Below are 47922 nucleotides of genomic sequence, written 5' to 3' on the forward strand. Positions count from 1 at the left end.
ACTATACACTAACGATTGGGCGTGTTCAACGATGGTTTCCATAACCGTCTCATTTTTATTTCTACGCCCTTTCTTTCAGATTTTGTTGCGTTTGGCAAGCCTTATTGAGAATGGTGCAAGATCTCAGTTAACTGCTGGTTGACTCTAATTCTGCGTGACTCCATGATTTATTCAGTCAAAATTTGAGTCAAAGCTGATCAAGCGTTGATCGTACCGCCGCTTTTGACGCGTAACCGACCCTTTATGAGAAGAAAGCCAGAATTACCCTGCTCGACATCAATGACTTACGCTTTCATATCGCTAATACGTTCGAGATTAATTTGACTCGAAGTTGATCGCCCGTCTTCACAGTGACTCTATGTGCATTACGACTCGTTAAGGCTTCAGGTGCTCGCGTGGGATGGATTAGTCCGTATACAATCGTGTTACAAGCCTTGGACTATTGCCGGACTAATGCACGTCCTACAACCGTCCTCAAATGTGTATTGGAAGAGATGCACCGATTCCAGAGGAGCTTAAGAGCATTTTGCCTACGGTGGAACAGTTGGAAATAGAGCTAGAGAATGCGGCGGGTGATAGTGAAGCTCGCGAGCAAGAGCAGCATACAGACTAGTATCTATGGCAGCGTTACAGCCGATTGCAGCGACAAGATATACATGCTGCCTTGAGGAATTTTGACTACAGTTGCTTTTTTGGGAGAAAGTAACCCATATACTAGCCCAATCCCTGTTCCAGCCAGTGCGCCTTTCTTGATGCCATCGACATCGTTGATATTGCCTGCACCGAAGGCAGTTCCAACCAGTCGTCCACCCACTTGACTTGCTTCACGAGCACGATCGAGTCCAGATTGAACGGTCACCGTTTGCCCTGGAATCAAGACACTAGAAGCCTGGATGGGAACAGTTCGCCCACGAATCACCAGGAAGTCTGCCATGACGGAAACGCCACCTTTGCCGGGTTTAAGCCGAGCACTGAGCAAGGCGCCTTTGGGTGCGATTTCGTTGCCTGCTTCATCGAAGATGGGTTGAGCGAGGAACAAAGTCGTCGTTTGCTCAGTATCAGCGGTGAGTGTGAGATCAGCAGGAAAAGCAATTGCGATCGCACTCATCGCAGGAATGGTGCGGGTTGAGGTGGGATTGACAGCAGGATTCGTATAAACGGCTGTTGGGGTTCCGGCGGGTTGGAGGTCTTGCGTTCCAGCGTGAGCGGGGAGGTAGGGAGTCAGGCAGGTTGCAGCAGCGATCAACGTTGCGGAGAGGTTTGCGAATTTCATAATGAGGATTCCTTGTGAGTGTGTTGGGTGTTATCTTCTTCTACGAACAGGTCGATCGTTTTATTCACGAGTGTCTTAAGAAGGCAAAAAAGTGAGCATCTTGATCGCTCAAAATGCTCACCGTCCAGATAGAAAACACACTCACGATCTACCAAGATGGAAACTTAAAGAAGTCCTGGGTATCAGCAGGTCTCAATTCTGTCATTTGTGAATCTGAGGGATCTACAGGCTTGGTTTCATGCTCCCGGTCGCCAGGTTCAACACAACTGTCAGGGGGTGCAACAGTTTTGCCTTCACATTGAGTACAAGCTCCACTATGAATCAAAGTCCAACCAATGCGATTTAAGCCGAGATCGGTTTTGGTTTCATAGATGCCAGAGAAGTTTTGCCGGAAACAACCTTTTTGCATAAATGCGTTTTCTTCAGCAGTCGGGGTCTCGTTGGCTTTGACAGTTGGGCTGATGGCTCCCAGTAAAAAGAGCGAGAATGCGGCTCCGAGGAAGAATTTAGATTTCATGAAATTAGTTCCTATGTGAGAAAGTGAGGACGATCTAGATTTAGAAGTTGGATCTCAGCTTCGCTTAGCCCATGAGAAGCTACGAATTGGGACATTGAGCGAAGTCGAAACGTGGCTTACCATTTGAGTAAGCTTTCAATGAATTTGTTGTTTGCTTCGGTCTTAATCGCTTCGAGCTTCCCATCTGTGGCAATCTTCACCGATTGAACTTGAGCATCGGCTTGGTAGGCTGCCGCATCTCTCGTCGCAGCCGCTTTGACAAAATCACTACAGTCTTTACCCGCAGCAGTCGGAGTCGAGGTCTTCGAGTATTCTTCGTCGCGGCTGCTATTGCGATTTGAGTTCGAGCGATCTCGTTTACCTTCATCCGAGCTTGCATGATTGTGCGAGGCAGCTTTTTCGTCTGACATATTTGCTCCGATGCCCATGAAGCTTGCCCCTCTGGAGCTTTTCTCACTGGAGGTACTGGCATCGTTGTCGGTTTTCTTCCAAGCATCATTCTCAGCAGATTGGGACATGCCATCGCGACCGGATGAGCTGCGGTGTTCGGCAGTAGCATCTTTGACGACATCATTGCAGAGGAGGCGAGGGTCAGTGGAGAGTACGCTGCTACCAGGGTCGAGAATCGAACCGCCGTATTTGTCGAGTGGACCTGCGAAAGCGGGAGTCAGGGGAGCGAGGCAGGAAGCGGTTGTGAGCAAGGTAGCAGCGATTTTTGCGAATTTCATGATTGAGACTCCTTGAAGTAGTGCGAAGTGTTTTCTGGATTGGTTCTACTCACCTTTACGATTGGGTGAGTGGGTTTATTCAGTGCAGGATGCGAGTGAGTTTTGAGTTGACTCAAATCCTTGCTACTTCTCTCTACGATGGAGAAGGCTGAGTTATTCATCTCCATTAAAAAAGCCACGATTATGATCAATCGTGGCTTCTCGTCTCCAAACGATATATTTTCGAGTCGAGATCGAAGATCAGATCACCAGGAGTTCATCTCGATCGATTGAACAGATCGACCCGAATGCGTTGATTTTTGAGATTTCACAATTGGTACGACAAGAGAAAAACTAACTTTGCTGGCTTTGATAGAGTTAATGATACAGAAGTCACTTCTCTGTCGCCCCTTCGTCTAGAAGTCGCACTATGACAAATTGAGAAATCCTTGCTCCCAGAACAGATCGATCTGTTAGATCAGATTCTGGCGACCTCACCCGATCAGGGTTATGTTTTCGATTGCAGAGAACGATATCTATATGCCAGCCCAAAAGGATTAGCTGAATTACGACTGGCGTAATTAACGGGTTGAATGTGAAGTGTTCAAAAGGGAGAACAGTGATGAGTATGGAGCGGCGATTTTTAACTTATAGTGCAGCGATCGGCTTGACGATCATCGCTACCCTCCTTAGCTTTTGGTTAGAGGACATTCTCTCTCGAACGACCGGAGTCTTCTTCTACATTGCAATTGCGATTAGCACTTGGTATGGGGGGCGGCGATCAGGCATCGTTACAACGGTTCTCTCTGTACTAGTTCTCGACTATTACTTCATTGTCCCTATTCACCAAATTCATATCTCCAAATTTGAAGACTTTTTTTGGCTTCTTCTCGTTGCAATTGTAGGACTAGTCATCAATTTTTTAACGGCTAGCTTACAGGAAAGCAAACAAATTGCAGCAGAGCGAATGCAGATTCTGCGGCAGGAGCAAGCAGCCCACAACGAGATGGAGGTGCTGCTACAACAATTAGAAGCAGAACGGCATCAATTGGAACAGATACTTCAACAAATGCCTGTAGGAGTGGCGATTGCAGAAGCCCCGTCTGGCAAACTCCTCTTTCATAATGAAGAAGCTACTCGGTTACTGAGGCATCCCCTAATCGAATCAAATACGTATCAGGGGTATATCCAATATGGCGCGATCCATGCTGATGGACAGCCCTACAAACCAGACGAGTACCCGATCACTCGTTCCCTTTTGTCTAGAGAAGTTGTCAAAGCGGAGGAGATGCAGTATCGGCGGGGAGATGGCACAATCACTTTATTTGCTGTTAGTGCTGCTCCAATCCTGAATCAGGCTGGACAAATTGTTTCAACGGTTAGCACTTTTGAAGATATTCGAGATCGTAAACACGCAGAACAAAACTTAGCGAAGGAACTCCTGCGGATTCAGACCCTCTTCAATACCTCCTTTGATGGCATTGTGATTTTGGATGGGCAAGGCAGAGTCATGAATGCCAATCCCCGTTTTGCTGAAATGATAGGGTACACCCTAGAAGAAACTTTAAGGCTCCGTGTCTCTGATTGGGATGCTCAGTTCACTGACGAAGAACTTCGGCAAGTTATGCAAGACTGCTTAAGCAGAAAACAGGGATTGTTTGAAACGAAACACCGCTGCAAAAATGGCTCAATCTATGATGTAGAAATTAGCTACAACGTCGTGGAGTGGGAGGGAGAGATCTTACGCTTCTGTGCTTGTCGAAATATTAACGAACGGAAACGGATCGAAGCTGAGCGTCATCAGTTTCAGCTTGTTTTGCAAGAGAAGGAAGCTTCATACCGTCAACTATTTGAAAGCAATCCCCAACCTATGTGGGTATACGACCTGGAGACATTACAGTTTCTAGCCGTTAATCCTGCTGCTATTGCCAAGTACGGCTATTCCGAAAGCGAGTTTTTATCTATGACCATCGCTGATATTCGACCTCCTGAAGATATGCCGCGCTTACTAGAAAATGTTACGAGGGTTGAAGAAGGTTTAGACCTTGCTGGGATCTGGCAGCATCGGATGAAAGACAGTCGCCTCATTCTGGTTGATATCGTCTCTCATACCCTAGAGTTTGCAGGACGACGGGCTGAACTGGTGCTGGCTCACGACATTACCGATCGTAAACGTGCTGAAGAAGCACTACAGGAAAGAGAAGCCATTCTTCAGCTATTTGCCCACAATGCTCCAGCAGGCATTGCTATGTTCGATCAAGAGATGCGTTATGTGATGGCAAGCCAGCGTTGGACAGAGGATTATAATCAAGGGTCACTGGAATTGATAATCGGGCGATCGATTTACGACCTCTTCCCTGACTTGCCCGAACGGTGGCGACAGGTTCATCAACGCTGTTTAGCAGGGGCGATCGAAACCTGCGAAGAAGATTTGTTTGTGTGGGCAGATGGCACCCAGCAGTGGATACGTTGGGAAACGCGTCCCTGGTATACCGCAACTGATAAGATTGGCGGCATTATCATCTTTGCTGAAGATATCACCCAACGTAAACAATCAGCGACAGCCATTCTGCAATTAAATCAGGAACTCCAGCAAAAAGTGACTGAATTGCAGACGTTGTTAGAGGTGATTCCGATCGGGATTGGCATTGCTGAAGATCCAGAATGTCAGCAAATTCGAGTCAATCCCGCCTTTGCCGACGCACTCGGTATTTCGTCTACGGTCAATGCGTCGCTCAGCGCACCGGAAAAGGAGCGCCCAACCAACTTCAAGGTCTATCAAAATGGACGAGAAATGGCACCGGAAGAATTACCGCTCCAATACGCGGCGGCTCATGGCGTTGAAATTCGAGATTTAGAGGTTGAGGTTGTCTTGCAGGATGGCACAACCATCACACTTCTGGAATATGCCGCTCCCCTATTGGATGAAGCTGGACAGCCGAGGGGCAGCGTGGGAGCCTTTCTGGACATCACTGATCGCAAACGAGCAGAGATCGCGTTGCAGGAAAGCCAGGAACGATACCGCACGCTAGCTCACAACTTTCCCAATGGATCCGTGTTACTGTTCGATCAGGATTTGCGCTATGTCTTGGCAGAGGGGCAGGCATTAGCCCAAGCTGGGCTGACATCCTTAGTAGGAAAGACGATTTGGGAAGCGCTGGATGCTGAAATCTGTCGCTTGCTTGAACCCCTGTACCGAGCGGCACTGTCAGGGCAGGTTCAGACGATGGAAATTCCCTTTGGAGATCGCATCTATTTTGTTCACTGTTTACCCATTTTCGATGATCAGGAATGTGTGAATCTGGGTATGGTGATGGCTCAAGACATTACCCTGCGAAAGCAGGCAGAACAGGTCTTGAAAACGGCGCGAGATGAGTTAGAACGGCAGGTACAGGAACGCACCAGAGAACTCCAAGAAGCAAATATTCTGCTAGCTCAACGGGAACGAGAGTTTAGGACACTAGTGGAAAATACGCCGGATGTGATTACCCGCTACGATCGTCAGTACCGCTATCTTTATGTCAATCCGGCTAAAGCCAAACTAGCTAACATTCCACTGGAGTCTTACCTCGGCAAGAAGCCTTCCGAATTAAATCACTTCAAAGATATGACTCAATTCTGGGAGGCATCTCTTGAAGAGGTGTTTGCCACAGGTGAAATGCGAATCGATGAGATCACGTTCGTTACGTTAAATGAACCTAGAATCTACCACGTCTACATGGTTCCAGAACGAGATGCCAATCATTCCATTACTTCTGTGTTAACAATTGGACGAGATATTACTCAACTGAGACAGGCTGAAGCATCCACCCGCAAGTTTGCTGAAGAGTTGCAACGCTCAAATCAGGAGTTAGAACAGTTCGCCTATGTCGCCTCTCACGATTTACAGGAACCACTAAGAGCCATTACAAGTTTTACCCAACTCCTAGCACAGGACTACCGAGAGCAACTCGATGGCGACGCTGACATGTACATCGAGTTTATTGTGGATGGCGCAACTCGAATGAAACAGTTGATCAGAGATTTGCTCGCCTACTCTAGGGTGGGTCGTTATGAACTGCAACGACAATCCGTCGATTGCAATGCCCTACTAGAACGAGTCAAGAAAGACCTACAGATACAGATCGCTGAGAACCAGGCGATGATCACAGCAGACCCCCTGCCCATCATTACGGCAGACCCCAATCAAATCGCAAATCTCCTACAAAACTTAATTAGTAATTCCTTGAAGTACCGGAGTGAGGCAGATCCACGGATCCACCTTTCAGCTCAACGTTGTACAGTAGAAGGCGCTGATGATTTGAGCCCTCCTGGTTCTTCGCGCTTGACAATGAAAACTGAAGAATGGTTGTTCTCTATTCAGGACAATGGCATTGGGATTAAGCCTCAATATGCTAAACGCATCTTTGGTATCTTTCAGCGCCTACATACCAACGATCAATATTCTGGCACGGGTTTAGGATTAGCTATTTGTCAGAAGATCATCGACCGACATCAAGGACGAATTTGGGTTGAGTCTCAACTGGGGCAGGGAGCGACCTTTTTCTTCACAATTCCCCTATAAGAACTCACAATGACATCTCACGCCCGATTACTCAAAATTCTGCTTGTTGAAGATTCCAGAAGTGACGCTGTTCTCATCCAAAGAACGTTAAGAGGCAGTAAGCTTGTGAACGAGTTGCATCTGGTGCGAGATGGAGTTGCAGCCACTGACTTTCTCTACAGAAGGGGGGAATATGTAGACGCTCCTCGCCCTGATCTCATCTTGCTCGATTTGAACTTACCCAAAAAAAACGGTCGCGAAGTACTCGCTGAAATCAAGGCAGATGAGGATCTGATGACAATCCCCGTTGTGGTTCTGACCACATCTTCTGATGAAGCAGACATCTTGAGAAGCTACCAGCTTCATGCCAACTGTTATATGGTCAAACCAGTTGATCTGGAACAATTTGTGGAGGTCGTTAAGTCGATCGAGAATTTCTGGCTTGCTTTAGTCGAACTTCCCCCTGAGCAAAGTTAAGACTGAGCAAAGTTAAGAGTTTTTTAACGTCTGTATCAAGTATCCTGATTCTGGAAAGGTAGCAAAAGTATCTTTAGTAATTTAAGACCTCATCAGAGTGTATTGATTTTAATTAAATCTTAGTTATAGATATTTTTACTGCTCGGCTTGAATTCATTCAGAATCCGGTAGACAATTTATGAGTACTCAGGTCATTTCTGCCTTGTTGGTTGAGGATAATTCCGCAGATGCTGCTTTATTGATGAAGTTGCTGCAATACAATGATCATGATACAAAATCTTGGCAAATCACTCATACCAAACGCCTAGAAGCTGCCTTAGAGCATTTGCATTACACTGAATTTGATGTCATTCTCCTTGACCTTTCATTACCTGATTCTCAAGGACTTGAGACTGTTATTCAAGTTCAAACTGCATTTCCCTATCTCCCGATCGTCGTACTAACAGGGTTGCAAGATGAAGCATTTGCTCAGCAAGCAGTTGCTCAAGGTGCCCAAGATTATTTGGTTAAAGGACAAGCTACCGCAGAACTACTATTGAAGTCCGTGAGCTATGCGATCGAGCGATCGCAAATCCTCAGAAGACTTCAGGAGAGTGAACACCGTTTTCGTGAAGTGTTCAACCAAACCTTTCAATTCATGGGGTTACTTAGCTCCGCTGGGATAGTTCTAGATATCAATCAACCGATGCAAGAAGCCTGCGATTTTCAAGATGAGCTGATTCTCAACCATCCCGTTTGGGAAGCTCCTTTTTGGCAATTAAGTGAACAATCTCAGCTCTGGTTGCAAGAAGCTGTATTCAGCGCATCTCAAGGTGAAACAGTGCGTTCAGAACTTCAAGCTTTCTCTCCTAGCGGGAGATCATGGTGGCTTGATGTATCTATCAAACCTATGAGAAGTAAGGATGGCAGCATTAGTTTGCTCATCGCAGAAGGACGAGACATTGGTCAACTCAAGCGAGCAGAGGCAGAAATTCGCCGCTCCCTTGAAAAAGAGCAAGAACTCAGCCAAATGAAAAATAGCTTTATTTCAATGGTGTCTCATGAGTTCCGTAACCCCATCTCAACCATTAGCTTTGGGGCGCGTCTTTTAGAAGATTATGATCTACCGGAAGAGCAAAAAACACGATGTTTTGAGCGGATTCATCGAGCAATTGATCGAAGTCTTCAGTTGCTTGATGAAATTCTAGTACTCGGTCGCACAGAAGACGGACGAGTTGAAGTTGAACTGACTCAACTGGAACTGAAAGAATTTTGCCGTGAAATTGTGGAGAGTTTTCAAATTACTCAAGGAAAATCTCATCACATCATTTTTGCGATCGAAGGTCATACCACTCAAGCTAGAGCAGATGCTTCTTTACTCAAGCACGCGCTTGACAACCTATTGTCCAATGCCATCAAATATTCTCCAGAAGGAAGCGTTATTCGGTTTACTTTGACTTGTCAGGGGGATCAGGCTAAGTTCTGTGTTCAAGATCAAGGAATTGGTATTCCTCAGAAAGATCAACCGAAATTGTTTGAGGCGTTTTACAGAGCTGGAAATGCCTGCAAGATCCAAGGAACGGGGTTGGGACTAGCGATTGTCAAACGATGTGTAGACCTGCAAAAAGGGCAAATTCATTTTGAAAGTCAAGAAGGGATTGGAACGACTTTCACAGTCATCCTTCCACGCAACTGGATCCAACTAGAACACGAGCAGGTTACAGAATATTCTTTTCAATGACATTGAAAGGAAAATGAGAATCGCCAACTTTCTGAAGAGATATTCACGCTTGTGTGCTTGTGAAACTGCGATCGACAGAATTCTAGGTTCTCCCCACTCCCCACTCCCTACTCCCCACTCCAAATTCATTCATAGAGTTTGTTGTAGTTTAGCAACGAACTATTAAGAATCACTGACTGTGAAATCACTCTCTAGCCGCTCCTGAAAACGGTTTGCAGCTTTTTTGATGGTAGTGCGATCGCGTAACACATCACAAAGCAAGTGCCAACGCGGTCAGTAACTTTGAGAGAATGCAAGAGCAATCTCCACATCATCATTTCACGCTTCATGAAATTAGCTTATTGGATGTACGCGGGTCCCGCGCATATTGGCACTCTCCGCATTGCCAGCTCTTTTAAAAATGTTCATGCCATCATGCACGCGCCGCTCGGCGACGACTATTTCAACGTCATGAGATCGATGTTGGAGCGGGAGCGGGACTATACTCCAGTGACAACCAGTGTTGTCGATCGACATGTACTGGCTCGCGGATCTCAAGAAAAAGTCGTTGATAATATCACCCGTAAAGACGCTGAAGAACATCCCGATTTGATTGTTCTGACTCCGACTTGTACCTCCAGTATTTTGCAGGAAGATTTGCAGAATTTCGTCGAGCGCGCACAACTTGAAGCAAAAGGCGATGTGATGTTAGCGGATGTGAATCACTACCGCGTCAATGAGCTCCAAGCAGCCGATCGCACGTTACAGCAAATCGTGCAGTTCTACATCGCTAAAGCTCGCAAGCAAGGCAACCTCGTCACCGAAAAAACCGAAAAGCCTTCCGTCAATATTTTCGGAATGACGACGCTTGGATTCCATAACAATCACGATGCGACTGAACTGAAAAGGTTAATGTCTGATTTGGGCATTGAGGTGAATGCGATCGTGCCCGCAGGCGCAAGCGTTCATGAGCTGAAATCGCTTCCCCGTGCTTGGTTTAACCTTGTGCCGTATCGCGAAACCGGGTTAATGGCAGCAGAATATTTGCAGCAAGAATTCAACATGCCTTATGTTGACATTACTCCAATGGGCATTGTGGAAACAGCACGCTGTATTCGCAAAATTCAGCAAGTGCTCAATGCTCAAGGTGCAAATGTTGATTATGAATCGTTCATTGATCAACAAACGCGATTTGTTTCTCAAGCGGCTTGGTTTTCTCGATCGATTGACTGCCAAAATCTCACGGGCAAAAAAGCAGTCGTGTTCGGAGATAACACTCATGCAGCAGCCTTGACAAAAATTCTGTCACGCGAAATGGGAATTCACGTATTGCTGGCAGGAACTTATTGCAAATACGATGAAGCATGGTTTAGAGAACAAGTCAGCGAATACTGTGATGATGTCTTAGTCAGCGATGACAATGGACAAATTGCAGATGCGATCGCGCGGCTTGAACCTGCTGCAATCTTCGGAACTCAGATGGAACGCCACGTTGGAAAACGGCTCGATATTCCGTGTGGTGTGATTGCGGCTCCCATTCACATTCAAAACTTCCCAGTGGGCTACAAGCCATTTGTTGGCTACGAAGGAAGCAATCAGATTGTGGATTTGATCTACAACTCGTTTACTTTGGGCATGGAAGATCATCTGCTGGAGATCTTTGGCGGTCACGATACAAAAGAAGTGATTACCAAATCTGTTTCAGCCGACTCTGATTTGAACTGGAGTAAAGACGGACTGGCAGAACTGAACCGTATTCCGGGCTTTGTGCGCGGTAAGGTGAAGCGGAACACTGAGAAATTTGCCCGCGATCGCAATATTACTCAGATCACTGCCGAAGTTCTTTACGCTGCGAAAGAAGCAGTGGGTGCTTAGTTGATCAATCAGTCGCCGCTAGTATTCGATTTTGCGGCGACTGATGGAACTATGCGATCGTGTTTTAGATGATGTTTGAACAGTACCGTTCATTGCAGTTCACCCGCCCCAGAAAAGTAATCGTTCATCGCATTCACCCGCCCCGGAATGGAATTCGGGGCTAGTTGAACGAAGTCCACTCAAGGGACTAACAGCCAATTAGAATCAAGTCTTCAGTCCTTTTAAGGACTTCGCACCGTTAGCCCTGGAATTCCATTCCGGGGCGAGATAGAACGGAGCAAGAAAACTAGCACTCTCTCAAGCGAATCTGCGCAATTCTCTACTCGCTTCGATTACACTGGATCTCTGTCTTTCACAAGCGCTGTCCATGTCTGTTTTCGCTGAGTTAATCGGGCAATCTCAAGCTGTCGAATTGCTAGAAAGTGCGATCGCGCAAGATCGTCTCGCTCCGGCTTATCTATTTGTGGGTTCTCCGGGCATTGGGAAAAGTCTAGCTGCTGAATGTTTTCTCGAAACCTTACTCGCATCGTCTCGATCGCGGATTCTCAATCGTAATCATCCTGATTTGCTTTGGGTTGCACCAACTTATCTCCATCAAGGTAAAAGACTAAGTGCTGCCGAAGCTGAGGCTGCTGGAGTCAAGCGCAAAACTCCCCCGATGATTCGCTTAGAACAGATTCGAGAGGTCAGCCAATTTCTCAGTCGTCCGCCATTAGAAGCGGTTCGATCGACCGTTGTAATTGAGCAAGCTGAAACCATGCCCGAAGCGGCGGCAAATGCTCTACTCAAAACCTTAGAAGAACCCGGACGAGCAACCATTATTCTCCTCGCGCCCAGTCTTGAGTCAGTTCTCCCAACGATTGTTTCTCGCTGTCAACGCATTCCTTTCTCCCGACTCGATGCGACTTCAATGGCAGAAGTCTTGAGTAAAACTGGACATGAAGCGATTCTGGCACAGCCGCAGTTACTAGCACTAGCACAAGGCAGTCCTGGAGCCGCGATCGCACATCAGCAAAAGCTCGATTCAATTGACCCAGAACTCTTACAGGCTGCAATGACCCTTCCGAGAACATTACGAGAAGCCTTGACTACAGCAAGAGCGATCGCAAAAAACACCGATAGTGAAACACAACTTTGGCTGATTGATTACTTGCAGCAAGGCTATTGGGCACAGATGCAGCATCAGGAGCGACCTCTGCAACTTTTAGAACAAGCGAAAACAATGTTACTGGCTTACGTTCAGCCGCAGCTTGTCTGGGAAGTGACTTGGATGCAGTTAATCAATTAACCGTGATGATCCCCTGATAAACCAGCGCATATTCTACACGGGCATACGTTAGTCTAGGTAAGGTGTTTTAAAGGTGAGCGCTGATAGCATTCTATTTCGGTGCGGAATCATAATGTGAGCGCAGAGTCTTTCTATCCTTTAAAAACACCCTCTAGGTAAATCTCGATCGGCACTTAGGAAATGACAGAGCAAGTTTATGATGTGGTTGTAGTGGGCGGTGGCGTTGCAGGAGCCGCTTTACTTTATTCCCTGGCAACGTTCACGGATTTGAAACGTGTGGCACTGATTGAAAAATACTCACAGGTTGCGACGGTCAATTCCAAATCAACGAACAATAGTCAAACCATTCATTGCGGCGATATCGAAACGAATTACAGCTTGGAAAAAGCGCTGAAAGTTCGTCGTTCCGCAGATATGCTTGTGCGTTATGCTACCCAACTACCGCCTGCAATTCGCGATCGCGTGATTTACCGCTATCCCAAAATGGTTGTGGGTGTTGGATCTCAAGAGAGTGATCTTGTCCGGCAACGGTACGAGAACTTTAAGCCGCATTTTCAGAACATGCAGCTGCTCGAAAAAGCTCAAATTGCTGAGCTTGAACCGAATGTGGTGCAATTCAATGGGCAGGAGCGGCCGGAAGAATTAGCCGCGATCGCGATTCAGAATGAATATACTGCCGTGAACTATGGTGCTCTGGCACAGGCGATGGTGGAGCAAGCACAGGAAGTTTCAGGCAAGACTGTCGATCTAAGATTAGGCAATCCTGTGCAATCGATCGAGCCTGTCGGCGAAAATTATCGTATTACGACCGCAGATGCTACGATTACGGCTCGATTTGTGGTCGTCTCAGCAGGCGGACACAGTTTACTATTTGCACACCGGATGGGCATCGGTTTGGAATATTCGTGTTTACCGATCGCAGGAAACTTTTACTACACGCCGCAAGTGCTCAATGGCAAAGTCTACACGGTGCAGAATGACAAACTGCCTTTTGCTGCCATTCATGGCGATCCAGATGTCACCATGCCTGGAAAGACGCGCTTTGGACCGACAGCCCTGCCGTTACCGCTGCTAGAGCGCTATAATTTGCAGACTTTTGTAGATTATTTAGAAGTGCTGCGTCTCGATCGGAGTGTCAGTGGTGTGCTCTGGGATTTATTCAAGGTTCGAGACATTCGCAATTACATTTTCAAAAACTTTGCCTTTGAAATTCCTGTTGTCAATCGTCGTCTGTTTCTCAAGGATGCTCAAAAGATCGTGCCATCATTACGGCTTTCAGATCTTGAGTTTGCGAACGAAGTCGGTGGAATTCGTCCGCAATTGATTGATAAGACCCAAGGTAAATTAATCCTAGGACAAGCAGAGATTGATCCAGGCGGCGGAATCCGGTTTAATGTGACACCTTCACCTGGAGCAACGACCTGCTTAGGCAATGCGGAAACCGATCTCTTACGCATTCAGCAACATCTCGGCTGTACGGTCGATCGCACTTGGTTTAATGCCGATCGCGCTGCTGAAATCGAGGTCTAGACCCCGAAAATTTCATCAAGGCTGCGCGATCGTCGATGGATTCGATGGCTCTGCGCCTTGTGGATTGACAGGCGGACTCATCGTTGGGTTCGTCTGTGGACTCAGCGTCGGACTCGGTGAACTCGCCTCCGACTGCTGATTGAAATATTGGTACGTCAACTCAGACATTTTGCGAATTGCATCACCCGCGCGATCGTCATTATGAGGACGCTTCACCATTGCAGCCATAAAGTACCGCTTCCCATTTGGCAAATCAATCATGCCCACATCTCCCAACATCATGCCAATATCGCCAGTTTTATGAGCAATTACTGCTCCCTGTCCTAGCCCTTGTGGAATCAATGAATTGTTCACTACTTTCCGCATGATGGTCAGCATTCTTTCATGCGATCGCATTGAGACTAATTTGCCACTATTGACTGCACTGAGGAGTGTTACCATATCGCGCGGACTACTCGTATTCGTGCCTTGCAGGTCTGGTAGAGCATTCTGGATGACGGTATTGGTCAGTCCCCAAGCTTGAAACCGTTGGTTCACTGCCTCTTTTCCACCCAAGAGATCAATGATCATATTCGTCGCAGTATTGTCACTAATATCGATCATCTTCGTTGCAACTTGAATTGCCGGGAACTGCGAACCCGGTTGAGAATCTTGCAGGTCACCAGACTCTGCTGCAATTTGTTCTTTTTTGAGAGTCAGAGGTTGATCTAATCGAACTTTACCTTCATCAACTGCCTGAAAAAAAGCAACTAAAATCGGAAACTTAATCGTACTAGCAGCAGGGATCGCATTCGAGCCATTGATATCAAAGTAAGCACCCGTATCTGCATCAACCACCATTAAGCCAGGGGTTAATTGAGTTTGCGGTGCGATCGCGCTTTGAATCTGAGTTTTCAGTCCGCCAATCTCTTGAGCAAGTTCTAGCTGCAATGTCGGCGTGCTGGGAGCAGCAGGCGGGGATTGTTCAGTTTTAGGAGCTTCTGCTGTCGTGCGACTGGCTGGATCAAAAATCGATAAACTCGTTCCTGCAATCACCCCAATTCCAATGCCTAAAATCAGCAATCGAGTGCCGTAGAGAAAGGCTAGTGCAGATGCGCTTTTGGGACGGGGCGGGGCTACTGTTTTGCGTGCAGGTTTAGAACGACGCGGCTCAGGCGGTGGAACCACTTCTAAACGGCGACGAGCTTGCTGAGTGCGAGACTTAGGAAACTCCGCTGTTTTTTCCATTGTTTTGTCCGTGCGCCGTGCTCGACGAGTGCGAGGCGGTTCAGGTTCAGAACTGCGGCGGGGTTCAACCGGACGACGGCGCGATCGTGGCGCTTGTGCAATACGAGAACGCACACCAATCTCAGAGCGGTTTGAATTTGATCCTGACTCGTCAGTTCCGTCCCACATTGAAAATTCTCTCCGTTGATCAAGCGTCAAGTTTTTCGCAAAATGCACGCTATCCGTCTTCGTTTTTGAATCCGAGATTTGCGTTGTGTCACCTTACATGTCTTAGGGATTTTACATTGACTTCGTGAAACTGATCCGATCCAATTGTCTAATCTTCAGAAGTTTTTGTTTGTATCGCCCATTCCACTTGCCGCAAAATCCCGCGCAGCAAGGAAACTTCCGCTTCTGAAAGTTCAGCCCGATTAAACAGATGGCGAAATTTTTCCATTCGACTTGCTGCGGTATGCGGTTGCAAATATCCAATTTTCAATAAAACCGATTCGAGATGTTGATAATAGCGATCGAGTGCATCTAACGAACACAAATCAGTGAATGTCTCCGAAGTTACTGGCATTTGAAAAAGCTCATAACAACAAATCGCCACAGCCTGAGCTAAATTCAAAGATTGATACTGATCGCTCGTCGGAATATACACAAATCGCTGAGCATATTTAAGCTCATCATTACTTAAGCCCCGATCTTCAGACCCAAAAAGGATCGCTGTATTTAATCCCGGCTCCAACAACCAAGGCAATGCCTGACGAGGATGTTCCAATGTCGTGTCCAGCCGCGATCGCACCGCAGTCGCTACTGCCCGATGACATCCCACCAATGCCTCCGGAATCGACTCCACAATTTTTGCAGCTTCTAAAACGTCGATCGCGCGCATCGCCATTTTCCGAGCATCATCCGATTGCAAATCACATTTGGGATTTACCAAAACCAACTGATGCAACCCCATATTTTTCATCACCCGCGCGATCGACCCCACGTTTAACGCACCCGCAGGCTCGACTAAGACAATCCGAACTTGAGAAACTTCCGGCATGATCAAATCGTAAAAAGTAAGCTAGAGAGAAGCAAACCTCATCTTATCCCGCCTACCGTCATGCCCCGCCATCGCGCCAAATCCGATCTTCCCACCAAAATCTGTCCCGTCTGCGGTCTGTCTTTCACTTGGCGGAAAAAATGGGCAGATTGCTGGGACGAGGTGAAATACTGTTCTGATCGCTGTCGAAACCGCAAAAATCAGCGTGCCTCTGAGTAACGGAGAACCCTGGCATGATAAGCTTTTGTGCTATCTAATCCCAATTACGAGGATGCCTAGCATGTCTGTCGATCGCGTTCAGCCCAAGTTGATCATTCATGGTGGAGCCGGAAGTTCGCTCAAAGGTAAAGGGGGAGCCGAGGCGGTTCGGCGATCGCTGCACAAAGTTGTTGAAGAAGTCTATGCCCTTCTCCTTGCAGGTGCGACCGCAACCGAAGCGGTTGTCACCGGATGCCAACTTTTAGAGGATGATCCCCGGTTTAACGCTGGAACTGGCTCGGTCTTGCAATCTGATGGTCAAATTCGCATGAGTGCGGCCTTAATGGATGGCGCACGGCAAAGATTTAGCGGAGTGATTAACACCTCACGCGTCAAAAACCCGATCGAACTTGCCTTATTTTTGCAAACGTCTGACGATCGCGTTTTATCAGATATGGGTTCAGCCGAATTGCTGCGAGAATTGCAACTTCCTCTCTATGATCCCCTCACCGAATTGCGCTTACAAGAGTGGATTCAAGAGCGCGAAGGCAACTTTAACCGCGCCATGGCAGGCGTTGTCGCTGAAAAAGAATTGATCTCGGAATCGGCTGGACGAGGCACAATTGGCGTTGTGGCATTGGATCATCATGGACGACTTGCTGCTGGCACCTCGACAGGCGGAAAAGGCTTTGAGCGGATTGGACGCGTCAGCGATTCTGCAATGCCTGCGGGAAATTACGCAACTTCAGAGGCAGCGATTAGCTGTACTGGCATCGGCGAGGACATTATCGATGAATGTTTAGCCGCAAAAATCGTCATTCGTGTGACAGATGGACATTCGTTATACAACTCGTTTGAAAAATCTTTCAAAGAAGCCGAGAAAAACCGCCGCGATTTTGGCGCAATCGGACTGACTGCAACCGGAGAGATCGGCTGGGGGAAAACCAGCGAGGTACTTTTAGCGGCGTATCATACTGGCGATCGCATTGGTGACACGCTAGAACTGCCAGACGGAATGGAAGTCGGAACTGTGTGACAGTTAAAATTCCGTACACTGACTAGAAATTACTGAGAAACCTATGCGTATCTACGGATGTGCTGAGGAAAATGCGTAGGTATGCTTTTACGTAGAGATAGGCAAGTCTACCGAAGTAAGGTCGTCTATGTTTAGGGGGTCTCACCCCTCAGCCCTCAAGTGTGAGACTTTCCCTAAGATCCTGATATCAGGGCAATTCCGATATCTATCTGCAATCTCTCACTCCCCCTGAGAGATTTGCCCCTTCCGTAATTTCCGCATCAGTCACCCTTCCCCAAGCGTTGTGTTATGGCACTGGCACAGGTTTATCAACTCAAAGTCGAGGTCGCTCAAGCGTTTTATCAGCTTGGTGTCACTTATCATGCGATCGGTAATGCCCCAAAAACTTGTGAAACCCTTCGTCAAGCCGATCGCTTGTTGAGCGAAGTCGAAGCGGTTCAGAAAATTGAGCAAGTGTTTCGCCATCCTTAAGCACGGTTGCAGCAAAAATTAATGTTTGAAGTGTGCCTTTCGTCGGTAGCATCAAGATTCCCTTATTAGTTGTAATCTCTGATGAATCCTGCGCTAAGCCAACTCGGAACCGATATGTCGCGTCTGTCCGGAGTCCGGGCAATCATGAAGGACATTATTGAGACGTTACGAGCCGGAGCCGGACAAACTTTCATTAATCTCAGTGCTGGCAATCCAGTGATTTTGCCCGAAGTAGAACAACTTTGGCGAGATTGCACGACAGAACTGCTTGCTAGTTCCGAATACAGTGAGGTTGTTTGTCGATATGGTGCAAGTCAAGGGTATCAACCGTTAATTGATGCGATCGTTCAAGATTTTAATCAACGATATGGCTTAAATTTGAGCGATCGACATATCTTGATCACGCCCGGCAGCCAAAGCCTTTACTTCTATGCAGCTAATGCATTTGGGGGTTACACCGCGAGCGGAGAACTGAGAAAGATTGTTCTTCCTCTGAGTCCAGACTATACCGGATATGGCGGGGTCACACTGACTCCAGAAGCGCTGATTGCCTATCGGCCTGAATTAGAAATCGATCAAGAAAACCATCGCTTTAAGTACCGTCCAAATTTCAATCAGTTACAAATTGATGAACAAACTGGATGTGTCATTTTTTCTCGTCCATGTAATCCCACGGGAAATGTTCTCAGTGACGATGAAGTGAATAAAATCGCAACACTTGCAGCAACATACGATGTCCCAGTGTTGATTGATTCTGCTTACGCTCCGCCTTATCCAGCCTTAAACTTTACAGACATGACTCCGCGTTTTGGAGGGAATGTTGTTCACTGTATGAGTTTATCGAAAGCAGGATTGCCTGGAGAACGGATTGGAATTGCCATTGGCGAACCCGAAATTATTCACACCCTCGAATGTTTTCAAACGAATCTCTGCATTCATTCCCCGCGATATGGACAAGCGATCGCAGCGCGCGCGATTCAATCCGGCAGACTTGCTGAAATTTCAACCAATGTGATTCGACCGTTCTACCAACATAAGATTGAGATTGTTGAAGCAACGCTCGATCGTAGTATGCCGCGATCGCTGCCTTGGTATCTCCACCGTGGAGAAGGCGCAATCTTTGCGTGGCTTTGGTTGGACGAATTACCGATCACGGATTGGGAATTTTATCAAGCATTGAAACAAGTCGGAGTCATTGTTGTTCCGGGTAGCACCTTCTTCCCAGGCTTACGAGAGGACTGGCAACACAAACAACAATGCTTAAGAATCAGTTTGACTGGAACTGATTTAGAATTACAAACTGCGATGGAACGACTCGCGCAAGTTGCAGAGCAAGTTTATGGAAGATAAAGCATGGGTTATTTAGAAATCGGGAAAATTGTTGCGGCGCAAGGACTAAAAGGCGAACTGCGAGTCTATCCCAACACAGATTTTCCCGAGCGATTTGAAGAACCAGGAGAGCGCTGGCTATTGCGCCCTAACCAAACCGAACCCGAAGTGATCGAACTCGTCTCCGGTCGCTATCTCGATGGCAAAGGTTTATATGTGATTCAAATTAAAGGCATTCGCGATCGTGATGCTGCTGAAGCTCTGCGCGGCTGTCAACTGCTCGTACCTGATAGCGATCGACCAGATCTCGAAGAAGGCGAATTTCATGTTGCAGACCTGCTGGGCTTATCGGTATACGAACAAGCTAGTCAAGAATTAATTGGAACAGTCAGCGATGTGATTCCGGCTGGACATGATTTATTAGAAGTCAAAAAAGTTACGCCGGAAGGCAGAACGATCTTAATCCCATTTGTCGAAGCTATCGTGCCCGTAGTTGACTTAGCGCAACGCCGAATTGAGATTACCCCTCCGCCTGGATTGCTGGATCTCTAGGCTAAATCGCTCTATCGCCATCCGGTTATCTCGGATAAGTAAACGATTATTACTAAAACAAATCTGTTTAATTCCGCATGGTAGCTTAAATAAAGGTTAGCTCCGCTACAAAACTGGATTGTTCAAGACAGAGTAAGGATTAGTGAATTGTGAAGCTAGGGATTAAGTAGTCAGAATTTGGACTGTCACGTTGTCAAGTAATCCCAACATGACAGGCATGATTTGATGGTTATGTAGCAGATTTAGGGCAAGGTGTCGGCAACGCTATGCAATAGCAGAGTCGATATTTGCATGTTCGATCGCTCATTTTTCCGCCGTGTTGATCAGACTGATCCCATCAGAAAAATTTTCAGATATCTGCCTTCCGCTTTCCGAAATGACTTCCTAAGAGGGAGTAGTAATACGTAGACCGTGACTGAAACTATTCACTAGCCCCCGTGGTGAAATCAAACTCAGTCAACCGCATCCTCGCACCCCCTGTTAAAGACTTTATTTATTGAGAGGGCATTCCATGAAAGCATTACTGACTTACCTCCTCGCCCCTGTTAAACAGGTAACCCCCGTGATTGCTGGCTTCTCGCTTGCGGTTGCAGGTTTAATGGCGATGAATGCACCTGCTCAAGCTGCTCCCCGCACTCTGGTTAACACTGCAATGGCGCAGGCAACCACACTGCCGGATGGAGTTTACCTGTATGGGCAATCTGCACAGCCGAATCAACTTGGTCAAGCTTACTTTGTGTTTGAATCTCGGCAAGGCAAATTAGTTGGCGCACTCTACATGCCAAATTCCTCGTTCGATTGTACCTATGGTTCAGTTGAGCCTGAAAAGCTTTCGCTTATGGTGATCGACACATACGATCGCTCTGAGAATCCTTATGTGATTGCAACCGAGCAACCTGAGACAACCGTTGCATCGCGCTTAAATCCGGTTGCATCTCCGGTGAGCCTAGAAGGCTACCACCGCATTCAACAAGTGAGTGCAAACGATCAGCGAATTTTGAATACGTGCAAGCAGAACTATCAAACTCGCGTTTGGAAGTAGATGAAATGCAGGGGTTAAGTGTGGGTGCTGATTGATTTCAAGTTTAAACAGCACCCGCTTTCTCTGAACTCTTGGAAAAATTGGTTAAATTCAGCTGAATCGTCCCAGTTTAGCGCTAAGGTTTAGGCAAATTTTTGCTCTTTAAGCTTTTGGTGACGCTGGTGAAGTATTTTTTTCTATCCGATGGTTGGAGTGTGGGTCGAGTCTGGGAGCTAGGTGGCTTGTGGAATGAGACCGCCTGGAGACGCAAACCTCAAATTGATCGATTGAATATTTGTATTTGGGAAAATGGCGAAAAGCTCTGGCTTTATCGTGTTGAAGATGAAATTTTAATGGTCGAAGTCAAGCCTACTGAAAGTGTCGAGTCAAGCTCGATCGGGCAAGTGGTTTTGAAACGGTTAATTACAGCAGATCAAGCGATCGATCTCATTGGTAGCAATGTGGAATCTTGAATCATCAGTTCATAAGTGGTGGGGGCAGTTTGCCCTCATCATGAGTTCAACAGACCTGTTCTGCTCCGGCGATGATGAGCGAAATCATGCTCCAGGTTAGGAAATTTTGTTGAAATCTGTGTGATAAGTGATCAATTGAGGTTTGCCAATCTGAATTTGATTCGCTTCAAAAGCTTGCCGAACTCGTAATCGAAATTCTTGCCCAACGCTCCATTGTTCCATTGGGGCTGTTTTAATCCAAACGCGCACGAGCATTCCGGTATGCGAGAGATCATCGATTCCTAAGACTTCAGGCAGTTCGGGTATGCGATCGCGCCATTGGGGATCATCATACATTTGCTGTGAAACTTGCTTTAGGACATCAAGCACTCGTTTGGGGTCGTTTTCATAAGCAACTACGATCGAAAAATCAATCCGTGACCAGAGACGGGTGAGATTACAAACATTTGCGATCGTGCTGTTTGGAATTGTAATCAGTTGACCTTCACTATTTCGCAGTTGAGTCACCCGCAAATTGAGATTTTCCACCAAACCGCTCTGCTGATCAATTTGAATCACATCTCCGACCGCAAATTGGTCTTCCACTAAAATCAAGCAACCATTGACGAGATCTTTAATCAGACTTTGAGACCCAAAAGAAATCGCCAAACCAATGACTGCGCCTCCTGCCAAAATTGAACTCGTCGGAACGCTGAATAGATCCAGTGTCCAGATGATTCCAACCATGACTAAAACAAAAGTAATTAGTCCTTTCAAGGCTTCCGCGATCGTCGTACTTCTCATGACGACCCGTTGAGCTTCTCCTAACGGAAGCAGCGAACTCTGCTTCCAAGAGTGCATCAAGCGATCAATTAAACTTTTGCTGATTCGGATTGCTAAACTGATGCCAAACCAGAGAATTAAGAGTGCGACGGGCGTTGCCCATAAGTAAAAGCCCCACCTCATCAAGATGGGAACGATCGACAGGATATGAGCAATGCCGACATACCACATCAGGATGAATATCCACAGCAGCGCCCATTTGAGAAACTTGTTAAAGTCTAATTGCCGCTTTAGGCTAAATTGATGTTGCAAAGTTGCTAAAAACCGCGATCGTAGATTTGCAATTTCTCTTGCTTCTGTTTCTTCGGGGATCTCTGATTGCTGCGCTTTTTCTTCTTCTACAAGCGCGTCTAATTGTTGCTGATACCGAGTTTCTATTAAGTTTTGCTGATGAGTTAGACCTCGCCGCAGTAACCAGATCACTCCACTCGACACCAGCAATCCTAGTAAGATTTGTAATGCTTGTCCAATGCGTTGCCGTAAGACTTCTGGTGCGGTCATCTGCTTGAACCGAACCATTTCAGCTTGAAGAATTTTTTTCCACTCTTCTGCTAATTCGTCCAGAGGTTTTCCATTGAAGTCAGCATCCGGTTCTGTCACTGTTACTAATCGAATCGGGCGAGTAGATTGACCGTCACTAATCTGAAGGATTAGGTGTTTATTCAAAGTTGAGATCGCTACTGTTGGAGGCTGTTTCGCCTCAATTGTTCGAGATAGTACTCGCCACAGCCGCTCATTCACCTCACTGGCTCGAATCTCGATCGGTAGTTTATCGTCTGGAACTTTGTCTCGATTCAGAATCGTGGGTGAAGTTACCTCAAATAAGACTTTGCTATCTAAAGGCGATCGAATCGCAGCCGTTTCATACTCCCCATAGCGATTCACTCCATCAGGTAGAGTGAACGAAGAATTGGCAGAATTCGTTGGCAATGGGGGTAGTTGGCTCTGAGCGAACGGAGTCCAGCCAAGAACTAAGCTGAAGGTGAAGGCACTGACTAAAACAAAGTGAATCAGAGAAGAACGAAACAGTCTACGCATAGATAGCTCCTACAGATTTACCCCGCTATGGAACTAAACTACGAATTGCGCTGTAACGCAACCACTCCGGATTCAATTTAATAGAGACCTGAGTCTTGTTCCCGCAGATAGCTATCGATCACAGATTGAGCTTCACTGATGTCTCTCGAATTACAGGAGCGCCCATTTTGTAGAAGTTCTCCTTGAGGGCGGCACCACTAATGCCCCATGCCCAACGCCTGGGAAGTCGTAAACATAGGCGGTTTTCAAATTTTTAGCTACAGCTTCTCCATAGGGCTGGGGCGTAACCGGGTCGTAAGCGCCATTCAATACCAGAGTGGGAATCTCCGGATTTTCGGTGACATAACCACAATCTGATTGGGCGGCAACAGAAGCAGGCACGTTAAAGGTTTTACAGTCAACAGTTTTCCATGTCGCACCAAAGCTGGTACGATTAGGGGCCGCGCTATTAACTGTACTGCTGCTAGTAGTGACAACCGCAACCGTAAGCAGGGTGAATGATCAAAAATGAGCCAGCCGTGGGTTCATGAGGGATTGTCCTTAAACGTACTTGCTTAGAGATTGACAGGTTTGGGCAGATCAGCGATCGCCCGCTCCGGGACTTGCTTGATCTGCAACCACATCACAATGCCCCCAATGAGTTCAATGGGATCGCTGAGTTGCACGATCGATCTCATAGCTGTGGCAGTTTGTTCATCCACCAGCGACGGTGCGACAATCTGCACAAAGTCCCACAGCCAGTGGAAGATAATCAACGGCAGGATGTTGTTAAGTTTGAGCATCAACGGCGCAAAGAAAAAGCCAAACTGAAAGGTATTGAGCAGTTGTATAGGGACAGCCAGTAAAGGAACACCCCCAAACACATTGACGGCATGGAGTAGGGCGAAAGCGATCGCGCTCACCAGCATGGCCCAACGCACTCGCCCGGTGGTCAAAAAGGCATGTAACACAATGCCCCGATACATGATTTCTTCCCCAAACCCGACTAACAGAGTGGTGAAGCCAACCAGAGCAAACGATTGCCATTGGGCGGCACTGAGGGAGACACGCGCCAGACCCGATAGGAAGACTACCCAAGTGGCAATCAGCACAGCGATCAACGGCAGAAACCACAGCAGTTGCTGACGGTTGAGGCGACGAAAACCGATCGCCTGCCAACTAAAATAGCGAGTCACCCAGAAGATATTGACAATATTGAGGAGGATGAGAATGAACCAGAGCAGGTTCATCATTTCTGGTTGGCCGTAGGTAATGCCCATGAAGGTTTTCATGTAGAACATCCCGATGCCCATAATCGCCGTATAGAGGACTGCGGCGACGATTGCGATCTGCGGCTTTGAAAACGAATTTAAATTCATACAGGTTGCTTCTGGTTAAATTTTGCTTCTACTTCGATGTAGTTGGCAGTACAAACTTCGGTTTCAGCGCGGCGGTACAGCTTGGGTTGGGAGGGATCTCAGGACGGTTAATAAACGCGATGCCGATATCTCTGCCACAGTGATTTAAGGTCACCCCATGACCTAGGCTAGGAAATTCCACATAGGTGCCGTTGCTTAACCATTCCAGGGCACGTTTTCCTCGATCGGTAGTGGTTTGGGCATCGTAGCGGCCCTGCAGAATCAGGGTAGGAACGTTAATTTTCACGACTTGGCGTTCCCTGGAGTCTGCGGGTTTAACTGGCCAGTGTTGACAGATGGCTAATTGCTCCAGCATCTCTCCATAGAGCGGTTGCGCCAATCGGGGCAGCGGCAAACTGCGATTCACGGCTTCGGTTTCCGCCTGGGAACTCTAGGACACATGCTCGCGACAGTCGAAGCTCAGATGCATTCCTGTCGTGCCCCCTTGATCGACGGGACTGACCTGATTGATGTTGTCTGTCAACAGTTCATAAATATGCCGAATCTCTGCCTCGGCCATTACCTGCAATTCTGCCCGGAGGGGTTGGGCCGCTTGAGTTGGAAATATTTCAGTGATCAAGTCCAGCAAGGTCTGGCGATCGCGGTTTCCGATTTGACCTTAGCCTGTATCAGCCCAACCAAAGTCAAGGGCGCAGCCATCACCACCAGTCCCAACGATCGGTAGATTTGTTTCATGCTCACTATTCCTGATTGCGAATTCATGAGATCGCTCAACATTCATGCCAAACAGCAGGTTTACTCCACCACAAAGAGCGGCTTGATCTGAGTTAGACAACTGCTGTTGGGCGCTTGCTTGGGGTTAGCCAGAAAGCCAGCGGCAATTTGAGTCACACAGGCTGCCGCTGGCATACCCCGCGGCGCAAATAACGCCCCATGCCCAACACCGGGGAAGGTGTAAACATAGGCGGTTTTTAAGTTCCTCGCCACGGCTTCCCCGTAGGGCTGGGGCGTAACCGGGTCGTAAGCGCCATTTAACACCAGGGTAGGAATCTCCGGTTTTTCGTAAGCGAAGGGCGGTTTCAGCTCGACCTGGAGAACTTCACAGGCTTTCGTCACCGCTTCGGCTTCGCGGATGCCCGCGGGAATGAGTTGTGGATAGGGCGGCGGCAGCACTTGGGCGGGCGTGACTTGAATCGATTTCGCCCGAGCACAGAGGACAGTGTGATACATCTCCCTCGCCTCCGAAGGTTCCAGATTCTCTGAAAGTTTTCCTGCAATCCAATCAAAGTTGCCCTGGCTCGCAGCCTGGATAAACTTGGGTAGAGAAGTCCCACGGGCACTTTCACCGGAATAGGGTCGGGCTAAATAAGCTTCGATGCCAATAATAAAGGCATTGCCATCGAGTTGGGTAACGAATGTTTTTTTGCTAGAGGGAATGGTCAGGGTCAGAGGAACTGGTTTCTGGTTGAGTTGATCGACGATCGCTAGAAATTTCTGCTCCAGATTGGGATAGGTCTGGTTGCATTGTCGATCTTGCGCACAGGCATGAAACAGGTTTCGCAGGGCATAGCTCATTGTGTGGCCCGATGCCAGATTAAAATCAATATCCGGTCTGACTACGCCATCCAGGATCACGCTGCGGAGTTTCGCCTTGTGCTTGTCCGCCTGGGCGATGACATATTGCCCCAACAACGTGCCGTAGGAAACGCCATAGTAGTTAAATTGCGGGTAGCCTAAGGTTTCTGCGACAAAGTAAATATCAGCCGCATTTTCGCGGGTATTGAAGGCGTTGGGATTAATCCCCTGCTGCTTGAGGCGATCGTTACACACCTTGATCCAGCCTGGATCAGTGTACGCTTTCTCCCCTTTCGCCACGGCGATATAGTGAGCATTGATCTCTGGACAGGACAGGTTAGGCTTGGAATACCGGGTCCCCCGCTCCTCTACGAAGATCAAATCGCGGCTCTTCAACAAAGCCTGGAGTTCGGGAAATGTCGGCAAGGCTCCATCGGCGATGTCGCCGATGCTTGAGCCACCCGGACCACCCTGTTCGACAAACAATGGATCGGCAGCAGGGGCTTTGCCGTTGCTACGGGCACGCACGACAGCGAGTTGGATAGTGCGTCCCTGGGGTTGGGCGTGCTGTTCGGGAACGGTGACGTAACCACAATCCGACTGGGCAGCAACGGCAGCAGGCACGTCAAAGGTTTTGCAGTCAACGGTTTTCCAGGCTTTACCAAAGCTGGCACGATTAGGGGTTGCGCCCTGGGCGGCACTGCCACTGATGGTAACCGCAACGGTGAGTATGGCAATTTGGCACAGGCGAGTTAGAGGCATCGTCATGACTGGTGATGGTAAAGGTGAGTATGGCAATTTGGGGCAAGTGAGCAGAGGTATCGTCATGGGGTCAATCCAGGAGAGGATTGGGGACATCGGAGATCGATCGCTCTGGTACGTGCTTGATCTGCAACCACAGCACAATGCCCACAATGATTTCAATGGGAATGTTGAACAGTCCGATCGCAGCCACAGCCGCGTGCGTTTGTTCACCCGCCAGGGGAGCGGCGAATACCACAAAATCCCAGAGCCCGTGAAAAATAATCAACGGCAGGATGTTGTTGAATTTGAGCATCAACGGTGCAAAGAAGAATCCAAATAGAAAGGTCGTGATCAATTGCATGGGGAGAGCCACTAAAGGAGCGCCCCCAAACACATTCACTGCATGCAGTAGCGAAAAGCCGATCGCGCTTACCAACATCGCCCAACGGACTCGGTTGGTCGTCAAAAAGGCGTGTAACACAATGCCCCGATACATGATTTCTTCCCCAAACCCCACTAACAGGGTGGTGAAGCCAGCCAACGCAAATAATTGCCACTGGGCGGCACTGAGGGAGGCACGACTTAAGCCCGATAAACAAACAACCCACATGGCAATCAGCAAAACGATCGAGGGTAGAAGCCACACGAGTTGCTGACGACTGAGGGAACGGAAGCCGATCGCCTGCCAGCTAAAATAGCGAGTCACCCAGAAGACATTGATGGCATTGAGGAGAATCAACACCAACCAGAACAGGTTCATCATGGCTGGATCGCCGTAGGTAATGCTCAGGAATGTTTTCATGTAAAACATCCCGATACCCATGATTGCCGTATAGAGGCATGCCGCTAGGATTGCGATTTTGGGTTTTGAGAGTGATGCAAGCTTATCCACAATGGTTAAGTTCCCTTTTTATGCAATGGTTTCTTCAATGCTTCCGACTCCTGCCATCATCGCCCTCGAACCTCATGAAGCTAGGAGGGTGCAACACAAAACGAGGATTTAAACTGGCACGACAGTCAGCCTGGGCACACGCAACGGATCACTCACAAAGCTAGCTCCCACATCCCTGGGCACTTTGGGAAAAGATCAGTCCCTCATGGTCAAGATTCGGGTATTCGAGCAAGGTCGCTTTCGATAACCTTCGATCGAGCTACGCCCTGCCCGACTATTGGTTTGGATGTGAATTCCGGAAACTATGTTTGTGTCGCCGCGAATTTATTCATCAAGGCATTCATGCAAAAAGTCTATAATTGCACCGTAAGCTAAAATCGGTTTCTGCTGCTCCAATCCCCCGACTCACAGCTCCCCCGGAAACGTTCGATTCCATCGATCTCAATTCGACCACTCCGCCGATCAATCGTGACACGCGGATGATTTAGCCCATTCATCCGATATTTGCCTGTAATCTGGTCAGGCGTAATCTTGAGGTCGTTGAGCTTCCACCATCCGTTAGACCCGCCCGAATTGATTGGTGCAATTAGCTTTCCGGTTAGATGAATTTTCCCCTGCATATCGCGAACCTCGACTTGCACATCGGAATCGAAATTGTCAGTTGATGACTCGACACGATCGCGTCGGACAAATCGGTGGCGGCGATCGCTCCATTCATAACCAGCACGGGTTTCAACACCAGGTTTGCGGCCTTCCCCGTAGCAGATCAGGGTCAGACCTCGACGCGCTGAATCGCTATTTTCATGGGTAGAGCTACCTTGTTCCCGCAGATAGCTATCGATCACAGACTGAGCTTCACTGATGTCTCTCGAATTGCAGGAGCGACCATTTTGTAGAAGTTCTCCTTGAGGATTAAACAGTACCGTGCAGCCACTTCTAGGTCTCATTCCAGTTACGCTTAGATTGCCATTGTCTAAGGTATCAATCACGGCTTGAGCGTTAGCAGAACTTGTTCCGGTAAGAGCGAGCAAACCGAGGAAGATAGGAGCTAAAATTTTTGAGGATTTCATGGGTTGTCTTAAAGCAAATTGATTTGGACAGTTTGTTGATTTTTTGCAGGAGATCGACCTGCTGCGCGATCTACTATTCTGCAAAGAGGATGAAGTCACTGCGAACCCAGCCGATCGATTTAGATTGGACGAATTGCACTTTGCACCAGTTGAGGTCACTGCCGGAAGTATCTTTATCCGGTACGCACTCAAGGACGCTCACCTTGTCGCCTGGGACTCCATAGCTCGGTGAACTGGAGTTGACGGTTGGCTGCGATCGCACATTAATCTGAGCATTCGCACTACTGGCTTTCAGCGTACTAATGCCTCTTGGCGCAGTCGGTTGAGTGGTTGTAGGCGCTGTGCTCCAGTACACGTAGACTAGACCGCTCGGCAGTTTGAAGATCTGCCCTTTGTCTCCCAGTCCTGTCTGACGATAAACAGCGCCGCCTCTTTGATCGACATAGTTACCAGGATTGCTTCCAGTCGGCGTAAACTCATTGCGGACTCCATCTGCCCATTCGATGGAAATATTGCCCTGACGTTGAGAGAACTTACAAGACATTGAAACGGTTGCTTTACTTTGTCCATTTGGATAGTATTCGCAACGGGCATTTGTAGTATCAGCTTTTGCAGATACAGCAAAACTAGCGGACGCGATCGTTGTCGCGAAGAGCAAAGATAGATTGCGTTTCAGCATGATGAAAACTCCAAGACTACGAATTTAGAGAATGATAAAGTTGTGCTGATGGCTCTTTAGACAAAAGACTTGATGCAGGAAGCTGTGATTTCAAGATTATTTCAAGATTTCTGATTGCTGAGTAGCAAAGCTCTTGAATAGAGCAAGTAGCTAAATGAGGAGGTATTGATAACAATATGTTAGTTCAAGGAAAGCTGTCAAATAGAATTGCTCCAAATCGATTAGGCACAAATCTGCTACAAACGGAGCTGCACATTGTTAAACTCCTGGTTAACTTTCCGGCGTATTTTCGCTTCTGCTTCTTTCGCGATCGCAGTTCGATAGGTTTCGACGATGTGATTGGGCATGATGTCACCTTGATAGGATAGAAATGACCATTGCTCTCCACCATGCACGAATTCTATATTCAGTTGTTTGCTCATCGGTAGTAGAGGGATCGTATCGGCTAGATTGACGATTCGATAGTGATTTGGAATCAGGTTGCTGTGAGCCTCAATAAATTCCTTGTCGCCCACTCGTGGCCCTGCATACGCATAGAGCCGTAAATTTGGTCGAAGTTTGGGATAAAGTAGGGCGACTTCCATTGATGCAAATACTGCAAGCGCTGCCCCAAGACTATGACCTGAAACTAGCAGGGGTTTAGTTGGATCTAGGGATTGCACAGCCTCTGCAATGGGTTTAGCGAGAAAAGTTTTGTAAAAATCGTAGATTCCGTAATGAACTTTACCGATCGCAGTTTCAGTTTTGGGATCGCTGTAAGGTGCTTGGAGTGCAAGGACATTCTCTAACCATTCAGTTTGACGCTGAGTGCCCCGAAGCATCAAGAGATTGACCTTGGGCGACGTTAACAGAAAGCCGTAATAAACTGAGATCTTTTGTTGGAGTTGGACGACTTGCTTGACTTGATCTTGAATCACTCCCTTTGTTTCATTCAAGCGATCGCGAAGTTGATGCAAATTCTGGTTCGCGGAGAGTTCTGAAATGGGAATCTCGACAGGGATCGACTCTTCAACTTGCTCGTCTGCTTTGAAGGAAGTCACTTGCTTAAAGCTTGTAAATCCTTCTGAATAGAGGGGCAAGCTGGCAATACTGCCATCATAATCTGCTTGGTATTTGCCGCGCAGATATTGATAAGTGCAGATCTTACTTCCAGTAATCAGGAGCTTTGAGATTTTCCGATCGTAAGGAACCGTGGGAGATCGTAGTTTGACGCTCTGCTGAACGGAAAGCGTATCTTTAAGCGCTGTCATATCTGAGCGGAAGGCAGTTTGAATCGACTCAGTTGGGTTGTACAACTGTCGAAGCTCAGCTTGCTCAGCTTCAATCTCACTTCGTTGCCAGTGATCTCGCCCTAATGCAGCCGCGATCGTGGCACCTAATCCTGACCAGAGTAGAAGACGGCGATTAAATCTCATCGGTTTGTTCCATCCCTCTAGGAGCTTTGCTGAGATAAAAATGATGCACAGCTTGTCCGATGCCCCAGAAGTAGCAGAATGCCATTGCTCCGGGTGCTAAAACCATCAACCGAGGCGATCTGAACAAGACCGCCAAAATAAATAGCCCCAACCAAGCGAATCCTGCACTCAGAATCGCTCCAGCAATGCCAAAGAGAATTCCCATTCTCGCAAGTAAGTCTCCTCCCTTTTGAAAGTGCCAGAGCCGCGCAATTCCCATAATCAGGAAAAGATTGAGAACAATCAGCGCGATCGCTTTGAGAACATCAATGTGTGGAATCGGGAGCAATGCAACGATCGAGGCTCCCAGCGCATAGTCTAAGATCAGATCCCGAACTTTGACATTGACCCTAGCAGGATGCTCCATGACGTGCAGAACACTCCTATTATCGAGGTGGGAGAACAAACTTAGGCTTCAAATCCTCTCTACATTCCGCTTTGGGAGGACGAACCGGGTTATTGACAAAGGCAGCCCCAGCATCTCGCGCACACTGCGAAAATAACAATGCACCATGCCCACCATTCGGAAATTCTAGGTAAGTGCCGTTGGCTAATCCCGCGGTTGCCTCCTTGCCGATTAGTGTTGGGGTTTGGCTGTCATAGCGACTCTGTAGCACGAGAGTTGGAATGTTGCTCTTGAGTACGCCAGCGAAGGCAGCAGGTTTGACTGACCAGAACTGACAGATCGCATAAGCTGCTATGCCTGCCTCGACTCGCGATCGTCCCAGTTCAGGCATTTCCATTGCTTTGGACACCGCAGCACTCCGGACGGGATCATTGCCTGCAATCATATCCTGACAGTCCATTGAGCGAAAGGCTCCCTGAGTTATCCCGCGATCTACAGAAGATGTTGAAGTCAGAATCCCTGAAATGACTTCATAAGTGTGACGAATTTCTGCGTCGGGCAGCGTTCTCAAAGGCTGAGTTAACGGCTCTCTCATCTGTTTGGGAAAGATTTCGGCGATCGAGGCAATCAAGGTATTGCGATCGCGCGGCTGTCCCTTGAGAAAGCCTACTCCGTAAAAATTGCCTCTAGCAATGGTGCGGTCTGCTTCTGGCAAAGTCTCGATCGCATCTAGGACTTGCTTCACCCACTTTCGAGAAGGTCGTTGTGATTCTGCTAACTGAATTCTTTGAGTCAGTAGCTTTCGAGCCTCTGCCCTTAATTTATCTGATTTAGCGATCAAATTCTGAGGTTCACCAATGGGGATGAGCTTGGTTGCAGGGGTTTTAAAGATGCTGCCTGATACAACCCCGACATATGTTGTCGTGACTCCCTGCTCTAGTTCAGAGATGATCAAGGGCACATAGTTACGAATTCGATTGTCTGCATCTGTATTGAGCGAAGTGATCAGATCGGCAAAGGCATCAGGGGTAACACTCTCTGGAATCGGTTTGTCTGACTTAAAATTCTGTTTAGGTATTGGGATCGGCTTTTTATCAAGGGATTTGAGCAGTGCGATCGTGCGGGCTTTGAGGTTTGGATAGGCTCGATCGCAGGCTGCATCTTTCTGGCAATCCTCAATCAAGTTAAGGGTTACCACTTCAAGGTCAAGCGGATTAGCTTCGTACTTCCTGACATTGGGCGGAATAGTAGAGTCTAAGATCACGCTCCGAACCCGTTGAGGATGATCCCGCATAACGCGCATCGCTAGGTAAGTTCCGTAAGAAATCCCATACAGATTGACTTGATCATATCCTAGAGCAGAAGCAAGGCTGACGACATCTTTCGCGTTGTTGGAGGTGTTGTACTGAGTGAGATCATTCCCGTGCAGTTCTAGAACATTAGAACAGAGCGCGAACTGTGCCAAAGATTCACCTGTCGGATCAAGCTCGTTTTTGAATTTTGTAGCAAACGTTTCAAATTTCTTTTTCCACGGGCTGCCTGGAACCGTGAGCACCTGTGCAATGATGTTGAGGGTTTGAGAACAAGCTAAATCGCCAGAATACTGTGATCCGCGTTGGTCAAACAGAATCACATCGCGGGTCTGACGCTGATGGTTATGAGCCTGAGTAAAGAATGATAGCGCTGAAATATCACTTCCACCTGGTCCTCCGTGCAAGACGATTAGGGGATCAGGTTGGGGCGTGAGACTTTTACTTCGCAAGAGCGCGTAAGTTAGCTCGATTTGCCGCCCGTTGGGTTTACTGTAGTTTTCGGGAACAGTAACTACACCACAAATAGTGGTTTTTCCTTCGATTTCATCCGGATTGATCGGGGTTGGGCAAGGAATCTGAGTATTGCGAATTGGCTTCACAGTAAGCTGCTGAGTTTGCCCAGAGGCAGCCTGAGCAAGAACCACAATCGGAACTAGGGCGTAGTTCAACAAAAGCGCCTTCAAGAAACGTTTCATCATAGTTTAAACTTCTAGTTTTCGATAATGCGATCGCGAGTTCGTGGGGCATTCAGAACTCGCGATCGACACTAAGATCTACAAGCCGCCTTCATTGACATCCGAGAACTGATAGTTATAAAACTCAGTTCCAGTTACTTCATTGATGATGACGACTCTTGCAGTACCGCGATCGTACATGACTCGCACCCGTCCATCCGATCCCACAAACATATTGCCAGAGGTGCGCTTCAAGATACCAGAGAACTTGAACTCTGCTTCTGTAATGGTTGCTGCTATCTCGTTTGCGTTGCGAGAAGTCATTTGGGTGATTGGAGTTGCAGATTGCATCGTATTCGGATTTGCAGGCTTGGGTTTAGGAGATGCAGTGGGAATCCAATAAACGTAAATTGACTCATTTGCAAGGCGATAGATTTGTCCTTTGTTGCCGAGTCCCGATTGCCGATAAGCAGCGCGACCGTTTTGGTCGAGATAGGTACCAGGCTGATTTCCTCGCGGACGTAATTCATAGCGTCTGCCGTTCTTAAGTTGAATGCTGACAAAGCCTTGTCGTTGTGAAAAGGTACAAGCGCCGGAAGATTTTGCGCGATCTTCTCCTTTTGGATAAACATCGCAACGAGCATTCACAGTGTCCGCTTTTGCAGTCATTGCAGGACTGAGAGATGCGATCGAGACTGCTACTGCTAGAAGAGAATTTTTAAGCCTCATTTCAAGAAAGCCCCCTAGTTATTATTGGAATGTGGAGAGCAAGAAATCGTACATTAATTGCGCTTAGTAGCGCCTGATTTTAGAAGAATAAATCGGAGCTTAATTGATTGCTGAACTGGCTGTACGCGCGAGGTTATTGCAAGGACTAAGCGAATTAAACTAAAAGCATCATAAGCCAAGAAATGTTCAGAAGATAGAGTGTCAACCCTCTTATGTAGGATTTATAACTTCCCTAAATTAGAGGAGGCGAGTTTTTCTGCTTCAGATAACAATATCCCTTTACTATTTAAATCAAATCAGTCAGAAAATACTGAGATTAACCGACAATTAGCCAGAATAAATCAGTTAATTAATTCTAAAGAAAATCTTGAATTTCTAATTGAAGTTAGCGCGACGATAAGAGACAAACTTCTATCGTAGAAATAGACTGAATCTATCAGTTAAGTCAGTTAAGTTATAAATACCAATCTAGTTTTAACCGACTGTCCATGCTAGTCTTGAGCATAGAAAATTAATCGACGATCGCACCTCGATTCTTTCCCTTCCTAGCTGCCCATGACCTCGACCCCCAACCCTAAATCGAGCACGAAGCGAAAGCGTGGAATCTCTCTCAGTCCAAGTGGTTTGCGACGATTGAATCAGGCGATTCAGATTGTAGAAGCCTCAGAGAATGCTGGAAAGCGATTCACAGTCGAAGAGTTAAGCAAGCGAACTGGAATTTCGACTAGTACTTTGAGCCGTTTGTGGGCATCTAAATCTGGCATCGATCGCAGAATTCTACATTTACTATTTAACGCATTTAAGCTGGATCTCCTCGATGGCGATCTACAAATCGATTCGGATGAGGTTGAAGCAAAAGAGATTCAATCTTGGGCTAGTACTGCTTCGACGATCGTGCAGATCCCCTATCCAAGTGGTTCGCTTCCAGTTGATTCACCGCGCTATGTGAGTCGTCCGGAGGTAGACGATCGCGCCTTGCATGAAATCGTACAGCCGAGTTGTGTGCTTCGCATCAAAGCTCCTAGTGGTTTTGGCAAAACTTCGCTGCTCTTGCGGCTCTTACATCACTGCAATCAACTTGGATACGCAACGGTTTCAATCAATCTTCAGCAGGCAGATACAGAAGCGCTTGCAGATTCTCACGCCTTTTTTCGCTGGTTTCGTGCAGTGCTAGCGCTCAAGCTAAAGTTGGATTCTAGTCAGGATCAATACTGGGATGAGCTACTTGGAAGTAAGCTCAGCACAACCCTGTATCTGCGAGAGACAGTTCTACCGCAGTTACACCGTCCCTTGGTTCTGATTATTAATGAAGTTGAGCAGGTCTTTGAATACGCTGATACTGCGAGAAACTTTCTGCCTTTACTGCGATCGTGGCACGAAGAAGCCCAGCACGATGAAGTCTGGCAACAACTTCGGCTCGTCGTTGCCTATTCAACCGATGCTTACCTACCGTTAGACATCAATCAATCCCCATTCAATGTTGGGCTACCTTTAACGCTGCCAGAGTTTAACCAAGAACAAGTGCAAACTCTGGCTCAGCTTTATTCGGTCAGTTGGAGTGAGCAAGATTGCGATCGTATCCTGGCACTCAGCGGCGGCAACCCTGCTTTAGTCAGTCTTGCTCTCTATCATCTGAATCAGGGCATGACATTCGACGAATTACTACAATCTGCTTGTACTTTAAAGGGAATTTATCGAAATCATCTTCAGCGCCTGCTTGCTCAAGTGAATGGAAATGCACAGTGGACAGAACGCCTTGCTCCCCTGGTACAAGGAGCAGATGCAATCCATCTTGATCCAATCTTTGCCTACAAACTAGAGGGAATTGGACTGATTCAGCCTACATCGGGTGGATGGAAACTGAGTTGTGAACTCTATCGAACTGCGTTTCAAACTTATTTACTAAATTGATCCCTGCATGACAAACTCATTTCACTATAAAGTGGGTGGTAGCCTTCAGGCAGATGCTCCGACCTATGTTGTTCGACAAGCTGATCTTGAACTCTATCGGGCACTGCAAGCAGGGGAATTTTGCTATGTATTCAATGCGCGGCAGATGGGAAAATCATCGCTGCTCGTGCGCGTTAAACAACAACTTCAACAAGCTGGAGCAGAGTGCGCTTATCTAGATATGAGTCGATTAGGCAGCGATCGACTGACTCCGAAGCAATGGTATTACGGCATCATTGTGAGTCTGCTCCAGAGCTTTCAGCGATTGAATCAAGTCAACTATCGAGAATGGTTTGCGGCTCATGCCGATTTACCGCTCATTCAATGCTTAACTGCTTTTATTGAAGAGATTCTATTTGCAGAGTTTGCAACTGCACCAATTTATATCTTTATTGACGAGATTGATAGCTTACTTAGCTTAGAGTTTCCGGTCGATGATTTCTTTGCCTGGATTCGCTCTTGCTACAATCAGCGATCGCATGATGTTCGATATCAGCGCTTTAATATTGCTCTGTTTGGGGTAGCGACTCCTGCGGATCTGATCGCCGACAAGCAGCGCACGCCTTTCAATATCGGTCGCGCAATTCAACTGGATGGATTTACTTCAGAAGAAGCAATCCCACTGGCAACGGGACTGCAATCTGCGATCGACCATCCGATCTCGGTTCTGCAAGCGATTCTGCACTGGACAAAAGGACAACCCTTTCTCACGCAAAAGCTCTGTCAACGAGTCATTGATACGATCGAGCAAGCAACTCCGCTTCAGATTCCCCCCGGTATGGAATCCTTTTGGGTCGATGAATTAGTCAAAGCCCATCTTCTAGACAATTGGGAAGCCCATGACGAACCTGTGCATTTAAGAACCATTCGCGATCGACTATTCTGGAATGAGAATCGCACTGGACGACTATTAGGCATCTATCAACAACTTTTACAAGGCGAGGCAATTCTCCTAGATGATAGTCGAGAACAGATTGAACTATTACTCTCAGGCTTGGTTGTTCGGCAAGGGAATTTACTGGCGATCAAAAATCCAATCTATCAGCAAGTTTTTGACCTGAAATGGGTCAATCAACAATTCAGTACCCTACGCCCCTATGCCAATGCGATTAACGGCTGGATTGCTTCTGCTCGAACTGATTCGACCTATCTTTTACAAGGGCGAATGTTGCTCGACGTACAGCAGTGGGCACAAAACAAAAGTCTCAGTGATTTGGACTATCAGTTTATCGCTGCAAGCCAAGATGTAGAACGGCAGCGCATTCAGCAAGAGCTAGAAACTCAGCGAGAAAGCGAACGATTTTTTCGGCAACTTGCAGAAGCGGTTCCTCAAATTGTGTGGATTGTGGAACCTGATGGCACCTTGTCTTACACGAATCAGCAAGGAAGTACTTTCTCTGGGCGCTTGTTTTCTGAAGTCGCAGATTGGAAGCGATTGGATGTTATTCATCCCGACGATCGAGAGCAGAGTCTTACAGCTTGGACGCATTCTCTTGCAACCGGGGAACCTTACGAAATCCAACTGAGAATACAAGATGCGACTGGAAACTATCGTTGGTTTCTGAATCGAGCCATTCCGATTCGAGATAGCAATGGGCAGGTTGTAAAATGGTTCGGAACCAGCACAGACTTGGATACGCTCAAACGAGAAGAAGAAGTTCGACGCTTGCAAGAAGTGGAAAAACGACTTCATCAAGAGCAACGCGCGGGTCGTCTGCAAAAATGGCTGCTCGGAACAATTAGCATCGCCTTTGTGATTGCGAGTGGACTCGGACTCTATGCCTTTGCCCAAAAACACGAAGCGACTCTGCGCGAAATCGAAGCGATCGCAAATGTTTCAGAAGCTCAATTTGCCTCTGGCGATCGCTTAGATGCCCTGATCACTGCTATCAGAGCACATACTCAACTGAATCAGTTACAGAATGCCCCTGTTGAGCTTACTGCTCAAGTTGATCGAGAGCTTCGCCGCTCTGCTTTTCAAGCAGTTGAGCGTAACCGATTTGCTCCGGATAAAGGCAGAGTTCGAGGCGTTGCAGTCAGTCCCGATGGGCAACGCCTCGCCACAACCCACGATCGACCATCTATTATTTTGTGGAAAGCTGACGGCACTCAACTCGCCACCATTCCAGAGAAAGCTCAAAAAGTCCTGTTTAGCCGAGATGGACAAGTTCTAATTACGGGACTAGATGACGGAACAGTGCGATTGTGGAGCAGTCAAGACGGTAAGCCGATTGCAGTTTTTAAGGGAAGCGACAAGCTCATAATGTCGATCGACATCAGCCCGGATGGACAACAGATTGCCGCAGCAACGGGTAATCTCATCAAAATCTGGAGCTTCGATGGCAAGCTGATTCGTACTTTAACTGGACATCAAGCAACCGTGTGGGAGGTGAAATTTAGCCCCGATGGGAAATCGATCGCGAGCGCGGGTGCAGATAACACTGTGATTGTTTGGAACTCAGAGGGCAGCAAAATTCGCACATTAAAAAATCCAGTTGTCTCGAATGAAGGCGAAAACCGTCTCGTGGGTCTAGCTTTTAGCCCGGATAGTAAACTGCTTGTTGCAGGCGATTGGTACGGCAATATTCTCTGGTGGAACAACGAAGGTAAGCTGATCAATACTACTTCTGAGCATCGTAATGCAGTGGATAGTCTAGTCTTCAGTCCCGATGGACGAATGCTAGCGTCTGGCAGTTGGGACAGTACGATCAAGTTATGGGATATGAATGGAACGCTACTGAGAACTTTACCTGGGCATCCTAGCGGTACTTTGTCGATCGCATTCAGTCCCGATGGACAACAGCTTTTCTCTGGCGGTGAAGATGATCTGATTCGAGTCTGGCAACTCTCGTCTGAGTTTGTCACTATCTTGCGCGGACATCGCGCCTCAGTCTGGAGCGTCAAACTCAGCCCCGATGGACAAACTATCATTTCCTCTGGATCGGATGGCACGATCAAGCGTTGGACCCAAAGCGGTCAACTGTTGCAGCGTCTCCCTTCAGAACATGGGGAGGTTTGGGCAGTTGATTTCAGTCCAAATGGACAAACGATCATTGCGGGAAGCGATGATGGTACGCTGACGTTTTGGAGCAAAGAGGGCAAACTTCTCCGCACAGTCAAGGCTCACACAGCCGCAACATTTGGTCTGACGTTTAATCCGACTGGCGAAGAAATTGCTTCTGTAGGTTGGGACGGAACCATCAAACTCTGGAACCGCGATGGCAACTTGATTCAAGCTTTAGAAAAAAGTCGAGAGTTGTCTGATACACTCAGCGATCGCATTAACGCTGTTGCTTTTAGCTCAAATAACCAATGGCTTGCAACCGTCGGTCGAGACGAATTCATCCGGCTCTGGCAGCGCAACGCTAACGGGCAATTTACTCCCCGCCCTCAACTCAAATTTAACGGACAGCAAGGCAATCTTTGGGATGTCGCCTTTAGTCCCGATGCTCAAATCCTCGCAACAGCCAGCGAAGACAGTACGATTAAACTCTGGTCACTGAATGGAACATTAATTCGCACTTTGAAAGGACATCACGATCGCGTCAATTCAATCACCTTTATTCCACCGAACGCTGGACTGCCTGCTGAATGGGGAACAGTTATCGCTTCTGCAAGTTGGGACAAAACCATCAAACTGTGGAAACTGGATGGAACACTACTCACCACACTCGAAGGACATGAAGACAGAGCTTTAGATGTGACGTTTTATCCAGCAACCCAAACGAGCAGTGCATTCCTCGCTTCTGCTGGACTCGATCGAGCAGTGATTTTATGGCGGCTTGATCGAGTGCTCAAGACCGATCAGATTTTGAACGCGAGTTGCGTCCGAGTGCGCGACTATCTGCGGAGTCAGCCAGAGTTGAGCGATCGACAATCTCTGTGTCAACCTTAAATTGTTTGACCCCGGATGAATTTGGATAATCGTCGATAACTATCTATGCAGGCAGTTGGATCAGGAATTTAGTTCCCGCCCCCAAACTGGAGTTGACTAAAATCTGACCTCCATGTTTTTCCTCCACAATTTGACGGGCGATCGCTAACCCCAAGCCGGTTCCTTTTCCAACACCTTTTGTGGTGAATAAATGGTCAAAGATTCTTTCTTTCACCGCTTCGCTCATACCCTTGCCATTATCCCGAATCCGAATTTCGACGTGATTGCCTACGATGGCTGTCTGAATCTCAATGCGTTGCGGGTTGGCTTCTAATTCAGCATAAGAGAAGCCTTGTGCCATTTCATCAAACATATCGATCGCGTTTGCCAAGATATTCATGAACACTTGATTCAATTGTCCAGGAAAGCACTCAACAGCCGGTAATGTTCCATACTCTTGAATAACTTGAATCGCTGGGCGAGCATCATTTGCTTTGAGGCGATATTTCAAGATGAGCAACGTGCTGTCGATGCCTTCATGCAGGTCAGCACAGACTTTATGCTCGGTATCGGCGCGCGAGAACGTGCGAAGACTATTACTAATTGACTTAATGCGATCGACGGCACCTCTCATTGAGTTCAGTACCTTCGGCAAGTCCTCGTAGATAAACTTCAAATCAATGTCTTCCGCATTGTCTTGAATGGGTGCAGCGGGGTCGGAATAATGTTGTTGATACAGTGCTAGGTGTCCGAAGACATCTTGCACATAATCGCTGGCATTTCTGATACTGCCATTGAGAAAGCCGATCGGGTTGTTGATTTCGTGAGCGACTCCAGCGACTAGGTTGCCCAAGGATGCCATTTTTTCGCTTTGCACCATTTGGAGTTGAGCATTTTGCAATTTGGCTAAGGCTTGTTCAAGTTCCTGAGATTTTTGCAAAACCGCATTTTCAGCCCGTTTGCGATCGCTAATATCTCGCGCCATTGTCGAGAAGTACTCAACTTCCCCATGACTCGATTTGTGGGCAAGCACCACTTGAGAAATCGGAATCTCTTGTCCAGTTTTATCGAGTACGGCTGTTTCACCGATCCACATCCCCGAGCGGACAGCTTCAGGCAAGGCTTGATTCGCAATGATCTCGATTGCCCAAGCAGGGTGGTGATCAGCAATATTCGTTTCTGTTCGATCGAGATGCAACAGATTGCGCCAAGCCCGGTTCACGTAAAGAATTCGTCCTTCCGGATCAGCGGTGCCAATAAAGTCTGAGGTACTCTCTAAAATGGCGAGTAACCTTGCTTGCTCTGCTTCAACCTTTTTGCGATCGCTAATGTCAATCACAATGCCATCCCAAACGACTTCGCCATCCTCCCGACGCTCGGGTTGAGAAATCGCTTGCACCCACTTCATGGCGCCAGTCGGTGTTATAATGCGCCACTCATGCCGAAATGGTGTGAGATTCTGAGCAGACGCTAGTACAGCTTGAAAAACTCCTTCTTGATCGTCGGGGTGTTCAAACTCTCGCAGGCTATACTTCCCACTCATCAGATCTTCTGCTGCGACCTCATACAGAGTTTGGCAGCCCGAACTTACATAAGGTATCGATGATGTGCCATCAGGCTGAATCCGAATCTGATAGATTAACCCTGGAATATTATCTGCAAGCTTCTGGAAGCGGGTTTCACTGACTTTTAACTGTTCTAAAGACTGTTCTAGCTGTTGTCCGTAGACTTGAGAGGCTTGGTAAAGACGCGCATTCTCTAAAGAAATTGCTGCCTGAGTACAGAGAAAATTGAGCAGGAGCAAGCGATCGCGCGTAAACACGCCACTCGTGGAGCGATTTTCTAGGTAGACCATGCTGATCAAATTTCCCCGATTCAGGATGGGCACGCAGAGGACACTTTTTGGCTGATGTTTGCTCAAATATTCATCAATTACGGGTAACTCTGTGTCGCAATTGTCAATCAGCACCATATCTTGGGTGCGTTTGACATACTGAATCAGTTTAATCGGCAGATGAGCATGATCCGCTAAGGGTTCTGTACGAAGTGCTGTCGCGTCAGCTGTGGCGATCGCTTTTACAATCCAGTCTCCCGCTTGATCGGGTAAGAGTACTGCACAGAGATCGCTGCCTGAGTATTGCAGAATCACTTGCGTCAGTTGATGAAGTAAGTCATCGAGTTGAATAGTTCCTGACAGGCTTTGGGAGGTCTTGAGGATCGCGTTAAAGTCTAACGTGAGATTAACGCTCATCTCAGAAGAATGATTTGAACTAGTAGCGGGATGGATCGAAAGTGGTAAAGCGATTGGTGCAAGAGTTTCGAGCACATTGAAAACTGGACTCACGGGCTGGAGAATTGGATGAAGTAAATCTGGATATCGGGTTTCCAGATCAGCTGTTTTGGCTTTGGCTCCCCAACGGCTATAGCAGTAGTATGCTTGCTGTATATAACTTGCAGCAATTTTGGCTTTGCCCCAGTGGAGGTAAAATTTTGCTGCCAGTTCGTTGGAAAGCGCTTCATCTTGAATAAAACGATTTTCCTTGGCAATGGCGATCGCGCGATCGTAAGCTTCGATCGCATTCGTTTTATCGCCGAGAACTCGACATCGTTCTGCTTCCACCAGTTCCCAACGATGTTGATGGTTCATTGGGGCTAAGGTTGCCCAATGGTGCAATTGGTCTTGATGCTCTTGCACTTTGAGGAGTATTGTTTGACGCTCTTCGTCTGCAACTTCTGAAACTTGAGCCAGTTGAATGAGTGCCTCAAACCAGGAGTAGAGCGGAACCATAAACGTTCCTAATCCGCCATCAAGGTATTGGGCAGTTTGGGCAGAGGTTTCGATAGCCTCCCGATTTTTCTCAAAGAGATAGTAAAGAATCGTTTGGTTAATGTGCCAGATAAACAACGCAGCGCGATGATTCATCGCTTTTAGCTGAGGCAAACATTGGTCGTGGTGAAAAATCTCGCCAGTGAGCCGATAAGGAACTGCGGTCTGTCCTAGTAAATTCAGAACAGTTTGTTGATAGATCTCTTGGTAGGGTAGGCTGAATGTCTGTTTGTATCGCGCAATCGTTTGACGGTAAGCCTCCAAGGTTGGAGCCAAATCGACTAAGTCCTGCCCTGCATGATAGGCGTAATAACAATAAGCTGTTGCATTCAAGCTCAGGGATTCAATGTCTCCAGTTTCCAGCCCACTCTGATAGGCTTCCTGCAAAGGCGGAAGCATGTTAGATAAATGGGTTTTCCAATGTTTGATGTAAGTATGAACTACATACCAGGAACGACTCTTGAAGGGTTTGGCTTGTAGTTGTTCTAGTAAACTTAGCGCTAACTCTCCAAACTCATATCCGTTATCAATATCACCGATCACACAACTCAGAATCAAACCGTAGTCTGCGTAAGTAAAGATAGAAACCGGGCTGTTCCCAAATTGGATGGATAATTCAACTTGCTTGAAAATTAGTAAGGGCATTAAGTTCGGTGCTGCCATGTAAGCCGCAGACACCAATACCGTCAGGATTTCCATCGTAGCTAATCGATGGGAATCAGTCATTGCGGGCAGTTCGAGTAAACGCTGAGGTGCTTGATCTGCCCAAAGCGATCGCGTTACTCCAAAGGCTTGTCCAATGTCTGCTTGGGTGGGTTGGGCTGGAAATTCGATTCCTAATTCTTTTAAGACCTGTAAACCAACGGCGATTGAATCGAGGAATTGCCCTTGGACTTTGGCTCCCATGATTCGGATTTGCTGTACTTTGATGGTATCGAGTAAGGTTCTAGCATGGTGCAACACGATGCCTGCCCACTGTTCCATCTGCTCAAAATCTGTGTTCAGATAGCTGGCTTCAGCAATTTCTTCATGCAGTGCCAACATTAGTGAATAGTGGCTCTCCCACGCGGCTTCTGGCAAGAGTTCAATTCCTATCCTCAGATAAGCGATCGAGGCTCCATAAGCTGTCGAAGTCTTCGCTTTGCGGCCCGCTGCTACGTTTAACTCCGCCAGTTTTTCCCGTTCTGGCAGATGTGTGATCAAGGGAATGCCCACATTAAGATGATTAGCAATTTCAAAGAGGCGGTCTTCCCGTTCCTGCTGAGAAGAATTCTGGAGTAATAATTGCCCCATTTTTAGATGCGTAGACTGCTGCTGACCAGCAGCAATGAGAGAATAAGCAGCTTGCTGTACTCGATCGTGCAAGAATTTATAAATCACAATAACTTCGTTCTCTTGCGTATCTCGATCCTGCGATTGAAAGAACTTGTAGGTTTCATTGATCGGGAGAATCAATCCTTCTTGTAATGCCTTCCATAACTGACTTGCTGTTTCGATCGAGGATTGTTCTGCAACGATTGCCAAGGTTTTCAAATCAAACTGGTTGCCAATGCAAGCGGCAAACTTTAACACAGTCTGCGTCTCCACAGGCAGCTTCTGCAACTGCTGCGCCATGAATTCCACGACATCATCAGTAAGTGTTAACTGCCGCATTGATGCTAAATCACATTGCCAGTAGCCCAAATTAGCCTGGAATGTAATCCATCTCTCTTCATAAAGAGCTTTGAGAAACTGCGTCGTAAAGAAGGGATTGCCTTGGGTTTTTTGATAAATCAGTTGCGTGAGAGGACGTGCTAGGTCATCAGTGCAACTCAAAGTGTCAGCCACTAACAGATTTACCGTCATTTCTCTCAGAGGAGCAAGGGTAATTTTATTGATCGTGGCTTGTGCTTTCTGAATTTCTTCCAAGGTCAGCATTAAGGGATGGGCTGTGAAGACTTCGTTATCGCGATAAGCTCCCAGAATCAGTAAATAGCCAGAACTCGCTTGGCTCATTAACAACTTCACAAAATTCAGTGAAGCAGAATCTGCCCACTGCAAGTCATCCAGAAACATAACCAGAGGATGCTCTGAGGTGCTAAACACCTGAATAAATTTCTGAAACAGAAGATTAAAACGATTCTGAGCCGCAGTTCCAGAAAGTTCTGGCGCAGGAGGTTGCACACCAAGAATGCGTTCGAGTTCCGGAATCACTTCAATAATGACTTGAGCATTCTCGCCTAAAGCTTTAAGAATCCGGGATTTCCAGGTGTGCAGTTGCTCATCTGATTCTGAGAGCAGTTGTGCCATCAAGTCGCGGAAAGCTTGAACAAAGGCAGAGAAGGGAATGTTGCGATTGAATTGGTCAAATTTGCCTTTGATGAAGTAGCCGCGTTGTCGCACAATCGGCTTATGCACTTCGTTGATGACCGCAGTTTTGCCAATTCCGGAGAATCCCGCGACTAGCATTAATTCGGTCTGTCCCTGCGCAACACGATCGAAGGCATCGAGCAAGTCTTGCACTTCCGCTTCTCGTCCATAGAGCTTTTCGGGAATGGTGAAGCGATCGCTGAGATCGCGAGTGCCAATCTCGAAAGGTATCACTGTGCCGATTTCTTTCAGTTGATGTAGGCAAGTTTCCAAGTCATACTTCAGACCCAAGGCGCTTTGGTAGCGGTCTTCCGCATTTTTTGCCATGAGCTTCAGCACGATTTCCGACACGGTGATCGGGATCTCTGGATTGAGTTCATGGGGTGCACTCGGGACTTTAGCGAGATGACTGTAGACGAGTTCCATCGGCTCATCGGACTGAAAGGGGAGTTGTCCGGTCAACAGTTCGTACAAGGTGGCTCCAAAAGTATAGAAGTCACTGCGGTAATCAATGCCCCGATTCATTCGCCCGGTTTGCTCTGGAGACAGGTAAGCGAGCGTTCCTTCTAAACTGTTCGGATTCTGGATTTCTTGGGTTTCCCGAGGAAGGAGTGACGCGATGCTGAAATCGATCAACTTCACTTGTTTCGAGGTAGGCTGAATCAGAATATTTGCAGGCTTGAGGTCTTTATAAATGACCCGCTGCTGGTGCAAATCGTGCAGAATCTCGGTCAGCTGTAGCGCGATCGTCAAGACCTCACACACGGATAGCGTAACCTGACGGGTATAGTCCTGAAGGGACAGCCCGCCAATGTCTTCCATGACTAAAACATAGCTGTTGCCATAGGCTTCAAGGCTATAGGGACGAATCACCCCTGGCAAGTTGAGTGCTTTGGCGATCGTGTATTGATTGCGAAAATGCAACAGATCGTCGAAGGTGGGATACTCCTGCTGTAGGAATTTCAGGACGACAGGACGCTGGCTAGACTCTTCCACCGCGCGATAAACCCGAGTGCGTGATCCAGCATACAACTGCTCCACGATCTCGTAGCCAGAAAGGCTTGGAAAAGGCGTTGGATGGGTAGGAGTTGCTGGTGCCATAGGAAGGATGCGGCTCAAAAATCTAGGTTTTTTCTAGATTTCCCCTGACCTTTGGCGCGAGCAACAGGCATAATCTATGGGTTGGGCTGAAGATCACCTTAGTAATTGAGCTATGTCTAGTTTCTGAAAGGCGGCATCGACTCGGGAATGACGACTCCACCTTATTTTTAAGACTGTAAGAGAACTTTGAAGAAAACGGTCATCTCTATTGTTCAGTCTATCAATGAAAGAAATGGACAAAGTTCAGACATCTGAGCTTTGTCCAGCATTGGTGTGACAATGAGCAAGCTGAGCGATTAATTTCGAGGAGGAACTTGAATCCGAGCCGTACCAATTGGGATTTCTGCATTGAGTCCAACTTGTTTAGCCGTGACACTATAGAGTAAAATTTCGCCTTCTTCCATGGTGATATCGGTATCAGAGAAATTAATCTCGATTGTTTTTCCTGAAATTACGGGCTGATTGAACACGACTGCTACTCTTCTATCAACTCTCTCAATTTTTGCAGGAATCATTTTACCTGTTTCATCAGCCACAGTGATGCTCCGAAACTTCGCCATTTGAGGAGGAACGAGAACCATCACATCTTGTAATGACATTCCCAAAACCATCACACGGATCAGATGATTTTCACCTCGAATTTCGGAACTACTGATAAAAGGGGAATTGAAGCTGAAAAACATCTGATTGTTCTGGGATCTCAGCAGAGGAGCGGTAGCAGTAGCAGGAAGAAATGTTGCTCCTGAAAGTGCGATCGAGGATAGACCAACTAAGACAAAGCGTTTCATAAGGATTGTCCTGGATAAAAAGTGGTTGGATACGATTGAGTTCAGTCGAGTGTTGAATTGCCTAACTAGATAATGCTGTATGAAGCTCTAGAAAACCTGAGAGCGAGATTAAGGTTAGCTGAGAGATAGAGCTTGTAGGAAGGTTACTACGAGCATGAGGAAACTATGTTGTGCTTAAAAGATGAGGACTCACAGTTTAGGGTTTCTCAGCGTGTATAAAGTCATCTCTCATCAACCGTTAAAGCAAGTAGTGGATACTAGGCAAATTGCAGTCGTATATCCCGGTTGACCTAGGGATTAGAAGATTACCGTTTCTCTTAAAGATATGAACTTCTCAAATTTTGACCAACTTCCTACCGCCTTACAGACCGTCGTCACTCAGCAAACCTTGACGATAGGTCAGGCGCTCTTTCATAAAGGTGAACCTGCTGACACAGTATTTGTGATTCAGTTTGGACGGATTCGGTTACTGCATTACACCGAAAGTGGGCAGATTGTAAATCACTACCAAGTCAATCCCGGTGAACTTTGTGCAGAGTTGGTACTATTCATTGAGACTTATGCTTGCACTGCGATCGCGGAAGAACTCACTCAGGTTTTAGTTTTTCCGAAACAAGCCTTTCTGAAAGCACTGCAACAAGATTCGGATCTTGCGATCGCGTTTATGGCACAAATGGCGTATCGATTGCACTTGACGAAAACAATGCTAGAAGTCCGTGGAATTCGGTCAGCACGAGAACGGGTCTTGCATTATTTACGGTTTGTGATGCCGACGGATCAAAACTCTGTCCTCTTAAAGCAGCCTTTGAAGAGCATTGCCTATGATTTGGGGATCAGTCCGGAAGTATTATCGCGTACTCTGACTCAATTAGAGATCGAAGAGGGTATTTTACGGGAAAAACGTCGAATTACACTCCTCGAATAAGCTGTAATCAACTTAAAATAATCTAAAGAACTCGTGTAACTACTCAGGCTGAAGCACCGTTGGCATTGTCGGGTTGCCCAAGAAAACTTGCTTGAGTGCTTCGAGGACATTCACCCCTTGCTTTTTGAGCGTGGAGATATAGCCGCGAATCCGCCCAAACAT

Annotated in this window: 36 protein-coding genes; 17 read left to right on the forward strand and 19 right to left on the reverse strand. The window is 47.3% G+C overall.

Annotated elements, in window-relative coordinates:
* Nucleotides 1–478 precede the first annotated feature (478 nt).
* The gene (locus J0L70_RS28970) at nt 479–613 is read left to right on the forward strand and encodes a hypothetical protein (RefSeq protein WP_287456871.1); all 135 of its coding nucleotides are present in this window, start codon (nt 479–481) and stop codon (nt 611–613) included.
* Between the two features lie 3 nt (nt 614–616).
* Here J0L70_RS28970 and J0L70_RS28975 read toward each other — a convergent pair whose 3' ends face one another.
* The 3 genes from J0L70_RS28975 to J0L70_RS28985 form a co-directional block, all read right to left on the reverse strand.
* A complete protein-coding gene (locus tag J0L70_RS28975; RefSeq protein WP_287456872.1) occupies nt 617–1273 on the reverse strand; it encodes a hypothetical protein in 657 nt (218 codons plus the stop codon).
* A 148-nt stretch (nt 1274–1421) separates the two neighbouring features.
* Entirely contained in the window at nt 1422–1790 is a 369-nt protein-coding gene (locus J0L70_RS28980) for a hypothetical protein (protein ID WP_190652996.1), read from the reverse strand.
* A gap of 116 nt (nt 1791–1906) precedes the next feature.
* On the reverse strand, nt 1907–2518 hold the full coding sequence (locus J0L70_RS28985) for a hypothetical protein (RefSeq protein WP_190652995.1): 612 nt from the start codon (nt 2516–2518) through the stop codon (nt 1907–1909).
* A gap of 601 nt (nt 2519–3119) precedes the next feature.
* On the opposite strand from J0L70_RS28985, the gene J0L70_RS28990 reads away from it, so the two are divergent.
* The 6 genes from J0L70_RS28990 (at nt 3120) to J0L70_RS29015 (ending at nt 13909) form a co-directional block, all read left to right on the forward strand.
* Entirely contained in the window at nt 3120–7061 is a 3942-nt protein-coding gene (locus tag J0L70_RS28990; protein WP_287456873.1) for a PAS domain S-box protein, read from the forward strand.
* Nucleotides 7062–7070: 9 nt separating this feature from the next.
* Entirely contained in the window at nt 7071–7517 is a 447-nt protein-coding gene (locus tag J0L70_RS28995) for a response regulator (RefSeq protein WP_190653039.1), read from the forward strand.
* Nucleotides 7518–7695: 178 nt separating this feature from the next.
* Nucleotides 7696–9237, forward strand: coding sequence for a sensor histidine kinase (locus tag J0L70_RS29000; protein WP_190652993.1), 1542 nt, complete (start codon nt 7696–7698; stop codon nt 9235–9237).
* Between the two features lie 327 nt (nt 9238–9564).
* Nucleotides 9565–11091: a ferredoxin:protochlorophyllide reductase (ATP-dependent) subunit B gene (bchB, locus tag J0L70_RS29005; protein WP_190652992.1), complete on the forward strand. Its 1527-nt coding sequence runs from the start codon at nt 9565–9567 to the stop codon at nt 11089–11091.
* A 367-nt stretch (nt 11092–11458) separates the two neighbouring features.
* A complete protein-coding gene (locus J0L70_RS29010) occupies nt 11459–12379 on the forward strand; it encodes a DNA polymerase III subunit delta' (RefSeq protein WP_190652991.1) in 921 nt (306 codons plus the stop codon).
* Between the two features lie 180 nt (nt 12380–12559).
* A complete protein-coding gene (locus J0L70_RS29015) occupies nt 12560–13909 on the forward strand; it encodes an FAD-dependent oxidoreductase (protein ID WP_287456875.1) in 1350 nt (449 codons plus the stop codon).
* A gap of 15 nt (nt 13910–13924) precedes the next feature.
* On the opposite strand, the gene J0L70_RS29020 is transcribed toward J0L70_RS29015, so the two are convergent.
* Together J0L70_RS29020 and J0L70_RS29025 are read right to left on the reverse strand one after the other, a co-directional pair.
* The gene (locus J0L70_RS29020) at nt 13925–15304 is read right to left on the reverse strand and encodes a serine hydrolase (protein ID WP_287456876.1); all 1380 of its coding nucleotides are present in this window, start codon (nt 15302–15304) and stop codon (nt 13925–13927) included.
* Between the two features lie 148 nt (nt 15305–15452).
* The gene (locus tag J0L70_RS29025; protein WP_017285808.1) at nt 15453–16172 is read right to left on the reverse strand and encodes an RNA methyltransferase; all 720 of its coding nucleotides are present in this window, start codon (nt 16170–16172) and stop codon (nt 15453–15455) included.
* A 60-nt stretch (nt 16173–16232) separates the two neighbouring features.
* Here J0L70_RS29025 and J0L70_RS29030 point away from each other — a divergent pair, with 60 nt between their 5' ends.
* The 7 genes from J0L70_RS29030 (at nt 16233) to J0L70_RS29060 (ending at nt 21252) form a co-directional block, all read left to right on the forward strand.
* Nucleotides 16233–16391 carry a DUF2256 domain-containing protein gene (locus J0L70_RS29030; RefSeq protein WP_071596137.1) on the forward strand — a complete coding sequence of 53 codons (159 nt, stop codon included), beginning with the start codon at nt 16233–16235 and terminating at the stop codon, nt 16389–16391.
* A gap of 61 nt (nt 16392–16452) precedes the next feature.
* Complete coding sequence (locus J0L70_RS29035; protein ID WP_268182427.1) at nt 16453–17406, forward strand: isoaspartyl peptidase/L-asparaginase; 954 nt, start codon at nt 16453–16455, stop codon at nt 17404–17406.
* 288 nt (nt 17407–17694) lie between these two features.
* Nucleotides 17695–17877, forward strand: coding sequence for a hypothetical protein (locus J0L70_RS29040; protein WP_017285806.1), 183 nt, complete (start codon nt 17695–17697; stop codon nt 17875–17877).
* Between the two features lie 81 nt (nt 17878–17958).
* Complete coding sequence (locus J0L70_RS29045) at nt 17959–19227, forward strand: valine--pyruvate transaminase (RefSeq protein WP_190652986.1); 1269 nt, start codon at nt 17959–17961, stop codon at nt 19225–19227.
* Between the two features lie 3 nt (nt 19228–19230).
* Complete coding sequence (gene rimM, locus J0L70_RS29050) at nt 19231–19758, forward strand: ribosome maturation factor RimM (protein WP_017285804.1); 528 nt, start codon at nt 19231–19233, stop codon at nt 19756–19758.
* A gap of 511 nt (nt 19759–20269) precedes the next feature.
* Nucleotides 20270–20800 (forward strand): hypothetical protein, encoded by a 531-nt coding sequence (locus J0L70_RS29055; RefSeq protein WP_017285803.1) that lies wholly within the window; start codon nt 20270–20272, stop codon nt 20798–20800.
* Nucleotides 20801–20934: 134 nt separating this feature from the next.
* Nucleotides 20935–21252, forward strand: a complete 318-nt coding sequence (locus J0L70_RS29060; RefSeq protein WP_268182421.1) for a hypothetical protein — start codon at nt 20935–20937, stop codon at nt 21250–21252.
* 96 nt (nt 21253–21348) lie between these two features.
* Here the strand turns inward: J0L70_RS29060 and J0L70_RS29065 are convergent, their stop codons facing one another.
* The 12 genes from J0L70_RS29065 to J0L70_RS29115 form a co-directional block, all read right to left on the reverse strand.
* Nucleotides 21349–23112 carry a mechanosensitive ion channel family protein gene (locus tag J0L70_RS29065; protein ID WP_287456880.1) on the reverse strand — a complete coding sequence of 588 codons (1764 nt, stop codon included), beginning with the start codon at nt 23110–23112 and terminating at the stop codon, nt 21349–21351.
* A gap of 150 nt (nt 23113–23262) precedes the next feature.
* Entirely contained in the window at nt 23263–23604 is a 342-nt protein-coding gene (locus J0L70_RS32075; RefSeq protein WP_353736677.1) for an alpha/beta fold hydrolase, read from the reverse strand.
* A 62-nt stretch (nt 23605–23666) separates the two neighbouring features.
* Nucleotides 23667–24470: a CPBP family intramembrane glutamic endopeptidase gene (locus J0L70_RS29070; RefSeq protein ID WP_287456881.1), complete on the reverse strand. Its 804-nt coding sequence runs from the start codon at nt 24468–24470 to the stop codon at nt 23667–23669.
* A gap of 28 nt (nt 24471–24498) precedes the next feature.
* Nucleotides 24499–24876, reverse strand: coding sequence for an alpha/beta hydrolase (locus tag J0L70_RS29075; RefSeq protein WP_287456882.1), 378 nt, complete (start codon nt 24874–24876; stop codon nt 24499–24501).
* Between the two features lie 389 nt (nt 24877–25265).
* Nucleotides 25266–26813, reverse strand: coding sequence for an alpha/beta fold hydrolase (locus J0L70_RS29080; RefSeq protein ID WP_287456883.1), 1548 nt, complete (start codon nt 26811–26813; stop codon nt 25266–25268).
* Between the two features lie 64 nt (nt 26814–26877).
* Nucleotides 26878–27591 (reverse strand): CPBP family intramembrane glutamic endopeptidase, encoded by a 714-nt coding sequence (locus tag J0L70_RS29085; RefSeq protein WP_190652981.1) that lies wholly within the window; start codon nt 27589–27591, stop codon nt 26878–26880.
* Between the two features lie 461 nt (nt 27592–28052).
* Nucleotides 28053–28751, reverse strand: coding sequence for a hypothetical protein (locus J0L70_RS29090; protein WP_287456884.1), 699 nt, complete (start codon nt 28749–28751; stop codon nt 28053–28055).
* A gap of 73 nt (nt 28752–28824) precedes the next feature.
* Entirely contained in the window at nt 28825–29430 is a 606-nt protein-coding gene (locus J0L70_RS29095) for an SH3 domain-containing protein (protein ID WP_287456885.1), read from the reverse strand.
* A 236-nt stretch (nt 29431–29666) separates the two neighbouring features.
* A complete protein-coding gene (locus J0L70_RS29100) occupies nt 29667–30845 on the reverse strand; it encodes a lipase family protein (RefSeq protein WP_287456886.1) in 1179 nt (392 codons plus the stop codon).
* Nucleotides 30835–31251, reverse strand: coding sequence for a hypothetical protein (locus J0L70_RS29105; protein WP_287456887.1), 417 nt, complete (start codon nt 31249–31251; stop codon nt 30835–30837). The genes J0L70_RS29100 and J0L70_RS29105 overlap by 11 nt, the downstream gene beginning before the upstream one ends.
* A gap of 19 nt (nt 31252–31270) precedes the next feature.
* Complete coding sequence (locus tag J0L70_RS29110) at nt 31271–33241, reverse strand: alpha/beta fold hydrolase (protein WP_287456888.1); 1971 nt, start codon at nt 33239–33241, stop codon at nt 31271–31273.
* Nucleotides 33242–33316: 75 nt separating this feature from the next.
* The gene (locus J0L70_RS29115; RefSeq protein ID WP_197693296.1) at nt 33317–33946 is read right to left on the reverse strand and encodes a hypothetical protein; all 630 of its coding nucleotides are present in this window, start codon (nt 33944–33946) and stop codon (nt 33317–33319) included.
* 555 nt (nt 33947–34501) lie between these two features.
* Here J0L70_RS29115 and J0L70_RS29120 point away from each other — a divergent pair.
* Nucleotides 34502–35857: an AAA-like domain-containing protein gene (locus tag J0L70_RS29120; protein ID WP_287456889.1), complete on the forward strand. Its 1356-nt coding sequence runs from the start codon at nt 34502–34504 to the stop codon at nt 35855–35857.
* Between the two features lie 7 nt (nt 35858–35864).
* Complete coding sequence (locus J0L70_RS29125; protein ID WP_287456890.1) at nt 35865–39791, forward strand: AAA-like domain-containing protein; 3927 nt, start codon at nt 35865–35867, stop codon at nt 39789–39791.
* A gap of 43 nt (nt 39792–39834) precedes the next feature.
* Here the strand turns inward: J0L70_RS29125 and J0L70_RS29130 are convergent, their stop codons facing one another.
* Nucleotides 39835–46047 carry an ATP-binding sensor histidine kinase gene (locus tag J0L70_RS29130; RefSeq protein ID WP_287456891.1) on the reverse strand — a complete coding sequence of 2071 codons (6213 nt, stop codon included), beginning with the start codon at nt 46045–46047 and terminating at the stop codon, nt 39835–39837.
* A 296-nt stretch (nt 46048–46343) separates the two neighbouring features.
* The gene (locus J0L70_RS29135) at nt 46344–46835 is read right to left on the reverse strand and encodes a hypothetical protein (RefSeq protein WP_287456892.1); all 492 of its coding nucleotides are present in this window, start codon (nt 46833–46835) and stop codon (nt 46344–46346) included.
* Between the two features lie 325 nt (nt 46836–47160).
* Here J0L70_RS29135 and J0L70_RS29140 point away from each other — a divergent pair, with 325 nt between their 5' ends.
* Complete coding sequence (locus J0L70_RS29140; protein WP_287456893.1) at nt 47161–47760, forward strand: Crp/Fnr family transcriptional regulator; 600 nt, start codon at nt 47161–47163, stop codon at nt 47758–47760.
* The last annotated feature ends 162 nt before the right edge of the window (nt 47761–47922 follow it).

The organism is Leptolyngbya sp. UWPOB_LEPTO1, from assembly GCF_017302695.1.
GTDB lineage: Bacteria > Cyanobacteriota > Cyanobacteriia > Leptolyngbyales > Leptolyngbyaceae > Leptolyngbya > Leptolyngbya boryana.

Coding starts and splice junctions, on each gene's coding strand:
- J0L70_RS28970 (WP_287456871.1), top strand. CDS start 479: ATGTGTATTGGAAGAGATGCACCGATTCCAGAGGAGCTTAAGAGCATT.
- J0L70_RS28975 (WP_287456872.1), bottom strand. CDS start 1,273: ATGAAATTCGCAAACCTCTCCGCAACGTTGATCGCTGCTGCAACCTGC.
- J0L70_RS28980 (WP_190652996.1), bottom strand. CDS start 1,790: ATGAAATCTAAATTCTTCCTCGGAGCCGCATTCTCGCTCTTTTTACTG.
- J0L70_RS28985 (WP_190652995.1), bottom strand. CDS start 2,518: ATGAAATTCGCAAAAATCGCTGCTACCTTGCTCACAACCGCTTCCTGC.
- J0L70_RS28990 (WP_287456873.1), top strand. CDS start 3,120: ATGAGTATGGAGCGGCGATTTTTAACTTATAGTGCAGCGATCGGCTTG.
- J0L70_RS28995 (WP_190653039.1), top strand. CDS start 7,071: ATGACATCTCACGCCCGATTACTCAAAATTCTGCTTGTTGAAGATTCC.
- J0L70_RS29000 (WP_190652993.1), top strand. CDS start 7,696: ATGAGTACTCAGGTCATTTCTGCCTTGTTGGTTGAGGATAATTCCGCA.
- bchB (WP_190652992.1), top strand. CDS start 9,565: ATGAAATTAGCTTATTGGATGTACGCGGGTCCCGCGCATATTGGCACT.
- J0L70_RS29010 (WP_190652991.1), top strand. CDS start 11,459: ATGTCTGTTTTCGCTGAGTTAATCGGGCAATCTCAAGCTGTCGAATTG.
- J0L70_RS29015 (WP_287456875.1), top strand. CDS start 12,560: ATGACAGAGCAAGTTTATGATGTGGTTGTAGTGGGCGGTGGCGTTGCA.
- J0L70_RS29020 (WP_287456876.1), bottom strand. CDS start 15,304: ATGTGGGACGGAACTGACGAGTCAGGATCAAATTCAAACCGCTCTGAG.
- J0L70_RS29025 (WP_017285808.1), bottom strand. CDS start 16,172: ATGCCGGAAGTTTCTCAAGTTCGGATTGTCTTAGTCGAGCCTGCGGGT.
- J0L70_RS29030 (WP_071596137.1), top strand. CDS start 16,233: ATGCCCCGCCATCGCGCCAAATCCGATCTTCCCACCAAAATCTGTCCC.
- J0L70_RS29035 (WP_268182427.1), top strand. CDS start 16,453: ATGTCTGTCGATCGCGTTCAGCCCAAGTTGATCATTCATGGTGGAGCC.
- J0L70_RS29040 (WP_017285806.1), top strand. CDS start 17,695: ATGGCACTGGCACAGGTTTATCAACTCAAAGTCGAGGTCGCTCAAGCG.
- J0L70_RS29045 (WP_190652986.1), top strand. CDS start 17,959: ATGAATCCTGCGCTAAGCCAACTCGGAACCGATATGTCGCGTCTGTCC.
- rimM (WP_017285804.1), top strand. CDS start 19,231: ATGGGTTATTTAGAAATCGGGAAAATTGTTGCGGCGCAAGGACTAAAA.
- J0L70_RS29055 (WP_017285803.1), top strand. CDS start 20,270: ATGAAAGCATTACTGACTTACCTCCTCGCCCCTGTTAAACAGGTAACC.
- J0L70_RS29065 (WP_287456880.1), bottom strand. CDS start 23,112: ATGCGTAGACTGTTTCGTTCTTCTCTGATTCACTTTGTTTTAGTCAGT.
- J0L70_RS29070 (WP_287456881.1), bottom strand. CDS start 24,470: ATGAATTTAAATTCGTTTTCAAAGCCGCAGATCGCAATCGTCGCCGCA.
- J0L70_RS29080 (WP_287456883.1), bottom strand. CDS start 26,813: ATGACGATGCCTCTAACTCGCCTGTGCCAAATTGCCATACTCACCGTT.
- J0L70_RS29085 (WP_190652981.1), bottom strand. CDS start 27,591: ATGAAAACATTCCTGAGCATTACCTACGGCGATCCAGCCATGATGAAC.
- J0L70_RS29090 (WP_287456884.1), bottom strand. CDS start 28,751: ATGAAATCCTCAAAAATTTTAGCTCCTATCTTCCTCGGTTTGCTCGCT.
- J0L70_RS29095 (WP_287456885.1), bottom strand. CDS start 29,430: ATGCTGAAACGCAATCTATCTTTGCTCTTCGCGACAACGATCGCGTCC.
- J0L70_RS29100 (WP_287456886.1), bottom strand. CDS start 30,845: ATGAGATTTAATCGCCGTCTTCTACTCTGGTCAGGATTAGGTGCCACG.
- J0L70_RS29105 (WP_287456887.1), bottom strand. CDS start 31,251: ATGGAGCATCCTGCTAGGGTCAATGTCAAAGTTCGGGATCTGATCTTA.
- J0L70_RS29110 (WP_287456888.1), bottom strand. CDS start 33,241: ATGATGAAACGTTTCTTGAAGGCGCTTTTGTTGAACTACGCCCTAGTT.
- J0L70_RS29115 (WP_197693296.1), bottom strand. CDS start 33,946: ATGAGGCTTAAAAATTCTCTTCTAGCAGTAGCAGTCTCGATCGCATCT.
- J0L70_RS29120 (WP_287456889.1), top strand. CDS start 34,502: ATGACCTCGACCCCCAACCCTAAATCGAGCACGAAGCGAAAGCGTGGA.
- J0L70_RS29125 (WP_287456890.1), top strand. CDS start 35,865: ATGACAAACTCATTTCACTATAAAGTGGGTGGTAGCCTTCAGGCAGAT.
- J0L70_RS29130 (WP_287456891.1), bottom strand. CDS start 46,047: ATGGCACCAGCAACTCCTACCCATCCAACGCCTTTTCCAAGCCTTTCT.
- J0L70_RS29135 (WP_287456892.1), bottom strand. CDS start 46,835: ATGAAACGCTTTGTCTTAGTTGGTCTATCCTCGATCGCACTTTCAGGA.
- J0L70_RS29140 (WP_287456893.1), top strand. CDS start 47,161: ATGAACTTCTCAAATTTTGACCAACTTCCTACCGCCTTACAGACCGTC.